General features: G+C 64.4%; 46 protein-coding genes and 2 pseudogenes (1 of these 48 running past the window's edge). 27 read left to right on the forward strand and 21 right to left on the reverse strand.

Features of this window, described 5'->3' with window-relative positions:
* Positions 1-856: SMP-30/gluconolactonase/LRE family protein (locus FJ946_RS26940; RefSeq protein WP_140732298.1), on the reverse strand; the 856-nt coding region annotated here is incomplete at its 3' end.
* Between the two features lie 310 nt (positions 857-1,166).
* Between FJ946_RS26940 and FJ946_RS26945 the strand changes: the two genes are divergently transcribed.
* Positions 1,167-1,334: a hypothetical protein gene (locus tag FJ946_RS26945; RefSeq protein ID WP_140492852.1), complete on the forward strand. Its 168-nt coding sequence runs from the start codon at positions 1,167-1,169 to the stop codon at positions 1,332-1,334.
* Between the two features lie 115 nt (positions 1,335-1,449).
* Here the strand turns inward: FJ946_RS26945 and FJ946_RS26950 are convergent, their stop codons facing one another.
* Positions 1,450-2,043, reverse strand: a complete 594-nt coding sequence (locus FJ946_RS26950) for a hypothetical protein (RefSeq protein ID WP_140554860.1) — start codon at positions 2,041-2,043, stop codon at positions 1,450-1,452.
* A gap of 44 nt (positions 2,044-2,087) precedes the next feature.
* The gene (locus tag FJ946_RS26955) at positions 2,088-2,705 is read right to left on the reverse strand and encodes a TetR/AcrR family transcriptional regulator (RefSeq protein ID WP_140566696.1); all 618 of its coding nucleotides are present in this window, start codon (positions 2,703-2,705) and stop codon (positions 2,088-2,090) included.
* Positions 2,706-2,779: 74 nt separating this feature from the next.
* Here FJ946_RS26955 and FJ946_RS26960 point away from each other — a divergent pair, with 74 nt between their 5' ends.
* The gene (locus FJ946_RS26960; RefSeq protein WP_181167600.1) at positions 2,780-4,063 is read left to right on the forward strand and encodes an MFS transporter; all 1,284 of its coding nucleotides are present in this window, start codon (positions 2,780-2,782) and stop codon (positions 4,061-4,063) included.
* A gap of 88 nt (positions 4,064-4,151) precedes the next feature.
* Here FJ946_RS26960 and FJ946_RS26965 read toward each other — a convergent pair whose 3' ends face one another.
* Positions 4,152-4,379 carry a hypothetical protein gene (locus tag FJ946_RS26965; RefSeq protein WP_246671789.1) on the reverse strand — a complete coding sequence of 76 codons (228 nt, stop codon included), beginning with the start codon at positions 4,377-4,379 and terminating at the stop codon, positions 4,152-4,154.
* Positions 4,380-4,632: 253 nt separating this feature from the next.
* Here FJ946_RS26965 and typA point away from each other — a divergent pair, with 253 nt between their 5' ends.
* Positions 4,633-6,462, forward strand: a complete 1,830-nt coding sequence (gene typA / locus FJ946_RS26970; RefSeq protein WP_140566702.1) for a translational GTPase TypA — start codon at positions 4,633-4,635, stop codon at positions 6,460-6,462.
* A gap of 61 nt (positions 6,463-6,523) precedes the next feature.
* Here typA and FJ946_RS26975 read toward each other — a convergent pair.
* Positions 6,524-7,149, reverse strand: a pseudogene (locus FJ946_RS26975) (DUF1062 domain-containing protein).
* Between the two features lie 398 nt (positions 7,150-7,547).
* Between FJ946_RS26975 and FJ946_RS26980 the strand changes: the two are divergent.
* Positions 7,548-8,162, forward strand: a complete 615-nt coding sequence (locus FJ946_RS26980; RefSeq protein WP_140493494.1) for a LysE family translocator — start codon at positions 7,548-7,550, stop codon at positions 8,160-8,162.
* 3 nt (positions 8,163-8,165) lie between these two features.
* On the opposite strand, the gene FJ946_RS26985 is transcribed toward FJ946_RS26980, so the two are convergent.
* Together FJ946_RS26985 and FJ946_RS26990 are read right to left on the reverse strand one after the other, a co-directional pair.
* Positions 8,166-8,489, reverse strand: a complete 324-nt coding sequence (locus tag FJ946_RS26985) for a YciI family protein (RefSeq protein ID WP_140566705.1) — start codon at positions 8,487-8,489, stop codon at positions 8,166-8,168.
* 126 nt (positions 8,490-8,615) lie between these two features.
* Entirely contained in the window at positions 8,616-9,179 is a 564-nt protein-coding gene (locus FJ946_RS26990) for a peroxidase-related enzyme (RefSeq protein WP_140518063.1), read from the reverse strand.
* 136 nt (positions 9,180-9,315) lie between these two features.
* Between FJ946_RS26990 and FJ946_RS26995 the strand changes: the two genes are divergently transcribed.
* A complete protein-coding gene (locus tag FJ946_RS26995; RefSeq protein ID WP_140566708.1) occupies positions 9,316-14,148 on the forward strand; it encodes an NAD-glutamate dehydrogenase in 4,833 nt (1,610 codons plus the stop codon).
* A 232-nt stretch (positions 14,149-14,380) separates the two neighbouring features.
* Complete coding sequence (locus FJ946_RS27000; protein WP_140566710.1) at positions 14,381-15,757, forward strand: MFS transporter; 1,377 nt, start codon at positions 14,381-14,383, stop codon at positions 15,755-15,757.
* 139 nt (positions 15,758-15,896) lie between these two features.
* Here FJ946_RS27000 and purH read toward each other — a convergent pair whose 3' ends face one another.
* The 4 genes from purH to htpX form a co-directional block, all read right to left on the reverse strand.
* A complete protein-coding gene (purH, locus tag FJ946_RS27005; protein WP_140566713.1) occupies positions 15,897-17,513 on the reverse strand; it encodes a bifunctional phosphoribosylaminoimidazolecarboxamide formyltransferase/IMP cyclohydrolase in 1,617 nt (538 codons plus the stop codon).
* Positions 17,514-17,603: 90 nt separating this feature from the next.
* Positions 17,604-19,328, reverse strand: a complete 1,725-nt coding sequence (locus tag FJ946_RS27010) for a heparinase II/III family protein (protein WP_140566716.1) — start codon at positions 19,326-19,328, stop codon at positions 17,604-17,606.
* 249 nt (positions 19,329-19,577) lie between these two features.
* The gene (locus FJ946_RS27015; protein WP_224518938.1) at positions 19,578-20,960 is read right to left on the reverse strand and encodes an RsmB/NOP family class I SAM-dependent RNA methyltransferase; all 1,383 of its coding nucleotides are present in this window, start codon (positions 20,958-20,960) and stop codon (positions 19,578-19,580) included.
* A complete protein-coding gene (htpX, locus tag FJ946_RS27020) occupies positions 20,957-21,970 on the reverse strand; it encodes a zinc metalloprotease HtpX (RefSeq protein ID WP_140566721.1) in 1,014 nt (337 codons plus the stop codon). The genes FJ946_RS27015 and htpX overlap by 4 nt, the downstream gene beginning before the upstream one ends.
* Positions 21,971-22,088: 118 nt before the next feature.
* Between htpX and FJ946_RS27025 the strand changes: the two genes are divergently transcribed.
* Positions 22,089-22,307, forward strand: a complete 219-nt coding sequence (locus FJ946_RS27025) for a DUF1674 domain-containing protein (RefSeq protein WP_140492901.1) — start codon at positions 22,089-22,091, stop codon at positions 22,305-22,307.
* Between the two features lie 60 nt (positions 22,308-22,367).
* Here the strand turns inward: FJ946_RS27025 and FJ946_RS27030 are convergent, their stop codons facing one another.
* Positions 22,368-23,042 carry an HAD-IA family hydrolase gene (locus FJ946_RS27030; RefSeq protein WP_140566723.1) on the reverse strand — a complete coding sequence of 225 codons (675 nt, stop codon included), beginning with the start codon at positions 23,040-23,042 and terminating at the stop codon, positions 22,368-22,370.
* Positions 23,043-23,223: 181 nt separating this feature from the next.
* Here FJ946_RS27030 and FJ946_RS27035 point away from each other — a divergent pair, with 181 nt between their 5' ends.
* From FJ946_RS27035 to FJ946_RS27045, 3 genes are all read left to right on the forward strand, one after another.
* Positions 23,224-24,093 carry a transglutaminase family protein gene (locus tag FJ946_RS27035; RefSeq protein WP_140566726.1) on the forward strand — a complete coding sequence of 290 codons (870 nt, stop codon included), beginning with the start codon at positions 23,224-23,226 and terminating at the stop codon, positions 24,091-24,093.
* 291 nt (positions 24,094-24,384) lie between these two features.
* Positions 24,385-25,863, forward strand: a complete 1,479-nt coding sequence (locus tag FJ946_RS27040) for a TadE/TadG family type IV pilus assembly protein (protein ID WP_140566729.1) — start codon at positions 24,385-24,387, stop codon at positions 25,861-25,863.
* Positions 25,864-26,229: 366 nt separating this feature from the next.
* Positions 26,230-27,492: a cyclopropane-fatty-acyl-phospholipid synthase family protein gene (locus FJ946_RS27045; RefSeq protein ID WP_140566732.1), complete on the forward strand. Its 1,263-nt coding sequence runs from the start codon at positions 26,230-26,232 to the stop codon at positions 27,490-27,492.
* Position 27,493: 1 nt separating this feature from the next.
* Here FJ946_RS27045 and FJ946_RS27050 read toward each other — a convergent pair whose 3' ends face one another.
* Both FJ946_RS27050 and acs read right to left on the reverse strand, forming a co-directional pair.
* Positions 27,494-28,234 (reverse strand): MOSC domain-containing protein, encoded by a 741-nt coding sequence (locus FJ946_RS27050; protein ID WP_140566735.1) that lies wholly within the window; start codon positions 28,232-28,234, stop codon positions 27,494-27,496.
* Between the two features lie 8 nt (positions 28,235-28,242).
* Entirely contained in the window at positions 28,243-30,198 is a 1,956-nt protein-coding gene (acs, locus tag FJ946_RS27055) for an acetate--CoA ligase (RefSeq protein WP_140566738.1), read from the reverse strand.
* Positions 30,199-30,502: 304 nt separating this feature from the next.
* Here acs and FJ946_RS27060 point away from each other — a divergent pair, with 304 nt between their 5' ends.
* The gene (locus FJ946_RS27060; protein ID WP_140492921.1) at positions 30,503-30,775 is read left to right on the forward strand and encodes an usg protein; all 273 of its coding nucleotides are present in this window, start codon (positions 30,503-30,505) and stop codon (positions 30,773-30,775) included.
* Positions 30,776-31,007: 232 nt separating this feature from the next.
* On the opposite strand, the gene FJ946_RS27065 is transcribed toward FJ946_RS27060, so the two are convergent.
* Complete coding sequence (locus FJ946_RS27065) at positions 31,008-32,042, reverse strand: aldo/keto reductase (protein WP_140492924.1); 1,035 nt, start codon at positions 32,040-32,042, stop codon at positions 31,008-31,010.
* Between the two features lie 58 nt (positions 32,043-32,100).
* On the reverse strand, positions 32,101-33,282 hold the full coding sequence (locus FJ946_RS27070; RefSeq protein ID WP_140524992.1) for an MFS transporter: 1,182 nt from the start codon (positions 33,280-33,282) through the stop codon (positions 32,101-32,103).
* Positions 33,283-33,406: 124 nt separating this feature from the next.
* On the opposite strand from FJ946_RS27070, the pseudogene FJ946_RS27075 reads away from it, so the two are divergent.
* Positions 33,407-34,313 (forward strand): annotated as a pseudogene (locus tag FJ946_RS27075) (LysR family transcriptional regulator).
* A 154-nt stretch (positions 34,314-34,467) separates the two neighbouring features.
* Here FJ946_RS27075 and FJ946_RS27080 read toward each other — a convergent pair.
* The 3 genes from FJ946_RS27080 to FJ946_RS27090 all read right to left on the reverse strand — a co-directional run bounded on the left by FJ946_RS27080 (position 34,468) and on the right by FJ946_RS27090 (position 36,652).
* Positions 34,468-35,517: an aldo/keto reductase gene (locus FJ946_RS27080; RefSeq protein ID WP_140566741.1), complete on the reverse strand. Its 1,050-nt coding sequence runs from the start codon at positions 35,515-35,517 to the stop codon at positions 34,468-34,470.
* A gap of 117 nt (positions 35,518-35,634) precedes the next feature.
* Complete coding sequence (locus FJ946_RS27085; RefSeq protein ID WP_140524994.1) at positions 35,635-35,889, reverse strand: type II toxin-antitoxin system Phd/YefM family antitoxin; 255 nt, start codon at positions 35,887-35,889, stop codon at positions 35,635-35,637.
* Between the two features lie 100 nt (positions 35,890-35,989).
* Positions 35,990-36,652: a YggS family pyridoxal phosphate-dependent enzyme gene (locus FJ946_RS27090; RefSeq protein ID WP_140566744.1), complete on the reverse strand. Its 663-nt coding sequence runs from the start codon at positions 36,650-36,652 to the stop codon at positions 35,990-35,992.
* 152 nt (positions 36,653-36,804) lie between these two features.
* Here FJ946_RS27090 and leuS point away from each other — a divergent pair, with 152 nt between their 5' ends.
* The 3 genes from leuS to FJ946_RS27105 all read left to right on the forward strand — a co-directional run bounded on the left by leuS (position 36,805) and on the right by FJ946_RS27105 (position 42,819).
* Positions 36,805-39,429 (forward strand): leucine--tRNA ligase, encoded by a 2,625-nt coding sequence (leuS, locus tag FJ946_RS27095; RefSeq protein ID WP_140566747.1) that lies wholly within the window; start codon positions 36,805-36,807, stop codon positions 39,427-39,429.
* A complete protein-coding gene (gene lptE, locus FJ946_RS27100; protein ID WP_140492946.1) occupies positions 39,416-39,994 on the forward strand; it encodes an LPS assembly lipoprotein LptE in 579 nt (192 codons plus the stop codon). The genes leuS and lptE overlap by 14 nt, the downstream gene beginning before the upstream one ends.
* 263 nt (positions 39,995-40,257) lie before the next feature.
* A complete protein-coding gene (locus FJ946_RS27105; protein WP_140566750.1) occupies positions 40,258-42,819 on the forward strand; it encodes a DNA translocase FtsK in 2,562 nt (853 codons plus the stop codon).
* A gap of 73 nt (positions 42,820-42,892) precedes the next feature.
* Here the strand turns inward: FJ946_RS27105 and fsa are convergent, their stop codons facing one another.
* Complete coding sequence (gene fsa, locus FJ946_RS27110; protein WP_140518241.1) at positions 42,893-43,549, reverse strand: fructose-6-phosphate aldolase; 657 nt, start codon at positions 43,547-43,549, stop codon at positions 42,893-42,895.
* Between the two features lie 90 nt (positions 43,550-43,639).
* On the opposite strand from fsa, the gene FJ946_RS27115 reads away from it, so the two are divergent.
* The 8 genes from FJ946_RS27115 to FJ946_RS27150 all read left to right on the forward strand — a co-directional run bounded on the left by FJ946_RS27115 (position 43,640) and on the right by FJ946_RS27150 (position 52,719).
* Entirely contained in the window at positions 43,640-45,823 is a 2,184-nt protein-coding gene (locus FJ946_RS27115; protein ID WP_140566753.1) for a primosomal protein N', read from the forward strand.
* A gap of 274 nt (positions 45,824-46,097) precedes the next feature.
* Positions 46,098-46,793 carry an aspartate/glutamate racemase family protein gene (locus tag FJ946_RS27120; RefSeq protein WP_140566756.1) on the forward strand — a complete coding sequence of 232 codons (696 nt, stop codon included), beginning with the start codon at positions 46,098-46,100 and terminating at the stop codon, positions 46,791-46,793.
* A gap of 95 nt (positions 46,794-46,888) precedes the next feature.
* Positions 46,889-47,284, forward strand: a complete 396-nt coding sequence (locus FJ946_RS27125; protein ID WP_140518245.1) for a DUF4345 family protein — start codon at positions 46,889-46,891, stop codon at positions 47,282-47,284.
* Between the two features lie 235 nt (positions 47,285-47,519).
* A complete protein-coding gene (locus tag FJ946_RS27130; protein WP_140492968.1) occupies positions 47,520-48,080 on the forward strand; it encodes a F0F1 ATP synthase subunit delta in 561 nt (186 codons plus the stop codon).
* Positions 48,080-49,609: a F0F1 ATP synthase subunit alpha gene (gene atpA / locus FJ946_RS27135; protein WP_140492971.1), complete on the forward strand. Its 1,530-nt coding sequence runs from the start codon at positions 48,080-48,082 to the stop codon at positions 49,607-49,609. The genes FJ946_RS27130 and atpA overlap by 1 nt, the downstream gene beginning before the upstream one ends.
* Before the next feature lie 46 nt (positions 49,610-49,655).
* On the forward strand, positions 49,656-50,540 hold the full coding sequence (locus FJ946_RS27140) for a F0F1 ATP synthase subunit gamma (protein ID WP_140492974.1): 885 nt from the start codon (positions 49,656-49,658) through the stop codon (positions 50,538-50,540).
* Positions 50,541-50,610: 70 nt separating this feature from the next.
* Complete coding sequence (gene atpD, locus FJ946_RS27145; RefSeq protein ID WP_181167601.1) at positions 50,611-52,197, forward strand: F0F1 ATP synthase subunit beta; 1,587 nt, start codon at positions 50,611-50,613, stop codon at positions 52,195-52,197.
* 114 nt (positions 52,198-52,311) lie between these two features.
* Complete coding sequence (locus FJ946_RS27150; RefSeq protein ID WP_140492977.1) at positions 52,312-52,719, forward strand: F0F1 ATP synthase subunit epsilon; 408 nt, start codon at positions 52,312-52,314, stop codon at positions 52,717-52,719.
* Between the two features lie 53 nt (positions 52,720-52,772).
* Here the strand turns inward: FJ946_RS27150 and FJ946_RS27155 are convergent, their stop codons facing one another.
* Complete coding sequence (locus FJ946_RS27155; RefSeq protein ID WP_140566759.1) at positions 52,773-54,263, reverse strand: mannitol dehydrogenase family protein; 1,491 nt, start codon at positions 54,261-54,263, stop codon at positions 52,773-52,775.
* Between the two features lie 307 nt (positions 54,264-54,570).
* On the opposite strand from FJ946_RS27155, the gene FJ946_RS27160 reads away from it, so the two are divergent.
* The 4 genes from FJ946_RS27160 to FJ946_RS27175 form a co-directional block, all read left to right on the forward strand.
* The gene (locus FJ946_RS27160) at positions 54,571-55,548 is read left to right on the forward strand and encodes a TRAP transporter substrate-binding protein (RefSeq protein ID WP_140560744.1); all 978 of its coding nucleotides are present in this window, start codon (positions 54,571-54,573) and stop codon (positions 55,546-55,548) included.
* A gap of 79 nt (positions 55,549-55,627) precedes the next feature.
* Positions 55,628-56,179 carry a TRAP transporter small permease gene (locus tag FJ946_RS27165; RefSeq protein ID WP_140493500.1) on the forward strand — a complete coding sequence of 184 codons (552 nt, stop codon included), beginning with the start codon at positions 55,628-55,630 and terminating at the stop codon, positions 56,177-56,179.
* Positions 56,180-57,460: a TRAP transporter large permease gene (locus FJ946_RS27170; RefSeq protein ID WP_140560745.1), complete on the forward strand. Its 1,281-nt coding sequence runs from the start codon at positions 56,180-56,182 to the stop codon at positions 57,458-57,460. It abuts the gene before it with no gap.
* 8 nt (positions 57,461-57,468) lie between these two features.
* Positions 57,469-57,671, forward strand: partial view of a FadR/GntR family transcriptional regulator gene (locus tag FJ946_RS27175; protein WP_140518248.1) — the 5' portion only. Its footprint extends 574 nt past the window's final position; the window shows 203 of its 777 coding nt (coding positions 1-203); it begins with the start codon at positions 57,469-57,471; its stop codon lies beyond the right edge, outside the window.

Genomic DNA, 57,671 nt, shown 5'->3' on the forward strand with positions numbered 1-57,671 from the left:
TGTAGAGACAGTTCAGCTTGGCGCCGCCGAACACGCAATTGGCCGTCACCTCGGGCACCTTGACCTTGCCGATCAGCGTTCCGTCCGGATCGTAGCAATGGATGCCATCGGCGGCGCTGGTCCAGATGCGCCCGGCATCGTCGAGCCTGAAGCCGTCGAACAGGCCTGCGGTGCAGTCGGCGAAGACTTTTTCACCCGAGACCTTCTTGCCGCCCTCGCCGACATTGAATACCCGCATATGCGCCGGGTTCTGCGCGCCATGCGTGCGGCCGGTGTCGACGACATAGAGCTTGCTCTCGTCGAGCGAGAAAGCCAGCCCGTTCGGCCTGACCATGTCGGTGATGACAGCCTCGACATCGCCGGTACCGGGATCGACCCGGTAGACATGGCAGGCGCCGATCTCGCTCTCGGCCCTGTCGCCCTCGTAATCGGTGTCGATGCCGTAGGTTGGATCGGTGAACCAGATCGAGCCGTCCGACTTGACCACCACGTCATTGGGCGAATTCAGCCGCTTGCCCTTCCATTTGGCGGCAATGGTGGTGACCGAACCGTCGAACTCGGTGCGGCTGACGCGGCGCCCCGAATGCTCGCAGGTCACCAGCCGGCCTTGCCGGTCGACGGTGTTGCCGTTGGAATTGCCGCATGGCTGCCGAAACACGCTGACGCTGCCGTCGGTCTCGTCGTAACGCATCATGCGGTTGTTCGGGATGTCGGACCAGACGACATAGCGGCCGGCGGCGAACCAGGCCGGCCCTTCCGCCCATCGGCAGCCGGTGAAGAGCTTGTCCACTTGCGCATTGCCGTTGAACAGCCGCGAAAAACGCGGATCGAGAATTTCATAGTCGGCGGCGGCCATTCTTTCCTCCCGGTAACGTTGGCAATCCGGCGGCGATCAAGCCAGCAGGAGATCGATATGGCAAGGTCGGCGGCGATGACATTTCCGCAATTTGTAAGACAAAACGACAGGAACAGGCATTCCCATCATGGGAAGGGCAATGCGCCGGCGCCGGGGGTGGCGTTCAGGCGCCATTAACCGGCTATGCACACAGCGCAATGGTGCATTGCAACATCTTCTTTTTGCGATGCGCCATTCCTATGTCATGCTCCGTATCGATCAAGGGAGGAAGAAACCGGCCGCCAAAATGCGGCCCAGAAGGAAACTCGCTATGATCCTCGACAGCCTCTTGACCCGCGCCCGCAGCAGCATCGCCAAGCGCAAGAACTACAACCGCCTCGTCGCTGAAATCGACAGCTTCTCCAGCCGCGATCTGGCCGACATGCGCGCCGACCGCTCGGAAATGCTTTATCAGGTCCACAAGCAGATCTACGGCTAAGCCCACAACAAGCAGATCCGCGCGCTCCGAGACATTGCTGTTCCTCAACGGTAATGACGAGGGCGCGTGAAAACAGAAGCATTTGACGCGTCGGCGAGCAGCGAACGCTTGTCCTTCAATTGTCGACGCGCCCGAAAGCCGGCACCTCGCCGATGACGGTGCGCCGGTCCTTGCCGCAGGCGAAGGACCGTGCTTTCTCGTCGGCAAGCTTGCGCGCCTGATCGTTGGCGGCAGGATTTCCTGTAGCCAGCACCAGTGCGACCGTGCAGCCGTCGCGCGCATCCATTTGCGCGACCTTGGAGACGAGCAGCACGTCGGTGGGTTTCTTCTCGTCTTCCGGATTGCTGATCGAGCGGCGGTGAATGACCGCGAACGGCACCGCCTTGTCGCCGTCGGTCTCGATGCGCCACTCGATCCTGGCGCCTGAGGAATTGAAGCCGGAGAAACTTTCCCACACCGATGTCATGTCGCCGCCGGGCGGGAAACCATAAAACAGCGATTCGCGCGCATCGTCATAGGCGATCAGCACCGGGTATCCACGATAGCCCGAACAGGCGAGGTCGGCCCAGTCGCCATCGCCGTCCCCGGCTTGCGCATAGGTGACGCAGTCGTTCTTCCAGTCGAGATCGGTGTAGGCGCTCGATATCTCGCCGGCATGCGCTGCCTGGCAGACGCTGGCGAGAACGAGCGGAAGAACCAGGCTGCGCATCGCGGACATCTCCGTTGGAGGTCGCAGCAGCCTATCGCCAAATGCTATTTCTTCAAGCTCGCCTCGATCAGCAGATCGGCGTTTACGGCTACCGACGCCGCCGGGCCGCCGGCGCCGAACAACTGGCCGCTGATATAGGCGCCTTCGATCAGAAGCAGCAGACCGTCGCCCAGCGTGTCGGCGTCGGCGGCATTCATTGCGGCGGCCATGGCGCGCAGGCGGCGGCGCAGTTCCTGCTTGTTGTCCTCGCTCACCACGCGCGCCGGATGGCCGCGCTCGGGATATTCTACGGCCGCATTGGTCATGCCGCAGCCGCGATAGTCAGGCTTCTGCGTGCGCTTGCCGACGCGGGTCAGGAAGGCTCGGATTTGCGCGCGCGGATCGCCGGGATGGGCGTTCACCGCCTCGTCGAAGCGTTCCCAGAATTCGAGGTCGTATCGGCGCAGATAAGAGGCGGCCAATTCGTCCTTGGAGGGAAAGCTGCGATAGAGGCTGGGCTTGGTGACCCCGGCGCGCCGGACGATCTCGTCGACGCCGATCGCCCTGATGCCTCGCCGGTAGAACAGGTCGCGCGCCACGCCGAGTATCTTTTCCGCCGCCTTTGGCGGACCCGACGCGTGAGCGCTGCTGATGGACGGTTCAATTTTATTGTCTGGTGGCATTCGCGGTCTCGGTTGACACTGTTACCGATCGGTACGTATACATGTTTCCATCCTGCAACGTACCGGTCAGTAACATGCTAGCTCAATCCCGTCCATTTGGCCAGCACTACGCTTTCGTCGTGGTCGCCGTCATCTTTCTCTGCCTGCTGATCGCGGCCGGCCTGCGCTCCGCGCCAGCCGTCATGATGCTGCCGCTGGAGGAAAGTTTCGGCTGGCGGCGCGACGTGGTGTCGCTGGCTGCCGCGGTCGGCATCTTCCTCTACGGCCTGACCGGACCGTTTGCCGCCGCGCTGATGGAGCGGATCGGGCTGCGGTGCACGCTGCTTGCCGCGCTTGTCGTGATGTCGGCCTCCACCGCGCTCAGCCTGCTGATGACCAAGCCATGGCATCTGCTGATCACCTGGGGCGTGTTTTCCGGCGTCGGCTCCGGCGCGGTCGCCACCGTGCTCGGCGCCACCATCGTCAACCGCTGGTTCAAGACCAACCGCGGTCTCGTCATGGGCTTGATGTCGGCCTCCAGCGCCACCGGTCTGCTGGTCTTCCTGCCGCTGCTGGCCTCGCTGGCGCAGTCAGGCGGCTGGAAGCCGGTCGTCACCGCCATCTCCGTCGCAACGGCCTGTCTGGTGCCGCTGGTGCTGCTGCTGGTGCCGGAACGCCCGGCATCGATCGGCATGGTGCGCTATGGCGCGGAAGCCGACGACGTGCCGCCGGTACCGCCGGCGGCACAAGGCAATTTCCTGACCCACACGCTGACCACGCTGCGTCGCGCCGCCGGCACGCGCGTCTTCTGGTACCTGTTCGCCACCTTCTTCGTCTGCGGTTTCACCACCAACGGGCTGGTCGGCACGCATCTCATCGCATTTTGCGGCGACATGGGCATCAACGAGGTGCAGGCGGCTGGCCTGTTGTCGATGATGGGCATTTTCGACCTGATCGGCACCACGCTGTCGGGCTGGCTCACCGACCGTTTCGATCCGCGAAAGCTGCTCGGCGTCTACTATGCTATCCGCGGCTTGTCGCTGATCTATCTGCCCTATTCCGGCTTTTCGGCGACCAGCCTGATCATCTTCGCCGTGCTTTACGGTCTCGACTGGATCGCCACCGTGCCGCCGACGCTGCGGCTTGCCAACGAAGCCTTCGGCGATCGCAGCGGCCCGATCGTGTTCGGCTGGATCGTCGCGGGCCATCAGGTGGGCGCGGCAACCGCCGCTTTCTTCGGCGGCACCATGCGCGAACTGCAGGGCAATTACGAACTGGCCTTCCTGATCGCCGGCATGACCGCGATTGCCGCCGCCTGTATCTCGCTCCTGATCAACACCAGCCGGCCGGCGTTCGACCCGGAGCCGCAAGCGGCATAGTGCGCCTTCGAACGAGTGTGCCGTCGGTCAGATTGGCGATCTTTTCGATAAAGGGGAGATCGGCAGTTCGCCGACGGCGCGCAGCCGATCAGTCGGGATAGCAGACCAACGGGACGTTGGGCCAAACCGCGCTATCGCAATTGGCGCTTTGCTGCCTTTGCTTGAACGCCGCGCTGACCGGCCCCGTCACCACCGGATCGACGCCATCGGGCGCATCCGCAAAGACCTGTTCGGCGCTCGGGACATCGTTCGGCAGAGCGGGCCGCGCTTCCTTGAGCGTCGCCGCGGATTGAGCGGCGCCGGCGGCCAGCAGCACGGCGAGGGCCGCAGTTGCGAGAATCGGCCGAAATTTGACGACTGCATTGGTCATGGTGTTCGAACTGCCCGGGCCCGCAAAAGGTTCCCGCCTTGGTTAACAAAACCATTTCACATGGCGATGCTTAAGATTTGATGATTATTTGGTGGCGCGCTTCCTCTTTCGCAAATGCGAAAAACCCTGTATGAGCCGCGCAACACGAAAGAGGCGGCGCCTTTTGGCCTGCTGCCTGCAACGCTCCCGAGACCAGATCATGAACCTCCGCAATATCGCGATCATCGCGCACGTCGACCATGGAAAGACCACCCTTGTCGACCAGCTTCTGAAACAATCCGGCGCCTTCCGCGACAATCAGCGCGTCGCCGAACGCGCCATGGATTCCAACGACCTCGAAAAGGAACGCGGCATCACCATCCTGGCCAAGGCGACCTCGGTCGACTGGAAGGGCACCCGCGTCAACATCGTCGACACCCCCGGCCACGCCGATTTCGGCGGTGAGGTCGAGCGCATCCTGTCGATGGTGGATTCGGCGATCGTGCTGGTCGACGCCGCCGAAGGCCCGATGCCGCAGACCAAGTTCGTCGTCGGCAAGGCGCTCAAGGTCGGCTTGAAGCCCATCGTTGTCATCAACAAGATCGACCGGCCGGACGCCCGCCATGTCGAGGTGGTCAACGAGGTGTTCGACCTGTTTGCCGCGATCGACGCCACCGACGAGCAGCTCGACTTCCCGATCCTTTATGGTTCGGGGCGCGACGGCTGGGTCTCGGAAAATCCGGAAGGTCCCAAGGACCAGGGCCTGTCGCCGCTGTTCGACCTCGTCCTCAAGCATGTGCCCGCGCCGACCGTCCATCCCGGCCCGTTCCGCATGATCGGCACTATCCTGGAAGCCAATCCGTTCCTCGGCCGTATCATCACCGGCCGCATCGAGAGCGGAACGCTGAAGGCCAACCAGGCGGTCAAGGTGCTGCATCATGACGGCACCCAGATCGAAACCGGCCGCATCTCCAAGATACTGGCCTTCCGCGGCCTCGAGCGCCAGCCGATCGAGGAAGCGCAGGCGGGCGACATCGTCGCCATTGCCGGCCTGTCCAAAGGCACCGTCGCCGACACGTTCTGCGACCTGAGCGTGAGCGAGCCGCTGCACGCGCAGCCGATCGATCCGCCGACCGTGACCATGTCTTTCCTCGTCAACGATTCGCCGCTGGCCGGCACGGAAGGCGACAAGGTGACCAGCCGCGTCATCCGCGACCGCCTGCTGCGCGAAGCCGAGGGCAATGTCGCGCTCAAGATCGAGGAATCGCCTGACAAGGATTCCTTCTTCGTGTCGGGCCGTGGCGAATTGCAGCTTGCCGTGCTGATCGAGACCATGCGCCGCGAGGGCTTTGAAATCGCCGTGTCGCGGCCGCGCGTGGTCATGCAGAAGGGCGAGAACGGCGAATTGCTGGAGCCGGTCGAGGAAGTCGTCATCGACGTCGACGAGGAGCATGCCGGCGTCGTCGTGCAGAAAATGTCCGAGCGCAAGGCCGAGATGGTCGAATTGCGCCCCTCCGGCGGCAACCGCCAGCGCCTCGTCTTCCACGCGCCGACGCGCGGCCTGATCGGCTACCAGTCGGAACTCTTGACCGACACGCGCGGCACCGCCGTGATGAACCGGCTGTTCCATGCCTATGAGCCCTATAAGGGCGAACTGCCCGGCCGCACCAACGGCGTGCTGATCTCCAACGAGCAGGGTGAGTCCGTCGCCTACGCCATGTGGAACCTGGAGGATCGTGGCCCGATGGTCATCGATCCGGGCGTCAAGGTCTATCAGGGCATGATCATCGGCATCCACTCCCGCGACAACGACCTGGAAGTGAACGTGCTGAAGGGCAAGAAGCTGACCAACATCCGCGCCGCCGGCAAGGACGAGGCGGTCAAGCTGACACCGCCGATCCGCATGACGTTGGAGCGCGCGCTGGCCTGGATCCAGGACGACGAGCTGGTCGAGGTGACACCGAAGACCATCCGCCTGCGCAAGCTTTATCTGGATCCCAACGAGCGCAAGCGCTTCGAGAAATCGTCCAAGGCCGTCGGCGCCGCGTAATTTCTGCTTTCTGATCGTATCCGGGAGGGGCGGAGCACCAGGTGCTTCGCCCCTCTGCCGTTCATCCCCTGGCGGCAGATATGATGGCCTGCCGGCCGGGTTCGCCGGCCAGATCGACGCGGACCGTCGTCCCGTCGCGTGCCGGCTTGCGCAAAGCCTTGGCCCCGTCGCAATAGACAACCAACAGGCCTTTCTCCTCCAGGGCTTGAAGTCGCGACCGTGAGATGCCGAGTTCGTTGGCGAGCAAACGATCGAGCCGCAGCGATATCGGCATTTCGAGCCCGAGCCGGAGCTCCAGCACGCTTGCAGCTTCGCTTGTCCCGCCAAGCGCCGTCTTGTGCACGTCGACGTCGGGAAACTCCTCGACACGCCCACCTGGCCGCGCAGTGCGGTCACATCGAATGCATGGCGCCGGGCAAGTGCTGCATCGTTGCTCTCCAGCGCCCGCAGCAGCGCCGGCTCGATGTCGCGGCGGTTGCGGCGCTCAAAAATGCCGAAATTCCAGGAATTGTCGCAGTTGATACAACGATAGATCAGCCAGACGTCAATGCGCTTGCCGTAGGCGTTGACGCGGAACTTTCCGTTGCTGCGATAGGCTTTGATGCCGCCGCAGCGATTGCAGGTGATCAGGGGACGTGGTGCGGTTTGAGGCGCGACCGTCCAGCGGATGCGCAGAATAGAAGACATGCCGATATGCCCTTCCCGTCGGGAAGTTCATCAGGTCGGCAATGTCGAGATGCCCAGGCGGGCGCGGCGTGGCGGTAGGCTGCGGTTCTTGGGATCAGGCGTCGCGGCGCATGCGACAGCGGTTCAGCAGTGCCAAACCGGTCTCGAACCGCCGCCCAGAGGAACACATGAAATGGAAAAGGCACCGTTGTGGCGGCGCCATGCATTGTGTCGGGGGAGTTGACGAGACCGGCGGTTACGTAGGCAAACTGAAGCTCGAAATTGTTTCGCGGCGATCTATCTAGCCGCGAGATGCCGGGCCGGCAAGCATGTTGATGCTACCGAAGCTCGATCGCTTGCGCTAATGTCTGGCATTGCTAATGTCTGGCATTGAAGGTTTTCAAGCCGAGATCCTCGCCATGCACCTCACCTCGCTCCTGATCTTCGCCGCCGCGCTCTTCGTGGCCGCCGGTTCGCCGGGTCCTTCGATCGCGGCACTCGTCGCCCGCGTCATCGCCAAGGGATTTCGCGACGTGTTCCCGTTCCTGCTCGCCATGTGGATCGGCGAGGGCATCTGGCTGTCGCTGGCGGTGTTCGGGCTGGCGGTGGTGGCGCAGACTTTCCATTTCGCTTTCGTCATCGTCAAATGGGTCGGCGTCGCCTATCTCGCTTACCTCGCCTGGCAGATGTGGACCGCGCCTGTCGAAGCGAAAGAAGGCGAGATGCCGCGCGAGGACTCGCCCGGCAAACTGTTCTTCGCCGGCATGGCCGTGACGCTCGGCAACCCCAAGATCATGATGTTCTACCTGGCCTTGCTGCCGACCATCATCGACCTTGCTTCGGTGACGGTGGTTGGCTGGATCGAGCTGACGGCGACCATGGCGGTGGTGCTTGTTATCATCGACCTTGCCTGGGTGCTTGCCGCCGCCCAGGCGCGCAAGCTCCTGAAGAGCAAGCGCGCCATGAGAATTGCCAACCGCGTCAGCGCCACCACCATGGCCGGTGCAGCCGCGGCGATCGCGGCGCGCTCGTGACCGTCACATCATTTCGACGATCGGCGCGATCTCGACGCTGAAGGCCGGGTTCATCAGGATCGGGCAATCCCTGGCCTTGGCGACGGCATCGTCGATGTCACTGGCTTCCACGATCGTGTAGCCGGCGGTCGGGTTGCTGCCGCCATTGTTCTCGACCTTGCCGTCGGGCAGCACCGTCTTCGACATGCCGACCGGATTGCCGCCGTCGACCACGGCCGAGCCGAGCTTGCCGTACCAGCCGTTCCAGGCATCCATCGCGGCTTTGCGTTCGGCCTCCTCGGTCGGCATCTTGCCGGAGCCGTGATAGACATAGAGAAATTTCGCCATGTTCTCCTCCCTTGTTGGCGGCATCGAACCGGCATGCGGTCATGCCGCCCGGCGATCATCGGACCAAACCGGCAAACAAGCAATGAGAATGAGAGGTGGCTAATATATGAGCAGGTAGCCTGCTCGTCACCTTGCCATGGCGTGGTACTCGGGGTTCGGGCGCATATCGATTGCCGCCGCCACCCGGTTCGACATGTTGAAGAAGGCGGCCGTGGAGGCGATGTCCCAGATGTCGCGGTCGGTGAAGCCGGCCATACGCAGGGCCGCGCGGTCGGCTTCGACGATCTTGGCCGGCTCCTCTGTCAGCTTGACCGCGAATTCCAGCATCGCGACCTGCTTCGATGAAAGATCGGCGGCGCGGAAATTCATTACCATCATCTCGCCGAGCGAAGGGTCGCCCGACAGCTGCCGCACGGCGGCGCCATGCGCCGTCAGGCAGTAGTAGCAATGGTTGATGGAGGAGACAGCGACCGCGATCATCTCGCGCTCCAGCTTCGACAGGCCTGAATCGCCCAGCATCAGATCGTTGTACATGTCGGTGAAGGCACGCAGCTTCTTGTCGTCGAAGGCATAGGCGCGCAACACGTTGGGGACCAGGCCGAGCTTCTCCTCGCATTTGGCGAAATAGGTCCTGGTCGCATCGCTCAGCTCAGCGGCGGCGAGATCGAGCGCGGTGATCTTGTCGGTCATGGGCATTCCTCCTCGTTTGTCGCCGGCTGCCGCCGAATTGCGATAATTCTTGGCACGCCGTCAAACCTTTGTCGCCAAATAGCGGTCATCTGCTACAGATGTCCGCAAAAGCATACGACGGGAGGAAAGAAGCGTCATGGCCAGCGTGAAATCGGCGAGCAGGTCGAAGAAGAAAGCCACGGCGATGCCGAAGACGCAGGAAAGGCCGGCCAGGCTTGCCGACTACCTGCTCGCCCGCGCGCCGGCGGAAGACATTGCCGCCTATGAGGTGGCCGACCTCGAACGCGCCGCGGATCTCGCCGGCCGCGCGGTCGCCGGTCACAAGAAGGGCGCGTGCGCCGTCGCCGTCGACACCGATTCCGGCGTCGTTCGCGAGGGCCGACCCGTCACGATCGTCACCGTCGTCAACGACAATATGCCTTTCCTGTTCGATTCCATACTCGGCGAGATCACCGAGAGTGCCGGCGAGCCGACCCTGGTCACCCATCCCGTCATCACCGTCCGCCATGGCAAGGACGGCGTCGAGGAAATTCTCGGCGACGGCAATTTCGCCAGGGACGACGGCAGCCACGACCGGCTGAGCGTCATCCATGTCCATATTCCCCGGCTGACCCCGGAGCAGGCGAACGGCTTGGCAGAGCGGCTGCGCAAGATCCTCGGCCAGGTCCATTCAGCCGTCAGCGACTGGAAGCCGATGCTGGCCCGCCTCGACCAGGCGATCTCGGAGTTCCGCTATTCGGCGGTGCCGCTGGACAAGAAGAGCGTGGCCGAGGCGATCGCCTTCCTGGAGTGGCTGCGCGACGACAATTTCACTTTCCTCGGCATGCGCGAATTCACATATGTCGGCGGCGAGGAAAGCGGCACGCTGGAGCGTGCCGACAAGCCTGGCCTGGGCATATTGTCCGACCTGGACGTGCTGGTGCTGCGGCGCGGCACCGAAGCGGTGACGACAACGCCGGAGATTCGAGCCTTCCTGCATGGGCCGGAGCCGCTGATCGTCACCAAGGCCAATGCCAAGTCTTCCGTGCACCGGCGCATCTATCTCGATTATATCGGCATCAAGACCTACACCGCCAAGGGCGCGCTGGCGGGCGAACTGCGCATTGTCGGCCTGTTCACGTCGACCGCCTACACGCGCTCGGTGATGAAGATCCCCTATCTCAGGTCGAAGGCCGAAACCGTCATCGCCAAATCCGGTTTCGACCGGCACGACCATTCCGGCAAGGCGCTGATCAACGTGCTGGAGAGCTATCCGCGCGACGAGCTGTTCCAGGTGCCGGTGCCCATCCTGAGGAAGCATGCCGCGGCCATTCTGGGCCTCGTCGAGAGGCCGCGCGTGCGGGCACTGGTGCGCGCCGACCAGTTCGACCGCTTCGTCTCCATTCTCGTCTTCGTGCCGCGCGACCGTTACGACAGCGTCGTGCGCGAGAAGGTCGGCACCTACCTCAAGACGGTGTTCGAAGGCCGGCTGTCGGCCTACTACCCGGCCTTCCCGGAAGGCGGGCTGGCGCGTGTGCATTTCATCATCGGCCGCTCCGGCGGCAAGACGCCGAAGGTCGAACAGGCGACGATCGAGGCGGCGATCCGCGACATCGTGCGCACCTGGGAGGATGCCCTTTCCGAGGCGGCGGAAACCAGCGGCAGCGACCCGGCGCTGAAGAGGATCGCGGCACGATTTCCGGAAAGCTACCGGGACTCCTTCAGCGCCGGTGTGGCGCTGGTCGATGCCGGGCGTATCGCCAAGATCAGCGCCAGCAATCCGATCGCCATCGATTACTATCGCCATGCCGAGCAGAAGCCGCATCAGGCGGCGCTGAAAATCTATCACCATGGCAGCCCGGTGGCGCTGTCGCGGCGCGTGCCGGTGCTGGAAAACATCGGTTTCCGCGTCATCAGCGAGCGCACCTTCGAGGTCGGTGACGACAAGGCCGGGAATAGCGGCCAGCCCGGCATGATCGATAGTGATCAGCCCGGCACCGTGTTCATCCACGACATGGAGCTGGAGAACAGCTACGGAAAGCCGATCGACCTCAGCAATGGCGGCGCGCTGTTCGAGGACGCATTCCTGTCGGTGTGGCGCGGCGACGTCGACAATGACGGCTACAACGGCCTTGCCCAGACCGCAGGCCTGTGGTCGGGCGAAATCACCATCCTGCGCGCCTATGGTCGCTATTTGCAGCAGGCCGGAATCCCGCAGAGCCAGGATTTCATCGCCGCGGCCCTCAACCGCTATCCCGAGATCGCACGCGGCCTGCACGCGCTGTTCATCGCCCGGCTCGGGCCGACGGCCGAGACGGAAGGCGTGGTGGCGGCAAAGCATCTCAAGGCCAAGATCAGGGACGCACTGGAAGACGTTCCCAACATCGATGACGACGCCATCATCCGCCGCTACCTCAATCTCATCGAAGCCTCGCTGCGCACCAATCATTTCGTTGCCGATACGAAAGCCAAGGGCCAGTCGCTGGCGATCAAACTCGATTCGCGTTCGGTCGACGGATTGCCCGAGCCGCGACCGTGGCGGGAAATCTTCGTCTACGGCTCTGAGGTCGAGGGCGTGCATCTGCGCTTCGGTCCGGTGGCGCGCGGCGGCCTGCGCTGGTCGGACCGCGCCCAGGATTACCGCACCGAGGTGCTCGGCCTGGTCAAGGCACAGCAGGTCAAGAACGCGGTCATCGTGCCGGTCGGCGCCAAGGGCGGGTTCTATCCGAAGAAGCTGCCGATGAGCGCCGGCCGCGACGCCATCTTCGAAGCCGGCACATCGGCCTACAAGAACTTCGTTTCCAGCCTTTTGTCGATCACCGACAATATCGGCCTCGACGGCGTCATCCCGCCGGCCGGCGTTGTCAGGCGCGACCAGGACGATCCCTATTTCGTCGTTGCCGCCGACAAGGGCACGGCAACTTTCTCGGACACCGCCAACGCCATCAGTGAAAGCCATGGCTTCTGGCTTGACGATGCCTTCGCCAGCGGCGGTTCGGCCGGGTACGACCATAAGAAGATGGGCATCACCGCCAAGGGCGCGTGGGAGGCGGTCAAGCGGCATTTCCGCGAGATGAACCGCGACATCCAGACCACGCCCTTCTCCGTCGTCGGGGTGGGCGACATGTCGGGCGACGTGTTCGGCAACGGCATGCTGTTGTCACCGAAGACAAGGCTGATCGCAGCCTTCGACCACCGCGACATCTTCATCGATCCCGATCCCGACATGGCGGCATCGATGGCCGAGCGCCAGCGCATGTTCGCTCTTCCCCGTTCGAGCTGGCAGGACTACGACAAGAGCAAGCTCTCCGAGGGCGGCGTCATCGTCTCGCGCGGCCAGAAATCGATCACCTTGCCGGCCGCCGCTGCTGCTGCGATCGGCCTCAACAAGACGACCGCCACGCCGGTCGAGATCATGAGCGCCATCCTCAAGGCGCCCGTCGACCTCTTGTGGTTCGGCGGCATCGGCACGTATTTGCGGGCCTCGACCGAGACCAACGCCGAGGTCGGTGATCGCGCCAACGACGCCGTCCGCATCACCGCGCTCGACGTGCGCGCCAAGGTGATCGGCGAGGGCGCCAATCTCGGGGTGACGCAGCGCGCGCGCATCGAATTCGGCATGAATGGCGGGCGTTGCAATTCCGACGCCATCGACAATTCGGGCGGGGTCAACTGTTCCGACGTCGAGGTCAATATCAAGATCGCGCTGGCGTCCGCCATGCGCAAAGGGTCGTTGACCCGGCCTGCGCGCGACAAGCTTCTCGCCGAGATGACCGGCGAGGTCGGCGAGCTGGTCCTGTCCAACAACTACCAGCAGACGCTGGCGCTCTCCATCGCCCGCAAGCGCGGCCTCGCCGACATCGCCCACCAGGCCCGCTTCATGTCGGCGCTGGAAGCGCGCGGCCTGCTCGACCGCACGGTCGAGACGTTGCCTTCGCCGACGGCCCTTGCCGAGCGCGAGGCGCGCGGCGAGCCGCTGACCAGGGCCGAGCTCGGCGTGCTGCTCGCCTATGCCAAGATCGTGCTGTTTTCCGACATCGTCGCAAGCGACGTGCCTGACGAGCCGCATTTCGACCGCGACCTGATGGGTTATTTCCCCGACCGGATGGCGAAGAAATATGCCGCCGAGATCCACGGCCATCGCCTGCGCCGCGAGATCATCGCCCGCGTCGTCGCCAATGAGCTGGTCAACCGCGGCGGTCCCTCCTTCGTCAACCGGTTGCGGGAAGCGACGGGGCGCACCGCCGCCGACGTGGTGCGCACCTTCGCCGTGGTGCGCGACGGCTTTGCCTTGCCGGCGCTTTACCGCGAGATCGACGCGCTCGACAATCAGATCGACGGCCAGATGCAGCTCGATCTCTACCAGGCGGTCAGCCGGCTGATCTACGTGACCAGCGGCTGGTACTTGAAGAACGACGCCGGCACGGCGCCGCTTGCCCAGCGCATCGCCGAATTGCAGGAGGCCCGCAAGGCGCTGGAGCCGAAACTCGTTTCGCTGCTCCCCGATTATTCGCGCGAACGGATCGACGAGAAGCGGCATGGACTGTTCAAGGCCGGGGCGCCGGACAGGCTGGCAGCGCAACTGGCGCTGGCCGATGTGGCGGAGCTGATCCCCGACATCGCGCTGACGGCGCGAACGGCAGGCGCCGACATCGTCGCCGCGGCGAAGGCCTTCTTCGCGGTCAGCGACGCCTTCCGTATTCCGCGCGTCGAGGAGGCGGCCCGCTCCATCACACCGGCGGACTATTACGACCAGCTCGCCCTGTCGCGCGCCACCGACACGATCGGGACCGCGCGGCGCGGCATCGCGGTGGCGGCACTCGTGAACCACGCCGGGGCAGCCGACCCGGTGGCGGCGTGGCTGGAGGCCGGCGGGGAGAGGATCGGCCGCACCCGCGAACGGCTGCAGGCGCTGACCGAGGGCGGCGACATCACCGTGTCGCGGCTGTCGGTGGCATCGGGCCTGATGAGCGATCTGACGGGGATGTGAGCCATCGCCTGACTTACCCTCGCCTAGGCGGGGAGGCGGCGCCGGCCCTCACCCGGACCTTCGGTCCGACCGTCGCACAAGGGGCATAGGGTTGGCGCCCTTGCTCCGTTAATCTGAATGAAGGCGGGTAGGCCAAAGAACGGCGGCGCGGCGCGTGTTCGTTTGCATGACCAGCGGAAAACATGCAGACATGGGTGAACCGCCCAACGAAACGAAGGCGACCGGAGGGGACATGGCCGAAGTAGCAGTGCAGCGGGCGTCCGGGCGCGGCATCTGGGGGTGGATGTTGTTCGACTGGGCGGCGCAGCCCTTCTTCACGGTCGTCACCACCTTCATCTTCGGCCCCTATTTCGTTTCGCGCATGGCCAGCGATCCGACCACCGGCCAGGCCGTCTGGGGCTACGGCATCGCCGCGGCCGGACTGGTCATCGCCGTGCTGTCGCCGATCCTCGGTTCGATCGCCGACCAGACCGGGCCGCGCAAGCCGTGGATCGCCTTCTTCGCCGCGATCAAGATCGCCAGCCTGGCGCTGCTGTGGCTCGCCGCGCCCGGCTCGAACCTGTTCCTGATCGTGGCATTGTTCTCGCTGGCCTCGGTGGCGGCTGAATTCTCCACCGTCTTCAACGATTCCATGATGCCGCGCCTGGTGCCGAAGAGCGAGATCGGCCGCATCTCCAACATGGCCTGGGGGCTTGGCTATCTCGGCGGTATGATCGCGTTGATCTTCGTCGTGCTGTTCCTGGCCGGATCGCAGGGGACCGGCAAGACCATCATCGGCCTCGACCCGCTGTTCGGGCTGGACCCGAAGCTCGGCGAGGATGCCCGCGCCACCGGGCCGCTGTCGGCCGGCTGGTATTTCCTGTTCATCCTGCCGATGTTCCTCTTCACTCCCGATGCCATCAAAGGCATCCCGATCAAGCCTGCGGTGCGCGAAGGCCTGTCGGAGCTGAAGTCGACCTTGGTCGAGGTGCGCAGGCGCGGCGGCATCTTCCGCTTCCTCGTCGCCCGCATGATCTATCAGGACGGCGTCAATGCGCTGCTGGCGCTCGGCGGCACCTTCGCGGCCGGCATGTTCCAGTGGTCGATCACCGAGATCGGCATGTTCGGCATCATCCTCAACGTCGTCGCCATCTTCGGCTGCTGGATCGCTGCGCGGCTCGACACCGCGCTCGGCTCCAAGGCGGTGGTGATGATCGCGCTGGTCATGCTTTCGGTCGCCACCATCGGCGTCGTCTCGACCGGCCCCGGCTTCACGCTGCTCGGGCTTATCCAGCTCTCGACCACCGATTCCGGGGGCCTGTTCGGCACCGCCGCGGAAAAGGCCTACATCCTCTATGGATTGCTGATCGGGTTCGCCTTCGGGCCGGTGCAGGCGTCATCGCGGTCCTATATGGCGCGCAGCGTTACGGCGTCGGAATCCGGCCGCTATTTCGGCATCTATGCGCTGGCCGGGCGCGCGACCAGTTTCCTGGCGCCGTTCCTGGTGGCGACCATCACGGCGGTGAGCGATTCGGCGCGGCTCGGCATGGCGGTTATCATCCTGTTCCTGGCCATAGGCATGGCGATCCTGATCAGGACGCCGTATCCGGCGGACCGGGCGGCGGAGTGATTTACCCTCCCCCTTGTGGGGAGGGTCGATCCGCGAAGCGGAGCGGGGTGGGGGACGGCGCTGCCCCCACCCCGTCTCACGAGCTTTGCTTCGCAAACATCGCTCGCCGACCCTCCCCACAAGGGGGAGGGTGAGGCGCTCAATGTCTGAAGTGTCTCACGCCCGTGAACACCATGGCGATGCCATGCTCGTCGGCGGCGGCAACCACATCGTCGTCGCGCATCGAGCCGCCGGGCTGGATCACCGCCGTGGCGCCAGCCTCGATGGCCGACAGCAGGCCGTCGGCGAAGGGGAAGAAGGCGTCGGAGGCGACGACAGAGCCCTTGGTCAGCGGCTCGGCCCAGCCCGCCGCTTCCGCAGCGTCGAGTGCCTTGCGGGCAGCGATGCGCGAGGAATCGACGCGGCTCATCTGCCCGGCGCCGATGCCTACCGTGGCGCTGTCCCTTGCGTAGACGATGGCGTTCGATTTGACGTGCTTGGCGACGCGGAAGGCGAATTTCAGGTCGGCCAGTTCGGCCGGCGTCGGCGCCCGTTTCGTCACCACCTTCAGTTCGAGGTCGTCGACGACGGCGTTGTCCCTGCCCTGCACCAGCAGGCCGCCGGCGACGGATTTGACGGTTGTGCCGATCGCGCGCGGATCCGGCAGGCCGCCCGCGACCAGCAGGCGCAGGTTCTTCTTCGCGGCCACGATCGCTGCCGCCTCGTCGGTGGCGCCGGGCGCGATAATGACCTCGGTGAAGGTCTTCACGATCTCTTCGGCCGCCTCGGCGTCAAGGATGCGATTGACAGCGACAATGCCGCCATAGGCCGAGACCGGGTCGCAGGCCAGCGCCCTGGCGTAGGCCGCCTTCAGCGTCGAACCCTCGGCGACGCCGCACGGGTTGGCATGCTTGATGATGGCGACGGCGGCCGAGCGCGCCGGGTCGAACTCGCCGGCCAGCTCGAAGGCGGCGTCGGTATCGTTGATGTTGTTGTAGGAAAGCTGCTTGCCCTGGAGCTGGCGCGCGGTGGCCACGCCCGGCCGCTTGTCGCCATTGACATAGAAGCCGGCGCCCTGGTGCGGGTTCTCGCCATAGCGCATCACGGTCTCCAGCCTGCCGCCGAAGGCGCGCCAGGTCGGGTGCTCGATCTCCAGCGCCTCGGCGAACCAGCCCGAGATTACCGCGTCGTAGCTGGCGGTGCGGGCAAAAGCCTTGGCCGCGAGCTTCTTGCGGAAATCCAGCGAAAGCGAGCCGATATTCATCTCCAGCGCATTGAGCACGGAGGCATAGTCGCCGGGATCGGTGACGATGGCGACATAGGCGTGGTTCTTGGCCGAGGCGCGGATCATCGCCGGGCCGCCAATGTCGATGTTCTCGACGATCGCCGCGTAGTCGGCGCCGGAGCGGCGGACTTCCTCGAACGGATAGAGATTGCAGACGACCAGGTCGATCGGCTCGATGCCATATTTGTGCATCGCCGCGGCGTGATCGGGATCATCGCGAACGCCGAGCAGGGCGCCATGCACCGACGGGTGCAGGGTCTTGACGCGGCCATCCATGATCTCGGGAAAGCCGGTGAGCTCGGAGACGTCGCGGACCGCCAGGCCCGCATCGGCGATCGCTTTTGCCGTGCCGCCGGTCGACACCAGCTCGACGCCGGAAGCGGCGAGCGCCCTGGCGAGATCGATGAGGCCGGTCTTGTCGAAGACGGAGAGCAGCGCGCGACGCACGGGAACGAGGTCGGGAGCGGGAATGTTCTTGGCGGCGACGGCCATGGGCGTGCTTTCACGGCTGGAGGGGCAGGCCCGCGCCGTATCATATGAGATCAGGAAATCAAGGCGCAAGCTCGGTCAGCGCAGGCGCGGTCAGTTGTTTTCGGAATAGCCGGCGATAGAGGTGCGGGTGAGCTGCCAGTGGACTTCGGCGATGTCGGACGGCTTGAAGGCAAGCACGATCTGCCGGCTTCGGCGCGGGCCGCCGAGACCGGCGAAGTAGATCGATTCCTCGACCTCCGGCACCATCTCGGTGCAGGTGAACACCCAGCTGTCGGCCTGCTCGGCGGTCAGCACCAGGCGGTCATGCTCGTCCTGCAAAAGGTTGATGTCGGGATGGACGTGGAAGCGCACGGTGATGAAATCGCGGCCATTGTTGCGGATCGCCGCACCTCCAGGACGCTGGAAGCGGTCCCTGCCGGTCAGCACATTGCCGTTCGAGGACAGTTTCAGCTCGCGCTCGTGCAGGAAACCGAAGCGCTGGATATAGCCGTCATGGCGGGCGATGAAGCCTTGAACGCCCTTCTGGTCGATACGCTTGCACTGCACATGCTGCGGGCCGCCGATCAAAGGCGACCCCAGAAGATCGTTGATGCGCAGCGAATGGCTGAACCGCGCCGACGAGGTGTCGTTGATGGTGGCGGTCGAATGCGCGGCGGTGGCGCGGGCCAGGGGCCGGAATTCGGCAGCGCCATAGGTGTCGATGCCGGCATTGACGATGTAATGCTGGCGGCCCGACGACAGCTCGAACGCAAGGCAGCTGGCATGGGCGGCATTGGAGACGTGGACGGGCGGCGGCGGGCCGGTGTCGGCGATGACGGTGACGCCACCCATGGACAGCCGCTCATAGCCCGAATGCGGTGCATGCAGCAGCGGCGAGCCGGCGGTGTCGTCGTGGCGCAGGATGCTGGCGATGCGGTCATGGATGGTGGCGCCCATGCCGTTGAAGCGGGCGAGGCTGCCGTCCTGGTGGCGGAAGAAGCGCAGCGCCGGCAGCATCCTGTCGATGGCGCCGATCAGTGCCTGTGGCGGCGCTTCCGCCTGGTTGGCGTAGGTCTGCCGCAGCGGCAAAAGATCGGCGAGGATTTCCAGCACCGCCATCGGGTTGCGCGAGATGTGGCCGCCATCGGGAAGGATCTGGCGGTCGAGTTCCTCGGCGAGGTTGCGGGTGGCGCCGCGCAGCGCCGATGCGGGCGCCGGCAGCGACAGGGCGGCGAAGGCGAGGGCGATGCGGGCGCGCAGCCTGTCCTTGCCGTCAGGCATTTCGCGCGCCATCGACCTGAGGTAGCGGATCTGGACGGCCAGCGATTTCAGGAAGGCGCGGTAGAACGGGAATTCAGCGCCTTGCAGCACGATCGAGGAATGCTGCAGCCAGGCGATGATGCGCTTGGCAGCCGTGCCGGGCTCCCAGGCAATGCCGGAAATGTTGTTTCCATGCGTGGCGATCCAGTCGGACACCAGCGCACGCGCATTGGCGGCGGCAAGCTCGGTGCCGGCGGCGCGCATGTGACGCAGCCAGCGAAAGCCATGCAGCGTCTTCTGCCAGCCGTAATCGGGAACGCTGATCTGGAAGGGCGACTTGCCGCCGGTCTCGACCATATGTCCCGACAAGGGATAGCGGCCATAGTAGATCTCAAGCGCGATCTGCGGGTCGGCCAGCCGCAGGTCCGGCGGCGCGATCAGCACCCGTTCGGGCGTGCGGCCGGAATAGCGCCAGCGATAAACCGGTCCGGCACGCAGGCGCCGGCGCGTTTTGCGCCAAAACTCCTTCGCGACAAGCGCCCACAGACGCGTCGTGTTGCCGGCAGCAAGTGCCAAAACCCCTCCTGATCGTCCTCTATCCCAAGGGCAAGCTTATCTGATTCAACGATTCATGCGAAGGCGAATTCCCGCGAGCGGTGACGCTCCGCCTGGCTTGGCCGCGGAGGCTCCCCAAAAAAGTCAGCAACTTCCTATGCTTAAACCCCGGAGCGGTTCAGCGCCCGATGGGCATCCATACTCCGCTCCAGATCCTTGTTCCACGCAATTCCGGACGGAGAATCATCACGCAGCTTTCGTGGACTTGCCTTAGCTGGCGCGACGCATGCGCGCGGCGAAAAAGCCGTCGAGACCGGAACGTTGCGGCGAGCCGAGATCGAGGTCGACAGGTGTGGTGCGCAGCGTGCCTTCCTGCGTCAGGAAGGGATCGATGCCGATGATCTCGCCGGCGCGAAACGGGTCGGCAACGACGCCAGGCGTCGCGGCGAGGAAGCCACGATAAAGCTCCTCGCCTTCGAGTGGGTCGAGCGAACAGTTCGAAAAGACGATCCTTCCGCCCGGCTTAACCAGGGTGACGGCGCGCGCGAGCAGCCGGCGCTGGAGATCGGCGAGCTTCTCGACATCAGCCACAGTCTTGGTCCATGGCACGTCGGGATGCCGCCGCACCGTGCCGGTCGAGGAGCAGGGCGCGTCGAGGAGGACGGCGTCGAACAGCTCGTCCGGCTCGTACTGGAGGAGATCGGCCTGTACGATATCCGCCGACAGGCGGAGGCGTTCGAGATTCTGCGCCAACCGCGCCAGCCGGTTCTTCGAGGTGTCGATCGCGGTGACGCGTGCGCCGGCCACGATCAATTGGGCGGTCTTGCCGCCGGGCGCGGCGCAGAGATCGGCGACGCGAAGCCCGCCGACATCACCGAGCAACCGGGCAGGCAGGCCGGCTGCGGCATCCTGGACCCACCATGCGCCTTCGGCGAAGCCAGGCAGTTCGGCGACCGGGCCGGCAAGCTTCTCCACCCGAATCGTGCCGGTCGGCAGGGCAATGCCGCCGAGCCTTTCGGCCCAGTGCTCCGGATCGGCCTTGACCGAGAAATCGACCGGGGCCTCCTGGCGGTGGGCGGCGAGTATCCGTCTGGCCTCGTCCACGCCATAGGCGGCCTTCAAACGGTCGGAAAACCATTTCGGCGCTTCGTCGGTGGTAGCAAGGGCCTCTGGAAGTTCAGCCTCCTTGATCCGCGCGAGCGTGCGCAGCACACCGTTGACCAGGCCGGCAAAGCGCAATGTGCGGGGATCGGACTTGGCATGGGTGACGGCGAGGTCGACCGCGGCGCTGTCTGGAATGTCGAGGAACAGGATCTGCGCGGCCGCCACATGCAAAATATGCGACAGCGCGGTGGCATTGGCCGGCAGCGGTTTTTCCAGACGCCGCGCCAGCAGCCCGGCAATGGTCATGCGATAGCGCAGCGCGGTGACCAGAATGGCGCGCACAAGACCGCGATCGCGCAGATCTAGCGCCTTGTATTGCGGATGGCCGTTTTCATGGTCGGTCAGGCCGTCGAGCGGCGTCCTCGCATCGATGACAGCTGCCAGCAGGCGCGCCGCCGCCTTGCGGGCGGCAAGGCCGGCAACGAACTCGCCGTCCTTTTTGTCTTCCTGGCCACCTGTGCGTCGAGGTGCTCTGCCCGCCACGCTCACGACCACGGGCCCTTGGGCCCGGTCGGATTGCGACCCCATGGATTGGATTTGGGCTCTGCCGGCGGTTCCGGCGCGGCCGGCTTGCCCCACGGTCCTGCCGATTGCGGCTCGTCGGCCTGCGGCGGCACTGGCGCCTGGCGCTGCGGGGACCGCGATACACCACCGTCCATGCGCTGCGCCATCGCTTGCAGCGCGGCGATGCGGTTCTCGGTGCTCGGGTGGGTGGAGAACAGGCTGTCCATGCGCTCGCCGTGCAGCGGGTTGATGATGAAGAGATGAGCCATCGCCGGGTTACGCTCGGCATCGGGATTGGGTATGCGTTCGGCGCCGCGGGCGATCTTGTCAAGCGCCGAGGCTAACCATAGCGGGTGTCCACAGATTTCGGCGCCGCGCCGGTCGGCCTCGTATTCGCGCGTGCGGCTGACCGCCATCTGCACGATCATCGCGGCAAAGGGCGCCACGATCATCGCCGCCAGCACGCTGACAAAACCGAACGGGCTGTTGTTGTCGCGGTTGCCTCCGAGGAAGAAGGCGAAATTGCCAAGCATCGAGATGGCGCCGGCGAAGGTCGCGACGATCGTCATCGTCAAGGTGTCGCGGTGCTGGACGTGGGCGAGCTCGTGCGCCATCACCGCGGCCACTTCCTCATGCGTCAGCCGTTGCAAAAGGCCGGTGGAAGCGGCGACAGCCGCGTTCTGCGGGTTGCGGCCGGTGGCGAAGGCGTTGGGCTGCGGATTGTCGATCAGGTAGGTCCTGGGCATCGGCAGGCCTGCCTGCTCGGCCAGTGCCTGCACGATGGCGTAATATTCGGGCGCGTTCTTCTCGTCGACCTCGACGGCGCGGTTCATCGACAGCACCATCTTGTCGGCGTTCCAATAGCTGAACAGATTGGTGGCGGCGGCGATCAGGAAGGCGATCATCATGCCGCCCGTGCCGCCGATCAGGAAGCCGACGCCCATGAACAGCGCGGTCATCGCGGCAAGAAGCATGGCGGTGCGAAGTGTGTTCATCGTCTGCTCCCGTCCTGGTCGTGATGTAAGGGGGTCGATCCTCGTGGGCTCATCGCTATATGATGGGAAACGCCGGTACCCGTTTCAATCGGCCTGTTTCAATCCGCCGGAATATCGCATGAACGACGAGACCAGTAAAACACCTGCCAGGGATGACGAAGCGCGGCTGAAGACGCTGACGCCCGCCGCTCGCCGCGCGCTTGAAGAGGCCGCGGCGCGGCGCGAGGACTACCGCCGCAAGGAAGCCGCGGTGCCGAAGGAAGTCGGCGGCCGCGGCGGCAAGGAGCCCGGCCGCTACGGCGACTGGGAGATCAAGGGCCTGACCAGCGATTTCTAATATGCCGGCCCAGCAAACAGCTAATTTGCTGGCAATCGGGTGTTTGATTGTCGCCAGAGCCTAGAAGGCCGCTGCCGCCGCTCGCTGCGGCTGGAGCGCGATCCAGCCCCGCTCGTCGACGGTGACGCCGATGGCGTCGTAGCCAGCGATCGCGGCATGCCGCGTCGCCAGGGGATGTCGGTGCGTGGCGTTTATGACCATGACCGCTGCGCCCGCCGCCTCGGCCGCCGTGATGCCCGCCGGGGCATCCTCGAACACGAGGCAATCGCGCGCATCGACGCCGAGCCGCGTCGCGCCGAGCTGAAAGCAGTCGGGCGCCGGCTTGCCGCGTGAAACATCTTCCGCCGCGATCAGCACGGCCGGGACGGGGATGCCGGCAGCCTTCATGCGCAAGAGCGCCAGTTCGCGCGGTGCCGAGGTTACGATCGCCCAGCGCCCCGGCGGGAGCGCGTTGAGAAACGCGGCGGCGCTGGCGATCTGAACAATGCCCTCCAGATCGGCGGCTTCGGCCTTGAGCAAGAGGTCGGCCTCATGCGCCGGATCGACGCCCGGGAGCGCCAGACCGGCGATCGTCTCGATCGCCCGCACGCCATGGATCGTCGGCAGGAAGGCGGCGACGTCGAGCCCTTGCCGCCGCGCCCAGTCGCTCCACACCCGTTCGGCCGAGGCAATGGAATTGATGAGCGTGCCGTCCATATCGAAGAGGAAGGCGGCGAATTTTCTGCCTGCGTACATGATTTTCCTTGATTTCGGGGAGGTCTTTCGAGGGAGCGCCGATGGTAACGTCCCTGCGCCGGCATTGGAAGCCGCGCGGCCTCCTTTTCGGCCAGTCCCCTTTTCCGCAAGTCAGGGAACCGTGATCCGCCTCCGGCGTTTCAACTTCGCTGCTTTTCCACGACCATCGAAGGGGGACGCGATGCTGATTCGGCTCGGCTACGAAATGGCCATTGAATGCGCTGGAGCCACGCCGGTGATTTCAATGCTCGAGATCCACAGGGACAGGCAGGCCGACATCAAGCGGCAGACGCGCATGCTGACGTCGCCCGCGGTTCCGACCAGGCTCTACAGCGATTTGCATGGCAATTCGTGCCGCCGCTTTACCGCACCCGCCGGCACTTTTCGCATCCTCTACGATGCCGTGGTCGAGGACAGCGGCGAGACGGACGAGGTCAACACGCTGGCACGCGAGGTGCCGGTGGCCGAGCTGCCCAACGAGGTGCTGTTTTATCTGCTGGGCAGCCGCTATTGCGAGACCGATCACCTGAGCCAGTTCGCCTGGGAGCTTTTCGGCCGTTTGCCGTCCGGCTGGGCGAGGGTGCAGGCGATCGTCGATTACGTCCACAACCGGCTGTCCTTCGGCTATGGCTATGCCCGCTCGACCCGCACCGCGGCGCAGGCGCATGAGGAGCAGGTCGGCGTCTGCCGAGACTTCGCCCATCTGGCGATCACGCTCTGCCGCTGCATGAACATTCCGGCACGCTATGTGAATGGCTATCTCGGCGACATCGGCGTGCCGGCCGATCCGGCGCCGATGGATTTCTCGGCCTGGATGGAAGTGTTTCTCGACGGCAAGTGGTACACGTTCGACCCCCGCCACAATGTTCCGAGGATCGGCCGCATCGTCATCGCGCGCGGACGCGATGCCACCGACGTGCCGTTGCTGCACAGTTTCGGCCCGCACCGGCTCAGCCTGTTCAAGGTATGGACCTACGAACAGGAGAACAATCTGTTCAACCCGCCCTACCACGCCATCGACAGGACGGTCACCGCGCAGATGCTGGCCTGAGCCGGGTTTCCATGCATCCCCATACTGCCTCGCTCTGGCACAGGTGCCGCTGTGCCGCGGCGGGACACGGCCGCGCGCCCTGTGCCGCGACATGCAGGATCTTGGTAAGCGCTTCGTAAATGCCGCGCGAACGCAGCATTGGCGTTTACCGGCCATTCACCTTTCCATCCTTGAAAGCGAAGTAAAAACAAGTGTCTAGTCCCTGGTGCGCGGCCGCTGGCCGCGCCCGGCCGGAATCCTGCATCGATCCGTTTGCCCGGCGACGAGGCCGGGGCGAGCGGAGAGAGAACGATGCGGATTTTCGGGGGTCTTGTGGACGCGGCCGGCGACTTTGCCAGGCATCGCGGCGGGAATTTCGCCATCCTGTTCGGATTCGCCGCCTCGGTCTTGGTGCTGGGCGTCGGCTTCGCCGTCAACATCACCCAGCTCTACAACGCCAAATCGAGCCTGCAGAGCGTGGTCGACGCCGCGGTGACGTCGACGGCGCGGGACCTGACGACCGGCGTCATCAAGGAGGCCGATGCCAACAAATCGGTGCAGGCCTTCCTCGACGCCAACAGCACGGCCGGCATCCTGCAGGCCAACCAGATCGTGCTCGACAGGCTGACGGTCGACAGGACCGCCAGGACGGTGCAGGCGGAGGCCCATGCCGACGTCGCCTTCTATTTCCCGCTGTTCGGCACGCGCGACATGCAGCGCGTTCCCGCCTCGACGACAGCGCTCTATTCGGACAAGCAGATCGAGGTGGCCATGATGCTCGACATAACAGGCTCGATGGCGAAGCGGGGCAAGGTCGACAAGATCGGCGATCTGAAAGCAGCAGCGAAAAACGCCGTTCGGACGATGCTCCGGAACCAGGATCCGAAGAACCCCCGCATCCGCGTCGCGATTGTGCCTTACGCATCCGGCGTGAACGCCGGCAAGCTGGCCGAAAACGTCTATGCCGAGAAGCCAGGGAGCTCTGAGCTGCCACCCGTCGCCGGCAGTTCGCTTCTCGTCGCCAAGACGGGCAAAAATTTGCTGCCGTCCTTCAGCGACTACATCTCCATTGTCGGCGCGGCGATGCCACGCCCCGATAATTGCGCCACGGAGCGCAAGGACAAAAATGGCGATGCGGATTTAAGCGCCGACGGCCCAGATGCTGTTCGCATGGATAAGAACGGCAAGAAGTACTATGCCCTGGTCAACCGGGATGATCATCTCGATGGCGGCGGAATGAACAAGTGTCCCGATGCGGAAGTGATCCCGCTGACCGCCGATTCCGGCGCATTGCTTGGTTCGATCGACGACTTCCAGGCTGACGGTTATACCGCCGGCGCGATCGCCATTCAGTGGACCTACTATATGCTGTCGCCGCAATGGCGCGCAGCGATCAAGAATGCCGGCCTCGGCAACGGCGCCTCGGACGTCAACGCGAAGAAGATCGCCAAGGTCGCGATCCTGATGACCGATGGCCAGTTCAATACCGCCTTCGCCGGTACCGGGGGCCGCTACAACAGCCAGGGCAATCTTGCGCGCGGCAACGCCGAAACGCTGTGCGGCAACATGAAAAATGACGGCATCGAGATTTTCACCATCGGCTTCGACCTGAACAACAAGGACATGTCGGCAACCGAGCGGGATCAGGCAAAGGCGGTGCTGAAGGACTGTTCGTCGAAAGATGCCTCCACCGCTCAAAAACATTATTTCGAAGTGTCGACCGGGGTGGAATTGGACGCCGCCTTTCAGGAAATCATCCGCAACACCGAAAAGGTCGCGCTGACGCAGTAAGCCGCACAAGGAAAAGGCCGCCGCTTCTTTCGAAGCCGGCGGCCTTCCGTGTTTCCGTCCATGGCGCGGCTCCTGGCGGCAACCCGAGGGGTCGCCCGCCGCGCATCTCGCGCCTTAACGGGAAGACTGCTTCCCGAAAGTGCAATCCGCTGAGGCCACGTTCTGGAAAACGAAATCACTCGACATCGGATCACCTCCTTTCAGTTTGTTGAACACGCACTGATGATGGGGTGCGTTGCAGCAAAAGACAAGACGCCGGATGGAAAAAGACGTTTTCCCGGTTTGGCCGCGTCCTTTCGTGCAATCGGGTTGCGGCCAGGGGTTCAAGCGGACAAGATCGGCCTACCGAATGTAGTGGGGGACGGCATGGACGCTACCGAAAGAGCAGCACGCATCGTTCGCACGGTCGTCCAGGCGCTGAAGCCGGGCTTTGCCGTCAGGCTTTGGACCGGCGAGCGCATCGGTCCGGCCGGCGGCCCGGTGCTTGCCATCAACGACCAGGACATCGTCTGGCAACTGGCCCGCCGGCCAAATTTCTCGACGCTGGTCGAGATGTGGATTTCCAAGGCGGTCGATGTGGAGGAGGGGTCGCTGTTTGACCTCTACGCGCTGCCTTCACGAGGCAAGCTGCGGTTCAAGGCGCTGCCGAAGCTCGCGATCATGCGCGACCTGCCGGCCGTGCTGTTCTCGCGAAGGCAGATGACGCAACGCGCCGATCTCGCCGGGCAAAATCCCTTTGTCAGCGGCTCCAACAAGCAGGCGATCCAGCATCATTACGACATATCGAACGCCTTCTACCGGCTCTTCCTCGACGAGCGCATGGTCTACAGCTGCGGGTATTTCAAGGATTTCGCCAATGACATCGACCAGGCCCAGGCCGACAAGCTCGAGCATATCTGCCGCAAGCTCCGGCTGAAGCCTGGCGACCGCCTGCTCGATATCGGCTGCGGCTGGGGCGCGATGCTGATCCATGCGGTGAAGCATCATGGCGTCGTCGGCCATGGCGTCTCGTTGTCGGAGGCCCAGACCGGACTCGCCCGCGAACGCATTCGGGCCGAGGGGCTGGAGGACCGGATCACAATCGAGATAAAATCCTATGCCGAGCTCACCGGAAGTTTCGACAAGATATCCTCGATCGGCATGTTCGAGCATCTGGGGCTGGCCAACCACGCCGCCTACTTCTCGACCGTCCATCGCCTGCTCAAGCCGGGCGGCATCTATCTGCATCATGCCATCACCAGGCGCAGTAAGGGCAGCATGAAGAAGACCTTGCGCAAGGGCTCGGAATACAAGGCGCTGATCAAATACATCTTCCCGGGTGGCGAGATCGACACGATCGGCATGACGTGCGGCAATCTGGAAGCACACGGCTTCCTCGTCCACGACGTCGAGAATCTACGCGAGCACTACGCCCGCACCTGCCGGCTGTGGGCAGAGCGCCTGCATGCGCGCTTCGACGAGGCCATCGCCGAAGTGGGAGAAGCCAAGGCGCGGCTGTGGCTGCTTTACCTGGCCAGCTGTTCGATCGCTTTCGATCGCGCCTCGGCGCAGATTTTCCAGACGGTCGCCACCAAGCGGACGCGGGGCCCGAGCGGCCTGCCGCCGACGCGGGCGGACCTCTACCGGTAATTCAGGCGAATCGCATCCCGTCGCCGACCTTGACGCTGGCGGCGCGGTCGACGGTGCAGTAGACGCCGAGATTGTGCGCGTTATGACGCACCAGATTGCGCAGGATCGCCGGATCGTCGTCGAAACCGTCCTGGGCGATGATGGTGAAGCCGCAGCGGCGGCACGGCTCGGAGATGGTCAACAGCAGGTCGCCGACGGCGAGCTTCCTGCCGATCCATTCGGTTTCGGGGAAAGAGCCTTCGACCGCCGCCATGTCGATGACGATGTTGGGACGGAAGCGGCGTGGGTCGGGAGTGCCTTGCGGATGCAGCGCCTTCAGGCGCGCCAGGGAGGCGGTGGTCAACAGATGGATCGGCGCCTTGCGGTAGCGCGCCTCGGTCAACGGGCCGGTATAGGCCGGCGGGGCGTTCTCCAGGCCGACCGGACGGATCGAGGCCGGAAAGCCTAGATAGTCGGAAACGGCACGATCGCTTTCGGCGCCGGGCGCTGCCAGCCAATCCGCGCCGGGAATCGCGATCTCGAGCCCGCGGTCGCCCGTCAGCCGGGTGCGGATGCGCGGCACCTTGTGCCACTTCGGCTCGCGATCGGGCCGGGCGATCTCATTGTCGGAGGCATCGACCAGGCCGAACATGCGGTCGCCCTCGATGCTCTCGGTGCCGACCGCGATCGTCTCCAGGCGTTCGCCGGCGAGCGAACTCGCCGGATAGCGCCAGAGTTCGGCAACGCTGCCTATCGCTGCCATGGCCGGTGTCAGCCTTTCTTGTTCTGGCGGTTGGCGACGAGGTCGTCGACGACGGCCGGATCGGCGAGCGTCGAGGTATCGCCAAGGGCGCCGAAATCGTCCTCGGCAATCTTGCGCAGGATGCGCCGCATGATCTTGCCCGAGCGGGTCTTGGGCAGGCCGGGTGCGAACTGGATCTTGTCGGGCGTGGCAATGGCGCCGATCTCCTTGCGGACATGGGCGAGGAGCTCCTTGCGCAAGTCCTCGCTCGGCGTCTCGCCGGCCATCAGCGTGACGTAGCAGTAGATGCCCTGGCCCTTGATGTCGTGGGGATAACCGACGACGGCGGCTTCCGAAACCTTGTCATGGCTGACCAATGCGGATTCGACCTCGGCCGTGCCCATGCGGTGGCCGGAGACGTTGATGACGTCGTCGACGCGGCCGGTGATCCAGTAATAGCCGTCGGCATCGCGGCGGCAGCCGTCGCCGGTGAAGTACTTGCCCTTGTAGGTCGAAAAATAGGTCTGCACGAAGCGGTCGTGATCGCCATAGACGGTGCGCATCTGGCCGGGCCATGACTCGGTGATGCACAGATTGCCGTCGGCGGCTCCTTCAAGCACCTTGCCCTCGCCGTCGACCAGTTGCGGCTTGACACCGAAGAAGGGCCGCGTGGCCGAGCCAGCCTTGAGGTCGGTGGCGCCCGGCAGCGGCGTGATCATGATGCCGCCGGTCTCGGTCTGCCACCAGGTGTCGACGATCGGCACCTTGGCGTTGCCGACGACGTTGAAATACCACTCCCATGCCTCCGGATTGATCGGTTCGCCGACCGAGCCCAGCACGCGCAGCGATTTGCGCGACGCCTTTTTCACGTGGTTGTCGCCGGCGCCCATCAGGGCGCGCAGCGCCGTCGGCGCGGTGTAGAAGATGTTGACCTGGTGCTTGTCGATGACTTCCCAGAAGCGCGACTGCGAGGGGTAGTTGGGTACGCCCTCGAACATCAGCGTGGTGGCGCCGTTGGCGAGCGGCCCGTAGACGATGTAGCTGTGGCCGGTGACCCAGCCGACATCGGCGGTGCACCAGTAGATGTCGCCATCATGATAGTCGAAGACATATTGGTGCGTCATCGAGACGTATACGAGATAACCCGCCGTGGTGTGCAGCACGCCTTTCGGCTTGCCGGTCGAACCCGATGTATAGAGGATGAACAGCGGATCCTCCGCCTTCATCTTCTCCGGCTTGCACTCAGCCTTAACGGTCGCGGCCTCTTCGTGGTACCAGACGTCGCGGCCCGGCGCCCAGCCGATCTTGCCGCCGGTGCGGCGGACCACCACTACCTTTTCGACCCTGGTACCGGCTTTTGCCGCGATCTCGATTGCCTTGTCGGTGTTCTCCTTCAACGGGATCGGCTTGCCGCCGCGCAGGCCCTCGTCAGCGGTGATGACGATGGTTGACTTGCAATCGTCGATGCGGCCGGCGAGCGCGTCGGGCGAAAAGCCGCCGAAGACGACCGAGTGGATGGCGCCGATACGCGTGCAGGCGAGCATCGCATAGGCCGCTTCCGGGATCATGGGCATATAGAGGGTGACGCGGTCGCCCTTCTTGACGCCGTGCTTCTTCAGCACGTTGGCGAAGCGGCAGACATGCGCATAGAGCTCATTGTAGGTGATCTTGCGGTCGTCGTAGGGGTTGTCGCCTTCCCAGATGATGGCGGTCTGGTCGCCGCGCTTCTTCAGGTGGCGGTCGATGCAGTTGTAGGAAACATTGGTCTGGCCGTCCTCGAACCATTTGATGGAGACCTTGCCGTCGAAGGAGGCGTTCCTGACCTTGGAGAAGGGTTTGAACCAGTCGATGCACTTGCCGTGCTTGCTCCAGAACCTGTCCGGATTCTTCACGCTGTCGGCGTACCATTTGAGATAGGTGTCGTTGTCGATCAGCGCATTCTTCTTCCAGGCCGGCTGAACGCGGTGGACATGAACCTCGGACATTTCCTGCTTTTCCTCCCGAAACTAACGCCGGCTTGAACCGCCAGCGGGATCGCGGCGACGCGGCCGCGAATTCGCGCGCATTATTAACAGTTCCGCGATGACGGCAACATTAGACGTTGGGTTTGCGCGGCGGGATGCCGCACATGGGTCCGCGGCTGCTGTCAGCACTTGCACCGGACCGCTGCTAACTTCATGTTTTCGCGTGCTAAAGCCGGTTTCGATCAAGAAAAAATCAATAGACGGTTAAGCAACCGCGCGCACAATCCATTGTTGGGAGGAAGGAGAATCAACCCGGGGAGCAAAAATGCGCGACCAGCTTGAAATGGACCTGATGCTGCGGGGCTATGGCCTGACTACGGCCAATATCCTTTATCATTTCCCAGACCATCCGCATCTGTTGCAGAGCTTCATATGGCAGGACTACGACATCGCGCCGAAGTTTCCGGTGCTGATCCGCTTCATCGAGTTCTGGAAGACCAAGCTCGAGGGGCCGCTGCATTCGGTCAGCTACACGCACCAGAAGCTCATCGCGCCCAACGAGTGGCGCAAGGTCGACGGCGAATTCGTGCTGCATTAGGGGCCGCTGCTTCGAGGCCGTAAGGTCGGCACTCTACGGCGCCCCCCTCTGTCCTGCCGGACATCTCCCCCACGAGGGGGGAGATCGGCAGCTTTGCTAACAGCGCCATCCCTTCACGTTGGAAATTGGCGAAAGCCGAGGTGACATCCAATCTCCCCCCGTGGGGGAGATGTCCGGCAGGACAGAGGCGGGCGCTGCCCCGCTAACCTTCGGCTCTAGCGGTCGGACACGCTCAAACCGCCGGCGGGCTCAGCCGGGCGAAGGCCTCCTGGCGGCGGTAGGGAAAATAAGGGTAGGGCGCGGTGACCTCGCTTGCCGCATCGAGCTTCCCGATCTGCTCCGGCGTCAACGTCCAGCCGACGGCGCCGAGGTTCTGGCGCAACTGCTCCTCGTTGCGGGCGCCGATGATGACGGACGACACGGTCGGGCGCTGCAACAGCCAATTGATGGCGATCTGCGGCACGGTCCTGCCTGTCTCCTGCGCCACCGCATCGAGGGCCTCCATGACCCGGTAGAGATGCTCGTCCTCGACCGGCGGTCCGAAGCTCGCGGTGTCGTGCAGCCGGCTTTTGTCGGGCAATGGCTGGCCGCGACGGATCTTGCCGGTCAGGCGGCCCCAGCCGAGCGGGCTCCAGACCAGCGCGCCGACGCCCTGGTCGAGGCCGAGCGGCATCAGCTCCCATTCATAGTCGCGGCCGACCAGCGAATAGTAGACCTGATGCGCGACATAGCGCGGATAGCCGTGCCTGTCGGCCAGCCCGAGCGATTTCATCACCTGCCAGCCGGAGAAATTGGAGACCCCGACATAGCGCAATTTGCCGGCGCGCACGAGGCCGTCCAGCGTCGATAGCACTTCCTCGATCGGCGTGCCGGCATCGAAGGCGTGCAGTTGCAACAGGTCGATGTAATCGGTGCCGAGCCGCTTCAGCGCGGCGTCGACGGCCTTGATCAGCCGCGAACGCGAGGAACCATAGTCGGCCGGCCCGTCGCCCATCGGCAGCGAGGTCTTGGTCGAGATCAGCACGGCATCGCGCCGGCCCTTGATCGCCTCGCCGAGCACCTCTTCCGAGGCGCCGTTCGAATAGACATCGGCGGTGTCGAACAGATTGACGCCGGCCTCGAGGCAAATGTCGACCAGCCGCCGCGCTTCCCTGGCGTCGCTGTTGCCCCATGCGCCGAACAGCGGGCCGGAACCGCCGAAGGTTCCCGCTCCGAACGAGAGCACCGGCACCTTCAGGCCCGATGCGCCAAGATTTCGATAGTCCATTTTCTTACTCCTTGTGATTTTGAAAGAAGTCGAATCGATCCGGCTTTGCCGGCGAGCTTCACGACCGAACGCAGACGGGCGCGCCGAGCGCGGTGCCGCGGTCGAGACGCAGGGCCAGTCCCGCCACGGCGAGTGCCGCGACCGGCAGCAGCGCGGCGACCCAGGTGAGCGAACCCAGGCCAAGACCTTGGGCAATGACCGCGCCGCCGAGCCAAGCGCCGGCCGCGTTGCCGAGGTTGAAGGCGGCGATGTTGAAGGACGAGGCGAGGCTCTGGCCAGCACCTTGGGCCTTTTCCAGCACCCACATCTGCAAAGGCGCCACGGTGGCGAAGGCGGCGGCGCCCAGCAGGCCGACATAGATCACGGCCAACACCTGGCTGTGGATAGCAAAGCTCATGGTCGCCAGAACCAGGGCGAGCACCACAAGACTGCCGAGCACCGCCGGCACCAGCCAGCGGTCGGCGATCTTGCCGCCGGCGATATTGCCGGCGATGAGGCCGCCGCCGAAGACGAGCAGGATCGGCGAAACGGCCGCTTCCTTGAAGCCGCTGATCTCGGTCAGCAACGGGGCGATGTAGGTGAAGACGGCGAAGACGCCGGCATAGCCGAGAACGGTGGTGGCGAAGCCGAGCAGGACGGGCGTGCGGCGCAGCACGGCGAGATCGGCGCGCAGGTCGCTCTTCACGGGAGTTGCTTGGCTGCGCGGCACCAGTGCCAGGATGACGGCAAAGGCCGCGAGACCGACCGCGGTCACCGCCCAGAAGGTGGCGCGCCAGCCGAAAGCCTGGCCGAGCCAGGTGCCGAAGGGAACGCCGAGAATGTTGGCGATGGTCAGGCCGGTGAACATGAGCGCGATCGCCGACGCCTTCTTGTTGGGAGCGACGAGTCCGGTGGCGACCACCGAGCCAACGCCGAAGAAGGTGCCATGGGCAAAGGCGGTGATGACGCGCGCGCCCATCAATGTCCAATAATCAGGCGCCAGCGCACAGGCCAGGTTGCCAATGGTGAAGATCGCCATCAGCGCCAGAAGCACCGTCTTGCGCGGCCAGTTGCCGGTGGCGATCGTCAGCAGAGGTGCTCCGATGACGACGCCCAGCGCATAGCCGGAAATCAGTTGGCCGGCGGCCGAGATCGAGACGCCGAGATCTTTGCTGACGTCGATGAGCAGGCCCATGATGACGAATTCGGTGACGCCGATGCCGAAGGCGCCGGCGGCGAGAGCATAGAGAGCGAGAGGCATGATGTTTCCACTTCGGCGGTGACGGGCGCCCTGTCCAGGCCGCGCCCCGACCGGGAAGATCGTGTGGCCATGCGATGTGAACCAGACTTGCTCCAGGCATACTTTCTGTGAAATAGATTCACAGATGGCGCGATCCGACATCAATCGTTCCGGCGAGATCGAAGTGTTTGTGCGCGTCGTCGAGGCGGGCAGCTTTTCGGCGGCGGCACGTGCCTTGCGGCATGACCCCGTCCGCGGTGAGCAAATTGATCGCGCGGCTGGAGGCCAGGCTCGGCGCGCGGCTGGTCACCCGCTCGACGCGCAAGCTGCAACTGACGCCGGAAGGCACTGCTTTCTACGACAGCGGCATGCGCATCCTCGCCGACATGGACGCGGCCGAGCGCGAGGCGGCCGCCGGGGCGGCGCCGCGCGGCCGGTTGAGGGTCAACAGCTACGTGCCGTTCGGCCACCACCGGCTGATGTCGCTGCTGCCTCGGTTTCTGGAGCGTTATCCCGAGATTTCCGTCGACGCCGTGCTGACAGACAGCGTGATCGACCTTCTGGAGGAGCGCGCCGATGTGGCGATACGCGCCGGGCCCTTGCGCGAGTCACGGCTGGTAGCGCGCAAACTGGGGCAGAGCCGGATGGTGCTGGTCGCGGCACCCTCCTATGTCGAAGCGCATGGGACGCCGCGCACGCTGGCCGATCTCGGGCGTCACAATATGCTGGCCTTCGGCTTTGCGCGGCATATAGACGGCTGGCCTTTTGTCGATGCGGCAGGTGCGCCGGTCATCGTCCCGGTTGTCGGAAACGCAACGCTGACCGACGGCGAGGCGATGCGGCGGATCGCACTGGCGGGAGGCGGAATCGCTCGGCTGGCGCGCTGGCATGTCCAGCCGGACATGGACGCGGGGGCATTCGTCCCGTTGCTGGAGGAATTCAACCCAGGCGACGAGGAGGCCACCCATGCCGTCTATGTCGGCCAGGGCAAGCATCTGCCTGCGCGGGTGCGGGCTTTTCTCGATTTTCTCTCGGAGGCCGTTCGCCTCTAGAGCAGTTCACCGTTTCATGGAAACGGCGAACCGCTCTAACTCTTTGTTTTGACGCAATTCTGGACAGAAAACCGCACACACTTTTCTTGGAATTGCTCTAACTGAGAAGCCGCGTACCTAAGGCACGCGGCTTCGAAGCAGGCTAGAAAAGCGATCAGGCCTTCGGCACGAACGGCGCCGGACGCCGGCCGGCGGCCTGCCGCTCCAGCATCCAGCCGGGATATTCGGCCGGCAGCGCGCTCACCTCGTCCAGTCTGGCGAGATCATCGGTATCAAGTTTGAGGTTCGTGGCGGCAAGGTTCTGTTCGAGCTGATCCATGCGGCTGGCGCCGATGATCACGCTCATCACGAAGGGCTTGGCCAGGACATAACCTAGTGCCACGGTAGCGACGCTGACGTCATGCTTTTTGGCGATCTCGCGCATGACCGCGACCGCCGCCCAGGCGCGGTCCTCGTTGACCGGTGGGAAGTTGAAGGAGGCGCGGCGGCCCTCGCCATTGCCGGGCGCACCAGGGCCGTATTTGCCGGACAGCAGTCCGCCGGCCATTGGCGACCAGACCATCAGGCCGAGCTTCTCCTCGTTGATCAGCGGCACGATCTCGCGCTCGAGATCACGACCGGCGATCGAGTAATAGGACTGGATGGTCTCGAAGCGGGCAAAGCCCTTGCGGTCGGCTATGCCAAGCGCCTTGGCGATGCGCCAGGCCTGCCAGTTGGATACGCCGACATAGCGGACCTTGCCGCTGGCAACGAGATCGTCCAGTGCCCGCAGCGTTTCGTCGATCGGCGTCACCGCGTCGGTTCCGTGCAGCTGATAGAGATCGATGTGATCGAGCTGCAGCCGCTCGAGGCTGGCATCGACCGAATCCATGATGTGGCCGCGCGAGGAGCCGCGCTGGTTCGGGCCCTCGCCCATGGCGCCGTGAACCTTGGTGGCGATGACCACGCTCGACCTGTCAACGCCGAGATCCCTGAGCGACTGGCCAAGCAGGCGCTCGGATTCGCCGAAGGAATAGACATCGGCCGTGTCGAAGAAATTGACCCCGGCGGCGAGCGAGCGGCCGACGATCTCGTTGACGCCTTTCTGGTCGAGGCTGGCGATCAGGCCCCATTGGGCATTCTGGCCGGCGGCGCCGAAGGTCATGGTGCCGAGGCAGAGTTCGGAGACGAACAGGCCGGTATTTCCAAGCTGGTTGTAACGCATGGCGAAGGCTCCAAAGATTTGTGATGACACAGATCAAATAGGAACGGTACGTTTCGTTTCCAGCGCTGGCGTAATCAGCCGGTAGAACTGGACCATCTTGCCGGTGACAGAAACTTGTCAGAGATGGACCGCTCGGATCATTGTGTTCGGGCGGCGATTGACCTCCTCGACAAACTCGTCATCCCAGACGGGGCCGGAGAGAAGATATTGCGCAAGGGAGGGCTTTGCGCCAACCCACCGTTCGTAGTCCTCAACCGCTAGCACCACGGCAGATGGCTGCCCTCGCACCGTAATGGTTTGCGGCCCTTTTTCGCGCGACTGTCTTACCAGCTTCGAGAGGTTGTTTCTTGCGTCCCGCAGCTGCCAGCTCAAGAAGACTACTCCTCGCCTAACTCGCAAAATGTGTTCAGTCCGTCTGTGTATCATAGGCTTAGAACTCACAGACGACAGGGCCAACCCAGGGCGGACGGTTTTATCGACTGCCGAAGATCGCCGAACCGACCCTGACACTGGTGGCGCCGAAGGCGATGGCCGTCTCGTAATCGCCGGACATGCCCATCGACAGTTTGGCGACGCCTGCCTCCCGCGCCAATTTTTCCAGCAGGGCGAAATGCGGGCCGGGGTTCTCGTCCGCCGGCGGAATGCACATCAGGCCTTCGATGGCGAGGCCGTGGACATCGCGGCAGCGGGCGACGAAGGTCACGGCCTCGCGCGGCTCGATGCCGGCCTTCTGCGGCTCGGAGCCGGTGTTGACCTGGACGTAGAGTTTCGGTGCCCGGCCTTGCCGGGCGATCTCCCTGGCGAGTTCGGCGGAAATCTTCTCACGATCGACCGTCTCGATGACGTCGAACAGCGCCACGGCTTCCCTGGCCTTGTTCGATTGCAGCGGGCCGATCAGATGCAGTTCGACATCGGGGAAAGCCTCTTTCAGCGCTGGCCACTTGCCCTGCGCTTCCTGCACCCGGTTCTCGCCGAAGACGCGCTGGCCTGCCTCGATGACGGGCCTGATGTCGGCGGCGTCAAAGGTCTTGGAAACCGCGACCAGCGTCACCGCGCCAGCGTCGCGCCGGGCTTCGCGCTCGGCGGCGGCGATCTTCGCCTTGACCGCTAAAAACTGCTGAACGGCGTCGCCCATGTCCAAATCCCGCTGTTTTGACCGCGTTTTTTCCAGACGCGATACCCATATGGTTGACGGGTTTGCCAAACCATGGTGAACACCCGGACCACATCCAATGGACTGCCGAGCTGTCGCCCGCAGTCCGCATGCTTTTAAGTGAAAAACGTCCCATGGCAACCGAACGATACAATCCGCGCGCGTCAGAGCCCAAATGGCAGAAGGCCTGGGCCGACAGGAAGCTGTTCGAGGCGCACAACGATGATCCGCGCCCGAAATACTACGTGCTGGAGATGTTCCCCTATCCATCGGGACGCATCCATATCGGGCATACGCGCAACTACACGATGGGCGATGTGGTGGCGCGCTACAAGCGGGCCAAGGGTTTCAACGTGCTGCATCCGATGGGCTGGGACGCCTTCGGCATGCCGGCCGAGAACGCGGCGATGCAGAACAAGGTCCATCCCAAGGAATGGACCTACCAGAACATCGCCACCATGCGCGAGCAGCTCAAGGTCATGGGCCTGTCGCTGGACTGGGCGCGCGAATTCGCGACCTGCGATGTCGACTACTACCACCGCCAGCAGATGCTGTTCCTCGACTTTGTCGAGAAAGGCCTGGTGACGCGCAAATCCTCGAAGGTCAATTGGGATCCGGAGGACATGACGGTGCTCGCCAACGAGCAGGTCATCGACGGGCGCGGCTGGCGCTCGGGCGCGCTGGTCGAACAACGCGAGCTGACGCAATGGTTCTTCAGGATAACCGATTTTGCGCAGGATCTCCTGGATTCGCTCGATCGCCTCGACGAATGGCCCGAGAAGGTCAAGCTGATGCAGCACAATTGGATCGGCCGTTCGGAAGGTCTGCTGATCCGCTGGCCGCTGGCGGCTCCCGTCGCCGGCGAGCAGGAGCTGGAAGTCTATACGACCAGGCCCGACACCATCTTCGGCGCCTCCTTCATGGCGGTCGCCGCCGACCATCCGCTGGCCAGGAAGGCCGCCGAGACCAATCCGGCGCTGGCGAGCTTCATCGACGAAGTCCGCCATATGGGCACTTCGGTGGCGGCGCTGGAGACGGCCGAGAAGAAGGGCTTCGACACCGGCATCCGTGTCGTGCATCCGTTCGACGAGAACTGGACGCTGCCGGTCTACGTCGCCAATTTCGTGCTGATGGACTACGGCACCGGCGCCATCTTCGGCTGCCCGTCCGGCGACCAGCGCGACCTCGACTTCGCCAACAAATACGGCCTGCCGGTGATCCCGGTGGTGATGCCGGAAGGGGCTGATCCCAAGACCTTCCAGGTCATCGAGGAAGCCTATGTCGACGACGGCGTGATGATCAATTCGCGCTTCCTCGATGGCATGAAGCCGGAGCGGGCGTTCGACGAGGTGGCGAAGCTGCTGGAGCAGAAGACGATCGGCAACCGGCCGATGGCCGAGCGCAAGGTCAACTTCCGCCTGCGCGACTGGGGCATTTCGCGCCAGCGCTACTGGGGCTGCCCGATCCCGATGATCCATTGCGAGGATTGCGGCGTGGTGCCGGTGCCGAAGGCAGACCTGCCGGTGAAGCTGCCCGACGATGTCGAGTTCGACCGCCCAGGCAACCCGCTGGACCGCCACCCGACCTGGCGGCATGTCAAATGCCCGCAATGCGGCAAGGATGCGCGGCGCGAAACCGACACGATGGACACGTTCGTCGATTCGTCCTGGTATTTCGCCCGCTTCACCGCGCCCTGGGCGAACGAGCCGACCGACCCGAAGGCGGCGAACGAGTGGCTGGCCGTCGACCAGTATATTGGCGGCATCGAGCACGCGATCCTGCATCTGCTCTATTCGCGCTTCTTCACCCGGGCCATGCGCGAGACCGGCCATCTCGACCTAGCCGAGCCGTTCAAGGGCCTGTTCACGCAAGGCATGGTGGTGCACGAGACCTATCGCGTGGGATCGGCATCGAACGGCCGCTGGCTGGCGCCCACCGAGGTGCGGCTGGAGGACGTCGGCGGCAAGCGCCGCGCCGTCGAGATCGCCACGGGCGAGACGGCGGAGATCGGCTCCCTGGAAAAGATGTCGAAGTCGAAGAAGAACACGGTCAGCCCGGAAGACATCACCGACGGCTACGGCGCCGACACCGCGCGCTGGTTCATGCTGTCGGATTCGCCGCCCGAACGCGACGTCGAATGGACCGACGATGGCGCCGCCGGCGCGCATCGCTTCATGCAGCGCATCTGGCGCCTGGTCTCGACCGCGGCCGAATCGCTGGCCGGCATCGCACCCATAGCGGGCGGTGGCGGTGAAGCCGGGGCGGTTTCCAAGGCCACGCACAAGATCCTGAAAGCGGTCGGCGAAGACATCGAGAAACTCGCATTCAACCGCGCCATCGCCCGCATCTATGAGCTCGCCAACGTGCTGACCACGCCGCTCAATGACGTGGCCGAAGGCAAGGCCGATGCCGCGCTCAAAGGCGCCTGCCGGGAGGCCGTGGAGGTGCTCGTGCACCTGATCGCGCCGATCATGCCGCATCTGGCCGAGGAATGCTGGGAGGCGCTCGGCGGTGCCGATCTCGTCGCCGAACGGCCGTGGCCGATCTTCGATCCGGCGCTGGTCGTCGACAATGAGGTCACCTATCCGGTTCAGGTCAACGGCAAGAAGCGCGGGGATTTGACAATTGCCCGCGACGCGGACCAAGGTGCGGTCGAAAAAGCCGTGCTCGCTCTCGACTTCGTGCAGAAGGCGCTCGAAGGCAAGGCTCCGCGCAAGGTGATCATCGTGCCGCAGAGGATCGTCAATGTCGTTGCCTGATCGGGAGAAGACAGAGCTGAGCCGTTTGCTGCGCCGTGCCGCGCTTGCCGGCCTTGTCGGCTCGCTTGCGCTGGTTTCGGCGTGCCAGGTGCGGCCGCTCTACTCGAGCGCGCCGCTGTCGACCGGCTCAAGCGCCAATGCCGAACTGGCATCGATCGCTATCAAACCCGTCAGGACGCGTTACGGCCAGCAGGTGCGCAACAACCTGATCTTCGGATTTGGGCGCGGCGCCGGCGAACCGGCCTCGCCGGCCTACTCGCTCGATCTCGGCGTGACCGAAGCCGTTGAATCCTCGGCGCTCGTGCAGGTCGGAACCGACCAGGACGAGCCGACCGCGGGTTCGGTGACGCTGACCGCCGGCTACACGCTGACCGATGCCAAAACCGGCGCGGTGATCGCGACCGGCAGGCGGGCGATCACTTCGTCCTTCGACAGGCCGCGCCAGGAATTCGCCGCGTACCGGGCACAGATTGATGCCGAGAACCGCGCCGCGCGCGAGCTTGCCAACGCGCTGCAACTGTCCATCGCCCAGGATCTGGCACGGCACGGCAAGACGACTGGTTAGCGCCGCTCTCCGTTTCACGGTGGCATAACAATCTGGTGCCTGAAGGCCGCCTTTGCCACGGCTCCGGAGCCGGTTCTCCGTTCGCCTTTAGCCGAAGCGCGCGGGTGTGTTGACGATCGTGGGATGACGATCGGCCGCACGGATCCGATCGTCCGACACCGCTGTGAAAGTCACGCTTCGCCGCTCTTGGGGGGCCGACGGGAAGCAACTGTTAACCACTCGCTCTCTATTGCTCAGCAGACATTTCAGCGTGAGTCTTGAGCATGGAATCCAAGCGTTTTCCTCGGGTCAGTTCATTGAAGGCAGCGTCGCCCGATGACCCCGGGGTGAAGCGTTTCACGGGTGTGGACAACAAGGCGGACAGCCAGCGGGCAAGAGCAGCAGGAGCCGGCCCTTCCCCATCCCCTGTCGATCTCGGCGGCAACGAAAGCCCTGCCTGGCAAGACTATTTCTTCCTGGCGCCCAATGTGCGGTTTACGCGCACGCCGGACTATGAAGCCAGCACGCGCCGTCCGCGGGACCAGGCGATTGCCGTCGAGCAAAGCGAATCACCAGCACCGCAGGCACCTGGCCAATCCACCGCGGCTGGGACGTCTTCATCGGCGCCAATACCAAGCCGAAACCTTTCTTCGGGCGCCGCCAGGCCGCCCGTCGGCAACAGAGCCGTGGTGCAACCGGCCCCGGCGCCGGTTCCGTCAGGGCATGCCGGCGAAAAGGCGCGGGCCGCCGCTACGCCTGCGGGCCACAGGATGACTGCGGCGGCGCGGGCATCCGCACCGGCAGCGTCCGCCCAAGCAGCGACAGCCCCGGTCAAGACGCCGAGCCGCGAAAATGTGCGCTGGCCCTATCTGTCGGATCACGTCTTTTTCGAGGTCATGGCGCCCTATTTGGTCGAGGGCCCGTCACCCGCGCCGCGGGCCGTTCCGGTTGCACGCACGACCGCGCCTGTGGTCACCGAGCGGATCGACAACCGCCACGCGCCAACGGCCGATCCGACCGCGTTGTTCCGTGTCATCGAATGCCTTCCGGGGTCGCCAGCTCCGTCCGCCGCGCCGGATGTCCGTCCGGCCAACTCCAACCAGGCCGCGGTTCAGCCGGCGGCGAACCGCGTGCCGCAGCAAGCCCGGGCTCCGGCCGCAATTCCCGCCGTCGCAAGCAATGCCGTTCCGGCACTGGTCACGCAAAGTTTGGAGCAAGCCGTACCGGCTCCGGCCGCGCGCGCATCGTCGCGAGCACCACTGGTCGGCAGGATCGTGCCGACCGCGACGGGCGAGACGTACGAACTCCCCTCGGAAGAACTGTTGCAGCAGCCGCCGGAGGGACAAGGCTTCTACATGTCGCAGGAGCGGCTCGAGCAGAATGCCGATCTTCTGGAAAGCGTGCTCGAGGATTTCGGCGTGCGCGGCGAGATCATCCATGTTCGGCCCGGCCCGGTGGTCACGCTCTATGAATTCGAACCGGCGCCGGGTGTGAAATCCTCTCGCGTCATCGGTCTCGCCGATGACATCGCCCGCTCCATGTCGGCGATCTCGGCGCGCGTCGCCGTCGTGCCGGGCCGCAACGTCATCGGCATCGAGCTTCCGAACGAGGCGCGCGAGACCGTCTATTTCCGCGAGCTGATCGAATCGGAGGGCTTCCGCAAGACCGGCTGCAAGCTGGCGCTCTGCCTCGGCAAGACGATCGGCGGTGAGCCTGTCATCGCCGAGCTGGCGAAGATGCCCCACTTGCTCGTTGCCGGCACCACCGGTTCCGGCAAGTCGGTTGCCATCAACACGATGATCCTGTCGCTGCTCTACCGGCTGAAGCCGGAGGAATGCCGGCTGATCATGGTCGATCCCAAGATGCTCGAACTCTCTGTCTATGACGGCATCCCGCATCTTCTGACGCCCGTCGTCACGGATCCAAAAAAGGCCGTCACCGCGCTCAAATGGGCGGTGCGGGAGATGGAGGACCGGTATCGCAAGATGGCGAGGCTCGGCGTGCGCAATATCGACGGCTACAATCAGCGCGCCGCCCAAGCCCGCGAAAACGGCGAGACGGTCGTCATGACCGTGCAGGCGGGCTTCGAAAAAGGCACCGGCGAGCCGCTCTTCGAGCAGCAGGAAATCGACCTCGCGCCAATGCCTTACATCGTCGTCATCGTCGACGAGATGGCCGACCTGATGATGGTCGCCGGCAAGGAGATCGAAGGCGCCATCCAGCGCCTGGCGCAGATGGCGCGCGCGGCCGGCATCCACCTGATCATGGCGACGCAGCGCCCCTCGGTCGATGTCATCACGGGCACGATCAAGGCCAACTTCCCGACCCGGATTTCTTTCCAGGTCACCTCCAAGATCGACAGCCGCACCATCCTTGGCGAGCAGGGCGCCGAGCAGCTGCTCGGCCAGGGCGACATGCTACACATGATGGGCGGCGGGCGCATCGCCCGCGTGCACGGCCCCTTCGTCTCCGACGTGGAGGTCGAGCATGTCGTGGCGCATCTGAAGGCGCAGGGTCGCCCCGAATACCTGGAAACCGTGACGGCCGACGAGGATGAAGAAGAAGACGAAGGCGATGAGGGCGCGGTCTTCGACAAGGGCGCCGTTGCGGCGGAGGACGGCGATACCAGCTATGACGAGGCGGTCAAGGTGGTGTTGCGCGACAAGAAGTGTTCGACGTCCTACATTCAGCGTCGCCTCGGCATCGGCTACAACCGCGCCGCGTCCCTGGTCGAGCGCATGGAGAAGGAGGGTCTGGTCGGTGCACCAAACCATGTCGGCAAGCGCGAGATCATCATGGGCCGGCGCCCGCCGGTAACCGCAGCTGAGGATGACGGCACGGACTGACCGGCCTCTTGATCCGCAGCGCACGAAAAAAGGCCGGTTGCCCGGCCTTTTTTCGTGTCGGATATAAGCTCGCTCAGCCGATTTTCTGGCCGGTCTTGGCCCAGTCGGCGAGGAAGGCGGCAAGACCCTTGTCGGTCAGCGGGTGGTTGACCAGCGCCTTCAGTGTCGCGGGCGGCGCGGTAACGATATCGGCGCCGATGAGCGCCGCCTGCTTGACGTGGTTCACGGTGCGCACGGAAGCCGTCAGGATCTCGGTCTGGAAATCGTAATTGTCGTAGATCTGACGGATCTCCTGGATCACTTCCATGCCGTCCGAGCCGGTATCGTCGATGCGGCCGACGAAGGGCGAGATGAAGGAGGCGCCTGCCTTGGCGGCGAGCAGCGCCTGGTTGGCCGAGAAGCAGAGCGTGACATTGACCATGCGGTTCATCTGGGTGCGGATCGTCTTGCAGGCCTTCAATCCATCCAGCGTCAACGGCACCTTGATGGCGACATTCGGCGCGATCTTGGCCAGCACCTCGGCCTCCGCCATCATCTGCTTGTATTCGGTGGCTACGACCTCGGCCGAAACCGGACCTTCGACGATGTCGCAGATTTGCTTGGTGACCTCGGAGATCTTGCCGCCCGATTTGAGAATCAGCGACGGGTTGGTGGTGACGCCGTCGAGCAGCCCCAGATCAATCAGTTCGCGGATTTCCTTGATGTCGGCGGTGTCGGCAAAAAATTTCATGGCGGTCTCCTGACGATTTCCTCGTGCTTGGGAAGGCACGTTCAGCGTTGCCCTTTGATCTAGAGCAAAGTCGGGGCAAGGTCACGCCTCATGATCGAAGATTCGCCCTTTGTCGCAGCCGCACCGGTGCTGGTGCCGATGCCGGCCGAACGCCCCTACACCTATGCCGTGCCCGCCGGCATGCGGGTGGTGCCGGGCTCGATCGTGCGCGTGCCGCTCGGCCCCCGCCAGGTCGCCGGCATCGTGTGGGACGGCGCGGTCGAGACGGTCGACGCGAAAAAGCTGCGCCCGATCGAACAGGTCTTCGACTGTCCGCCGATCGATCGGGCGATGCGCCGTTTCGTCGACTGGGTGGCGCAGTATACGCTGTCGGCGCCGGGCATGGTGGCGCGCATGCTGCTGAGGGCGCCGGAGGCCTTCGATCCGGAACCGTGGATCGAGGGATTGCAGCGAACCGCGGCCGTTCCGGACCGGATGACGGATGCGCGGGCCCGCGTGCTGGAGACGGCCGAAGGCGGACTGGCCTGGACGCGATCCGGCCTTGCCCATGCGGCCGGCGTGTCGTCGACGGTAATCGAGGGGCTGAAGGCGCAAGGCGTGTTCGAAACGGTGATGATCCCGCCGCGGCCCGTGGTGGCGGAGCCTGATCCAGCCTACGCCGCGCCGGAATTGATGCCCGACCAGAACGAAGCCGCAAGGCTGCTGCGCGCCAATGTCGCGGGCGGCGGCTTCAACGTCGCACTGCTCGACGGCGTCACCGGTTCGGGCAAGACGGAGGTTTATTTCGAGGCGGTGGCGGCGGCACTCGACCGGGGCAAGCAGGTGCTGATCCTGCTGCCCGAAATCGCATTGACCCACGCTTTCCTCGAACGGTTCCAGCAGCGTTTTGGCGCCAAGCCCGCCGAATGGCACTCCGACCTGCCGCCGAGGATGCGCGAACGCGTCTGGCGGCAGGTGGCGGAAGGCGGCGTGCGGGTCGTGGCCGGCGCACGCTCGGCGCTGTTCCTGCCGTTCAAGGAGCTTGGCCTGATCGTCGTCGACGAGGAGCACGACCCCGCCTACAAGCAGGAAGACCGCGTCTTCTACAATGCCCGCGACATGGCTGTCGTGCGCGGCCATATAGGTGGCTTCCCCGTGGTGCTGGCATCGGCGACGCCATCGGTCGAGAGCCGCGTCAATGCCAGCCAGGGCCGCTACGCCAGGGCGGTGCTGTCCGCCCGCTTCGCCGAGGCGGCACTTCCCGACCTGAAAGCGATCGACATGCGGCGCGCGCCGCCGGCGCGCGGCGGCTTCCTGTCGCCGGTGCTGCTCGACCATATGCGACGGACGCTGGAGAGGAAGGAACAATCGCTTTTGTTCCTCAACCGGCGCGGCTATGCGCCGCTGACGCTGTGCCGCGTCTGCGGTCACCGCTTCGGTTGCCCGGTCTGCTCGGCCTGGCTGGTCGAGCACCGCTTTCGCGGCCAGCTCGTCTGCCACCATTGCGGGCACAATGAGTGCCGTCCGGAAGCCTGTCCGGAATGCGGCACGCTCGATCATCTGGTCGCCTGCGGGCCGGGCGTCGAGCGCATCGCCGAGGAAGTCGTCACACATTTCCCGGATGCGCGCACCATCATTTTGTCGTCGGATCTGATGGGCGGCGTGCGGCGGCTGCGGCTGGAGCTGGAAGCCATCGCCAATGGCGAGGCCGATATCGTCATCGGCACGCAACTCGTCGCCAAGGGCCACAATTTCCCGAACATGACCTTGGTTGGTGTCGTCGATGCCGATCTCGGCCTTGCCAATGGCGATCCGCGCGCCGCCGAACGCACCTTCCAGCTGCTCAGCCAGGTGACCGGCCGCGCCGGGCGCACCGGCAAGAAGAGTCTCGGCCTGCTGCAGACCTTCCAGCCCGACCATCCGGTGATGCGGGCGATCGTCTCCGGCGATGCCGATGCGTTCTACGAGCGCGAGATTTCCGAGCGCGAGCGGGCGGCTCTGCCACCCTTCGGCCGGCTCGCCGGCGTCATCGTCAGCGCGGTGACGCGGGCGGAAGCCGAGGGCCATGCCCGCGCCCTGCGCCGTGCCGCGCCCGAGGCATCCGACCTGTTCGTGCTCGGGCCGGCCGAAGCGCCGCTGTCGTTGCTCGGCGGCCGTCACCGTTTCCGCCTGCTGATCCAGGGCGAGCGCCGCGCCGACATGCAAAGGTTTATCCGGACCATGCTCGCCAACGGGCCGAAGCAGCGCGGCTCGGTCCGGGTGCAGGTCGACATCGATCCGCAGAGCTTTTTGTAAGGTCGCTCAGCGTTCGCGCGGATTGCTGGTCGTGTCCTTCAGTTCGGGACGTTGCCTAAACTCTTCAGGATAGAGTCGACGGGCGTCCTCGATCGATATCACTATGGCCACGGGGCGTCCCGCTTGGTGATTGTTGTCGGGCTGCCTTTGCTGGCTTCAGCGACCACGGCGCACAGTTCGCTGCGTGCTTTGCTGCTGGATTTTGTTTTCATCGAGTAGCCCTCAACATCGCCTTGGACTGTATCATAAGTCGCTGCAAGGAAAGGAAACCGTTTTGAAAACCCTTGGCCTTCTGGGCGGCATGAGCTGGGAATCGACGGCGATCTATTATCGCCTGCTCAACGATCTCGTGAGGCAGCGTCTCGGCGGGCTGCATTCGGCGAAATTGCTGCTGTGGTCCTTCGACTTCGCCGAGATCGCCGAGCTGCAGCATCACGGGGACTGGGACGGCGCCGGCGCGCTTCTGGTCGATGCCGCGCGCAAGCTCGAGTCAGCTGGCGCGGAAGGCCTGCTTTTGTGTACCAACACCATGCACAAGCTCGCCGACCAGGTGCAGGCCTCGGTGTCGATCCCGCTGACCCACATCGCCGACGCCACCGCAGCCGCGGTCAAGGCGGCCGGCATGCGGCGCCCGGCGCTGCTCGCAACGCGGTTCACCATGGAGCAGGATTTCTACAAGCGCCGGCTTGCCGACAAATATGGATTGCAGCCGATCGTGCCGGACCAGGCAGGACGCGACATGGTCCATCGCATCATCTATGACGAGCTCTGCCAGGGCATCGTCACCGAGCCATCGAAAACCGCCTATATCGCCGAGATCAACCGCCTGCGGCGCGATGAAAATGTCGACTGCGTGATCATGGGCTGCACCGAAATCACGATGTTGATCGGCCAGCAGGATTTCGACATTCCGGTCTTCGACACGACGCGCATCCATGCTGAAGCGGCGGTCGCCTTCGCGCTCTCCTGATGCGTTTGGCCTAAAGTGCTGGCCGCCATCTGGCGCGCGGCTTTTCCTCCGCTAGAATGCCCGCGATTTCAGAGCGGCATTTACGAGGGGACACTATGGATTTTGCGTTTCCATGGCCGGTGAGCCAGGGCGAATGGCTGGCCTGGTCGAGCGCCGTCGTCACGGTGCTGCTCGGCCTGGTGCTTTTCCTGGCGCCGGGGCTTGCCTTCCGCATTCTGCGCTTGCAGGTCAAGCCGGAGAAGGCGGCGGCGATCGCCGAAGGGCGCGGCCGCATGTCGGGCTTCTATCTCGGCGTCGGCCTGTGCTGCATCCTGCTGGCGCAGCCGCTGATCTACATGGCGCTCGGCTTCTCCTGGCTGTTCACCGCCTTCGGCCGGTTGCTGTCGATGATGTCGGATGGCGCCAACACGCCCTTCAACTGGGTTTCCATCGTCGTGGAACTGGCGCTGGCGGCGTTGCCGCTTGCCTTTGCCTTCGGCTTCCTGCCCTGAATCCGCAGGCAATCCAGGGACTTCGTCCCCGGATGCGACAATAGTGCCTGAAAACCATGCGGAACGACGCATTGCGGTCTTAAAAGGCCTGTGCTAGACGGCAATCGACTTTCGGCCGGGGATAGCGGAAGCCGCGCCTCCGTGCTTGAAAAAATGCAGTAAGGTCAAAGATTTAGCCAGAGTTTTCGCTCGCGCCAACAATCTGCGGCCTGTCAGACAAGAGAAAAGACGGTCCGTGGCCCAATCGTCATCGCCAATCTCAGGTGTCGCAGAACGCTATGCGGGTTCGCTGTTCGAACTGGCATCGCAGGCGAATTCCGTCGCCAAGGTCGAAGCCGACCTCAACAGTTTCGAGGCGATGCTCGCGGGCAGCGCCGACTTGACCCGGCTGATCAACAGCCCGGTGTTCTCCAGCGAGGACCAGGCCAAGGCCATCGCGGCGATCGCCGACAAGGCCGGGATCACCGGCCTGACCGGCAATTTCCTGCGCGTCGTCGCCAAGAACCGCCGGCTGTTCGCCGTGCCCGGCATGATCAGGGCATTCCGCCAGATCGCCGCCGAACATCGTGGCGAGACGACCGCCGAGGTAACGTCGGCTCACCAATTGAGCGCTGCCCAGCAGACTGAACTCAAGGCGGCGCTGAAGAGCGTTGCCGGCAAGGACGTTTCCATCTCCGTCACCGTCGATCCGTCGCTGCTCGGCGGGCTGGTGGTCAGGATGGGCTCGCGCCAGATCGATACGTCGCTCAAAACCAAACTCAATTCGCTCAAGCTTGCACTGAAAGAGGTCGGCTGATGGACATCCGCGCCGCGGAAATTTCCGCAATTCTGAAAGACCAGATCAAGAATTTCGGCAAGGAGGCCGAGGTCTCCGAAGTTGGACAGGTGCTGTCCGTCGGTGACGGTATCGCCCGCGTCTACGGCCTCGACAATGTCCAGGCCGGCGAGATGGTCGAATTCCCCGGCGGCATCCGCGGCATGGCGCTCAATCTCGAAGCCGACAATGTCGGCGTCGTCATTTTCGGCGCCGACCGCGACATCAAGGAAGGCGACACCGTCAAGCGCACCGGCGCGATCGTCGACGTTCCGGTCGGTCCCGGCCTGCTCGGCCGCGTCGTCGACGCGCTCGGCAACCCGATCGACGGCAAGGGCCCGATCAAGGCGACCGAACGCAAGCGCGTCGACGTCAAGGCGCCCGGCATCATTCCGCGCAAGTCGGTGCATGAGCCGATGTCGACGGGCCTCAAGGCCATCGACGCGCTGATCCCGGTCGGCCGCGGCCAGCGCGAGCTGGTCATCGGCGATCGCCAGACCGGCAAGACCGCCATCATCCTCGACACGATGCTCAACCAGAAGTCGGTGCACGACAACGGCCCCGAGAAGGAAAAGCTCTACTGCGTCTACGTCGCCGTCGGCCAGAAGCGCTCGACCGTGGCGCAGTTCGTCAAGGTGCTGGAAGAGCGCGGCGCGCTCGAATATTCGATCATCGTCGCCGCCACCGCTTCCGATCCGGCGCCGATGCAGTTCCTGGCGCCGTTCGCCGGCTGCACCATGGGCGAGTATTTCCGCGACAACGGCATGCATGCGCTGATCAGCTACGACGATCTGTCGAAGCAGGCCGTCGCCTATCGCCAGATGTCGCTGCTCTTGCGCCGCCCGCCGGGCCGCGAAGCCTATCCGGGCGACGTCTTCTACCTGCACTCGCGCCTGCTCGAGCGCGCCGCCAAGCTCAATGACGACATGGGCAACGGTTCGCTGACGGCGCTGCCGGTCATCGAAACCCAGGCCAACGACGTGTCGGCCTATATCCCGACCAACGTGATCTCGATCACCGACGGCCAGATCTTCCTCGAAACCAACCTGTTCTTCCAGGGCATCCGTCCAGCCGTCAATGTCGGCCTGTCGGTGTCGCGCGTCGGCTCCTCGGCGCAGATCAAGGCGATGAAGCAGGTCGCCGGCTCGATCAAGGGCGAGCTCGCGCAGTACCGCGAAATGGCGGCCTTCGCGCAGTTCGGCTCGGATCTCGATGCCGCCACGCAGCGCCTGCTCAACCGCGGTTCGCGCCTGACCGAGCTCCTGAAGCAGCCGCAGTTCTCGCCGCTGAAGACGGAAGAGCAGGTCGCGGTGATCTTCGCCGGCGTCAACGGCTATCTCGACAAGCTGCCGGTCAACCAGGTCGGCAAGTTCGAGCATGGTCTGCTCAGCCACATGCGTTCGGCCGGCAAGGACGTCCTCGACGCCATCCGCAAGGAAAAGGCGCTGTCGGACGATCTGCGCGGCAAGCTGAAGGCCGAGATCGACGCTTTCGCCAAGACCTTCGCCTGAGCGAAGCGCCAGTCCGGATGAGACAAGACGGGATCAGGTTTGAAGCATGCCTTCATTAAAAGACCTTCGTAACCGTATCGCCTCGGTCAAGGCGACGCAGAAGATCACCAAGGCGATGCAGATGGTCGCCGCGGCGAAGCTGCGCCGTGCACAGGAGGCCGCGGAAGCGGCGCGCCCCTATTCGGAGCGCATGGGTTCCGTGCTGGCCAACATCACCCAGGCGATCGGCGGCGGTGGCGATGCCCCGGCGCTGATGACCGGCACCGGAAAGGACGACGTGCACCTGCTCGTTGTCTGCACGGCCGAGCGCGGCCTGTGCGGCGGCTTCAATTCTCAGATCGCCCGTCTTGCCCGCGACCACATCCGCAGGCTCCTGGCCGACGGCAAGCAGGTCAAGATCATCTGCGTCGGCAAGAAGGGTTTCGATATCCTGCGCCGCGACTATGCGTCGATGATCCTCGACCGGATCGACCTGCGCGAGGTCAAGACGCTCGGCTTCGTCAATGCCGACACGATCGCCCGCAAGGTCATCCACCTGTTCAACGAGGGCGGCTTCGACATCTGCACGCTGTTCTATTCGCAGTTCAAGTCGGTGATCAGCCAGGTTCCGACCGCGCAGCAGATCATTCCGGCCGCTGCTTCGTCCGCTCCGGCCGAGGCTGCTGACGGCGCCAGCGCCGTCTACGAATACGAACCCGAGCCGGGTGAAATCCTGTCCGAGCTCATTCCGCGCAACATCGCGGTGCAGATTTTCCGCGCGCTGCTCGAAAACGCGGCTGGCGAAATGGGCGCCAAGATGAGTGCGATGGACAACGCCACGCGCAACGCCGGCGAGATGATCAACAAGCTGTCGATCACCTACAACCGCCAGCGCCAGGCGCAGATCACCAAGGAACTGATCGAAATCATTTCGGGCGCCGAGGCGCTCTAGGCGCGGTTTCCCGGGGTCGACGACCTCGATCCGACCGCGCGAGAAACAAAGGACGAAAAGGGTAAAGACGATGGCGAAAGCAGCGACCCCCAAGACGGCGGCTCCCAAGGCGGCAGCCCCGGCCAAGGCGGCACCGGCAAAGGCTCTGGCCGCAGCAGCGAAGGCGGCTCCGGCCAAGAAAGCGGCAGCGCCGACCAGGGCCGCCGCGGTAAAAACCCCGGCCGTGGCCAGCAAAGCCACCGGCATCGTCGGCAAGGTCCGGCAGGTCATCGGCGCCGTGGTCGACGTGCAGTTCGGCGATCACCTGCCGCCGATCCTGAATGCGCTCGAGACCACCAATGTCGGCAACCGCCTGGTTCTCGAAGTTGCCCAGCATCTGGGTGAAAACACCGTGCGCTGCATCGCCATGGATTCCACCGAAGGCCTGGTGCGCGGCCAGGAAGTGCGCGACACCGGCGGCCCGATCGCCGTGCCGGTCGGTCCGGGCATGCTCGGCCGCATCATCAACGTCATCGGCGAGCCGGTCGACGAAGCAGGCCCGGTCGACGCGGTCGAGTTGCGCTCGATCCACCAGCCGGCCCCGGCCTATATCGAACAGTCGACGGAAGCACAGATCCTGATCACCGGCATCAAGGTGCTCGACCTGCTCGCGCCCTACGCCAAGGGCGGCAAGATCGGCCTGTTCGGCGGCGCCGGCGTCGGCAAGACGGTGCTGATCCAGGAACTGATCAACAACATCGCCAAGGCGCATGGCGGCTATTCGGTGTTCGCCGGCGTCGGCGAGCGCACCCGCGAGGGCAATGACCTCTATCACGAGTTCATCGAATCCGGCGTCAACAAGAAGGGCGGCGGCGAAGGCTCCAAGGCGGCGTTGGTCTATGGCCAGATGAACGAGCCGCCGGGCGCGCGTGCCCGCGTCGGCCTGACCGGCCTGACGGTCGCCGAATATTTCCGCGACCAGGGCCAGGACGTGCTGTTCTTCGTCGACAACATCTTCCGCTTCACGCAGGCTGGTTCGGAAGTGTCGGCGCTGCTCGGCCGTATCCCGTCGGCCGTGGGCTACCAGCCCACGCTCGCCACGGACATGGGTGCCCTGCAGGAACGCATCACCACCACCACCAAGGGCTCGATCACCTCGGTGCAGGCTATCTACGTGCCGGCCGACGACTTGACCGACCCGGCGCCGGCGACCTCGTTCGCCCACCTCGACGCGACGACGACGCTCAACCGCTCGATCGCCGAAAAGGGCATCTATCCGGCCGTCGATCCGCTGGACTCGACCTCGCGCATGCTCGACCCGCTGGTGGTCGGTGAAGAGCATTATGGGGTCGCGCGCCAGGTGCAGTCGATCCTCCAGCGCTACAAGTCGCTGCAGGACATCATCGCCATCCTGGGCATGGACGAGTTGTCGGAAGAGGACAAGCAGACGGTGGCTCGCGCCCGCAAGATCGAGCGCTTCCTGTCGCAACCCTTCTTCGTCGCCGAAGTGTTCACCGGCGCGCCGGGCAAGCTGGTCGACCTCGCCGACACCATCAAGGGCTTCAAGGGCCTCTGCAACGGTGACTACGACCACCTGCCGGAAGCCGCCTTCTACATGGTCGGCGGCATCGAGGAAGCGGTCGAGAAGGCACAGCGCCTCGCGGCTGAAGCGGCTTAATCAAGGGAAATAGGGAGTAGTCAGTAGTCAGTAGTGAATGGCAGGCAGGTGACCGGGGGCAATTGCCCTTTCTCCCTACTTCCCTACTCACTATTCCCTACTCGCTAAATCGACATGGCAGAAGCTTTCAAGTTCGAACTGGTCTCGCCGGAGCGCCTGCTGGTTTCCGCAGAGGTCGAGGCAGTCGTCATTCCGGGTGCGGAAGGCGAGATGACCGTGATGGCGCATCACGCACCGGTCATGACAACCATCAAGCCGGGCGTCGTCACGGTGAAGGCTGCATCGGGCGGTGAAGAGCGTTACGTCGTCTTCGGCGGTTTCGCCGACATCGTTCCGGCCGGCTGCACGCTGCTGGCGGAATCGGCTGTCGCGGTGAAGGATGTCGACCGCGCCGATCTCGCGCGCCGCATCCAGGAAGCCAGGGAAGACGCCGCCGACGCCAAGGACGACCGGTCGCGCACGAAGGCCGAACAATTCCTCAGCCAGCTCACCACGCTGGAAGGCGCCATCCTGCCGGCTTGAGGCTGGCACCAGTAGTCGACTGAAAAGCGGGGCCTTGCCTCGCTTTTTTGTTTTTAAATGCCCAATGCCGCGAAGGCCTGAGCCGGTCCGCCACAGCGCAACTGCTCGAGATGGACGGCCGCAAGGTCCATCAATCCTGGCCGCTCAGGCGCCCCGGTCGCGAAGCCGGCGAGATCGAACACTGCCGCGACGGTTTCGGCAGCGGGCAGATTCCGGTCAATGATCGCCGTCATCGGCATGTCAAGCGGATCGGTAAAATGGCCGTCGGGCAAGGATTTGCCGCGCGCTTCGCAGGCGGCGATCCAGGCGGCAACCGCCAGCATGAGATGTCCGGGCGCGGCGCCTGAATGGAGGCGCTCGATCGCGGAGGCCATGATGCGCTGCGGCAGTTTCTGGCTGCCGTCATTGGCGATCTGCGCGGTGCGGTGGGCAAGTGCTGTGTTGGAGAAACGCTGGGCAAGCTCTGCCGTATAGCTCGCGGTATCCAGCCCGGCATCGGTGGGCAGCGTCGGGATTGCCTCGGCCCACAGCGCATCGACAAAGCGCCTGATCGCCGGATCGGCGAAGGCGCGGTCGACGGTGGCGTGTCCGCTGAGCAGGCCGAGATAGGCAATGGCCGAATGCGCTCCATTGAGCAGTCTCAGCTTCATGTCCTCGAAGGGCCTGACATCCCCGACCATGGTGACGCCGAACTTTTCCCAGGCCGGGCGGCCTGCCGGAAAATTGTCCTCGACCACCCACTGGCGGAACGGCTCGGTCATGACCGGCCAGGCGTCGTCGACGCCGAGCTCGAGAGCGATCCGCGCCCGGTCGGCATCGGTCGTGGCCGGCACGATGCGATCGACCATGCTCGAGGGAAACGCGACCTCGTCGGCGATATGGCCGGCAAGCCTGGTAGCGCCCTTCTCACCGAGGCTGGCATCGCGCAGCGTGGCGAATTCCACCAGCAGCCTGTGCAAGGTCGCCCCGTTGGCAGGCAGGTTGTCGCAGCAGAGCACGGTGAAGGGCTGAAAGCCGGTCGCGCGACGGCGTGCAAGCGCCTCGGCCAGAAAACCGTGCGCGGTCTTCGGCAGATGCGGGTTCGCCAGATCGTGGGCGATATCAGGGTGGGCTGCGTCGAGCCCGCCGCCGGCGGCCCGCAGATAGGCTTTCTCGGTGATGGTCAGCGTCACGATGCGGGTGCGCGGATCGGTCAGCGCGGCCAGCACGGCGGCGGGATCTTCCGGCGCCACCAGCATCGCGCCGATGGAGCCGATGACATGAAGACTTTCCTCGCCCCCGCTGCGGATCGCCAGCGTGTAGAGCCCGTCCTGCGGCGCCAGCGCATCGCGCGTCTCGGCACTGCGCAGCGACACGCCGACGATGCCCCAATCCGTTTCTCCGGCAGCCAGGCAATCGTCGACATAGGCTGCCTGGTGGGCGCGATGAAAGGCGCCGACCCCCAGATGCACGATGCCTTGCGTGACCGATGCGCGATCAAAACGCGGCACGGCGATCCTCGCCGGCAACGTCGTGATCGTATCCTTCGAAAGACGCCTGTTCATTGCTGTGCGAAGTCCCCGATTGGCCTTTGGGAGCCGCCCCGTAAGGTCGGCGAAGGAGAAACGGCAGCGGCGTAACATCCACTGCCGTCCCACACAATGGCCGGTTGCCGATCCAAAGTCATCATACAACAATCCATTTTTTGTATGTTGACATTATTTCCTTGCGACCCTACCGATAGCGCCTCTTGGGAGGATCACCGTGGCACTGACCGATGCGGATTTGCTGTTTCGCGCCGACGTGCGTCCACGCTCGCTCGCCCGCACCGGCTCTGAGTCGGCGCCTTGATTTTTGAAAAGGGAGGAAGTCATGTTGCATTTTTCGAAATTGACGGCGGCTACATTCGCGTTCGGCTCGCTGCTGATCGGCATCGCCAACGCGCAAACCGTGCTGCGGTCGGCCGACACGCACCCCGACGGCTATCCGACGGTCGAGGCGGTAAAATACATGGGCGAGCTGATCAAGCAGCGCACCGATGGCCGCTATTCGGTCGAGGTCTATCATTCGGCGCAGCTCGGCGAGGAGAAGGACACGATCGAGCAGACCCAGACCGGCGTCATCGACCTCAACCGTGTCTCGATGGGGCCGTTCAACGGCATCGTGCCGGAAACCGCGGTGCCGTCGCTGCCCTACATATTCCGCTCGGTCGAACATATGCGTCATGTCATGGACGGGCCGATCGGCGACGACATACTGAAAGCCTTCGAGGCACATGACCTGGTCGGTCTGGCATTCTACGATTCCGGCGCGCGCTCCTTCTACAACACCAAGAAGGACATCGCCTCGATCGCCGACCTGAAGGGCATGAAATTCCGCGTCATCCAGTCGGACGTGTTCGTCGACATGGTCAACGCACTGGGCGCCAACGCCACGCCAATGGCTTATGGCGAAGTCTATTCGGCACTTGAGACCGGCGTCATCGACGGCGCGGAAAACAACTGGCCGAGCTTCGAATCCGCCAAGCACTATGAGGTCGCCAAGCACTACACGCTCGACCAGCACCAGATCGTTCCGGAAGTGCTGGTGATGGCGAAGGCGAGCTGGGACAAGCTCTCGCCGGAAGACCAGACGATCGTGCGCCAGGCGGCCAAGGACAGCGTCGTCAAGATGCGCGAACTGTGGGACGCGCAGGAGAAGAAATCCCGCGACATCGTCGAAAAGGCAGGCGTCAAGGTCAGCGAGATCGACAAGCAGCCGCTGATCGACGCGATGAAGCCGGTCTACGACAAATACCTGTCGACGCCGGCGCTGAAGGACCTCGCCGCCCGCGTCCAGGCAACCAAGTGAAGTCGGCCGCGGGGCGGGCAATGCACGCCGTCCCGCGCCTTCGTGACCGGCCGGCGATCGGGAGGATCAGATGGCGACAATGACAAGCAGCGCGGCGCCGCCACGGTTCAGCGTCGTGCTTTCGAGGATCTGCGACGGGGCACTCTACCTGGCCGGCATCGGCTTGGTCGCCATGACCGCGCTCGTCGCCTATCAGGTCTTCTTCCGCTTCGTGCTCAATTCGTCGCCGAGCTGGACCGAAACCAGCGCCATCATGCTGATGAACTGGTTCATCTTCCTCGGCGCCGCCGTCGGCGTGCGGGAGAACTACCATATGGGGTTCGACGTGCTGCTTTATGTCCTGCCGAAAGGCAGCAAGGGAGCGTTGCGCACGCTGTCCGACCTGATCGTGCTCGGCTTCGGATTCGGCATGGTCTGGTACGGCTGCAAGCTTGTCGGCCTGACCTGGCACACCATCATCCCGGCGCTCGAGCTGCCGGGCGGCTTCGACTATCTGCCGCTGGTCGCCGGCGGCGTGCTGATCTGCCTGTTCTCGGCCGAGCGCATCGCGCTGCGCTGGTCGGGCGTCGATATCGACAAGGACATCAATCTCGAGGACGTGCCGGAGATGCCGGCGGTGCAGGAGGCCTAGATGGAGCTCTGGATCCTGTTCGGCGTCTTCACGCTGCTGATGTTCGGCGGCACGCCGATCGCGTTCTGCCTCGGTGCGGCCTCCTTCGCCACCGTGCTCTATCTCGGCCTGCCGCCCCTGGTCGTGTTCCAGCAAATGAAGTCGGGCATGAGCGCGTTCTCCCTGATGGCGATCCCGTTCTTCATCTATGCCGGCGATCTGATGGTGCGCGGCGGCATCGCGCAGCGCATCGTTTCCTTTGCCGGCTCCCTGGTCGGCCATGTCCGAGGCGGTCTCGGCCAGGTCAACATCATCGCCGGCACGCTGTTCGGCGGCATTTCCGGCTCGGCCGTGGCCGAGGCCGCGGCCGTCGGCGGGCTGATGATCCCGCAGATGAAGGCACGCGGCTATGGCGCCGACTATGCCGTCAACGTCACCTCGATGGCGGCGCTGATCGCGCTGCTTTTGCCGCCATCGCAGAACATGATCATCTATTCGATCGCCGGGGGCGGCAAGATTTCGATCGCCGACCTGTTCACCGCCGGCATACTACCGGGCCTTTTGTTCGCCGCCTCGCTGATGGTCACCGCCTATTTCGTCGCCCGCAGCCGCGGCTATCCGGTCGAGGCCTTCCCCGGTTTTTCGCGCGTCGGGCAGCTGGCGCTCATCGCTATTCCCGGACTGCTCCTGATCGGCATCATCTTCGGCGGCGTCCGCTCCGGAATCTTCACAGCGACGGAGAGTTCGTGCATCGCCATTCTCTACGCCTTGCTTGTTACCGTCCTCGTTTATCGTTCGATGGGCTGGAGCGATTTCGTCCACGCCACCAAGGGCGCCGTGCGCACCACTTCCATGGTGCTGTTGATCATCGGTACGGCGGCTTCTTTCAGCTGGCTGATGGCCTATCTCAAAGTACCGGTGCTGCTGATCGCCGGCATGAATGCGATCTCCACCGACCCGCTGGTCGTGCTGCTGCTGCTCAATGTCCTGATGCTGGTGCTCGGCACCTTCATGGACATGGGGCCGATGATCATCATCTGCACGCCGATCTTCCTGCCGCTTGTCACGCATTATGGCGTGGATCCTGTGCATTTCGGCGTCATCACCATTCTCAATCTCGGCATCGGGCTGAACACGCCGCCGGTCGGCACGGTGCAGTTCGTCGCCTGCGCCGTCGGCAAGATCACGGTCTGGGAAGCGATGCGCTCGATCTGGCCGTTCTATGGCGCCGGTATCGTGGTTCTCGGGCTGGTGACGTATATTCCGGCCATCTCGCTCTGGTTGCCGAGCGTGTTCAAATAGAGGACGACATGGCATTGGATAGCGCAACCGACCTCAGGGTCGAGAGAAAACCCAAACTGTCGGAGACCGTCGTCGCGGCAATTCGCAGGCAGCTTCAGGCAGGCGAGATCCTGCCCGGCCACAAACTGCCGACCGAGGGCCAGTTGACCGAAACCTTCGGCGTCAGCCGCACCGTCATCCGCGAAGCCCTGGCCAAGCTCGCCGCCGATGG

This window comes from Mesorhizobium sp. B2-4-7, assembly GCF_006442685.1.
Lineage (GTDB): Bacteria > Pseudomonadota > Alphaproteobacteria > Rhizobiales > Rhizobiaceae > Mesorhizobium.

What these genes read in the sequence shown, in the direction of transcription:
- FJ946_RS26945 (WP_140492852.1), top strand. Translation starts at nt 1,167, where the DNA reads ATGATCCTCGACAGCCTCTTGACCCGCGCCCGCAGCAGCATCGCCAAG.
- FJ946_RS26950 (WP_140554860.1), bottom strand. Translation starts at nt 2,043, where the DNA reads ATGCGCAGCCTGGTTCTTCCGCTCGTTCTCGCCAGCGTCTGCCAGGCA.
- FJ946_RS26955 (WP_140566696.1), bottom strand. Translation starts at nt 2,705, where the DNA reads ATGCCACCAGACAATAAAATTGAACCGTCCATCAGCAGCGCTCACGCG.
- FJ946_RS26960 (WP_181167600.1), top strand. Translation starts at nt 2,780, where the DNA reads ATGCTAGCTCAATCCCGTCCATTTGGCCAGCACTACGCTTTCGTCGTG.
- typA (WP_140566702.1), top strand. Translation starts at nt 4,633, where the DNA reads ATGAACCTCCGCAATATCGCGATCATCGCGCACGTCGACCATGGAAAG.
- FJ946_RS26980 (WP_140493494.1), top strand. Translation starts at nt 7,548, where the DNA reads ATGCACCTCACCTCGCTCCTGATCTTCGCCGCCGCGCTCTTCGTGGCC.
- FJ946_RS26985 (WP_140566705.1), bottom strand. Translation starts at nt 8,489, where the DNA reads ATGGCGAAATTTCTCTATGTCTATCACGGCTCCGGCAAGATGCCGACC.
- FJ946_RS26990 (WP_140518063.1), bottom strand. Translation starts at nt 9,179, where the DNA reads ATGACCGACAAGATCACCGCGCTCGATCTCGCCGCCGCTGAGCTGAGC.
- FJ946_RS26995 (WP_140566708.1), top strand. Translation starts at nt 9,316, where the DNA reads ATGGCCAGCGTGAAATCGGCGAGCAGGTCGAAGAAGAAAGCCACGGCG.
- FJ946_RS27000 (WP_140566710.1), top strand. Translation starts at nt 14,381, where the DNA reads ATGGCCGAAGTAGCAGTGCAGCGGGCGTCCGGGCGCGGCATCTGGGGG.
- purH (WP_140566713.1), bottom strand. Translation starts at nt 17,513, where the DNA reads ATGGCCGTCGCCGCCAAGAACATTCCCGCTCCCGACCTCGTTCCCGTG.
- htpX (WP_140566721.1), bottom strand. Translation starts at nt 21,970, where the DNA reads ATGAACACACTTCGCACCGCCATGCTTCTTGCCGCGATGACCGCGCTG.
- FJ946_RS27025 (WP_140492901.1), top strand. Translation starts at nt 22,089, where the DNA reads ATGAACGACGAGACCAGTAAAACACCTGCCAGGGATGACGAAGCGCGG.
- FJ946_RS27030 (WP_140566723.1), bottom strand. Translation starts at nt 23,042, where the DNA reads ATGTACGCAGGCAGAAAATTCGCCGCCTTCCTCTTCGATATGGACGGC.
- FJ946_RS27035 (WP_140566726.1), top strand. Translation starts at nt 23,224, where the DNA reads ATGCTGATTCGGCTCGGCTACGAAATGGCCATTGAATGCGCTGGAGCC.
- FJ946_RS27040 (WP_140566729.1), top strand. Translation starts at nt 24,385, where the DNA reads ATGCGGATTTTCGGGGGTCTTGTGGACGCGGCCGGCGACTTTGCCAGG.
- FJ946_RS27045 (WP_140566732.1), top strand. Translation starts at nt 26,230, where the DNA reads ATGGACGCTACCGAAAGAGCAGCACGCATCGTTCGCACGGTCGTCCAG.
- FJ946_RS27050 (WP_140566735.1), bottom strand. Translation starts at nt 28,234, where the DNA reads ATGGCAGCGATAGGCAGCGTTGCCGAACTCTGGCGCTATCCGGCGAGT.
- acs (WP_140566738.1), bottom strand. Translation starts at nt 30,198, where the DNA reads ATGTCCGAGGTTCATGTCCACCGCGTTCAGCCGGCCTGGAAGAAGAAT.
- FJ946_RS27060 (WP_140492921.1), top strand. Translation starts at nt 30,503, where the DNA reads ATGCGCGACCAGCTTGAAATGGACCTGATGCTGCGGGGCTATGGCCTG.
- FJ946_RS27065 (WP_140492924.1), bottom strand. Translation starts at nt 32,042, where the DNA reads ATGGACTATCGAAATCTTGGCGCATCGGGCCTGAAGGTGCCGGTGCTC.
- FJ946_RS27070 (WP_140524992.1), bottom strand. Translation starts at nt 33,282, where the DNA reads ATGCCTCTCGCTCTCTATGCTCTCGCCGCCGGCGCCTTCGGCATCGGC.
- FJ946_RS27080 (WP_140566741.1), bottom strand. Translation starts at nt 35,517, where the DNA reads ATGCGTTACAACCAGCTTGGAAATACCGGCCTGTTCGTCTCCGAACTC.
- FJ946_RS27090 (WP_140566744.1), bottom strand. Translation starts at nt 36,652, where the DNA reads ATGGGCGACGCCGTTCAGCAGTTTTTAGCGGTCAAGGCGAAGATCGCC.
- leuS (WP_140566747.1), top strand. Translation starts at nt 36,805, where the DNA reads ATGGCAACCGAACGATACAATCCGCGCGCGTCAGAGCCCAAATGGCAG.
- lptE (WP_140492946.1), top strand. Translation starts at nt 39,416, where the DNA reads ATGTCGTTGCCTGATCGGGAGAAGACAGAGCTGAGCCGTTTGCTGCGC.
- FJ946_RS27105 (WP_140566750.1), top strand. Translation starts at nt 40,258, where the DNA reads ATGGAATCCAAGCGTTTTCCTCGGGTCAGTTCATTGAAGGCAGCGTCG.
- fsa (WP_140518241.1), bottom strand. Translation starts at nt 43,549, where the DNA reads ATGAAATTTTTTGCCGACACCGCCGACATCAAGGAAATCCGCGAACTG.
- FJ946_RS27115 (WP_140566753.1), top strand. Translation starts at nt 43,640, where the DNA reads ATGATCGAAGATTCGCCCTTTGTCGCAGCCGCACCGGTGCTGGTGCCG.
- FJ946_RS27125 (WP_140518245.1), top strand. Translation starts at nt 46,889, where the DNA reads ATGGATTTTGCGTTTCCATGGCCGGTGAGCCAGGGCGAATGGCTGGCC.
- atpA (WP_140492971.1), top strand. Translation starts at nt 48,080, where the DNA reads ATGGACATCCGCGCCGCGGAAATTTCCGCAATTCTGAAAGACCAGATC.
- FJ946_RS27140 (WP_140492974.1), top strand. Translation starts at nt 49,656, where the DNA reads ATGCCTTCATTAAAAGACCTTCGTAACCGTATCGCCTCGGTCAAGGCG.
- atpD (WP_181167601.1), top strand. Translation starts at nt 50,611, where the DNA reads ATGGCGAAAGCAGCGACCCCCAAGACGGCGGCTCCCAAGGCGGCAGCC.
- FJ946_RS27150 (WP_140492977.1), top strand. Translation starts at nt 52,312, where the DNA reads ATGGCAGAAGCTTTCAAGTTCGAACTGGTCTCGCCGGAGCGCCTGCTG.
- FJ946_RS27155 (WP_140566759.1), bottom strand. Translation starts at nt 54,263, where the DNA reads ATGAACAGGCGTCTTTCGAAGGATACGATCACGACGTTGCCGGCGAGG.
- FJ946_RS27160 (WP_140560744.1), top strand. Translation starts at nt 54,571, where the DNA reads ATGTTGCATTTTTCGAAATTGACGGCGGCTACATTCGCGTTCGGCTCG.
- FJ946_RS27165 (WP_140493500.1), top strand. Translation starts at nt 55,628, where the DNA reads ATGACAAGCAGCGCGGCGCCGCCACGGTTCAGCGTCGTGCTTTCGAGG.
- FJ946_RS27170 (WP_140560745.1), top strand. Translation starts at nt 56,180, where the DNA reads ATGGAGCTCTGGATCCTGTTCGGCGTCTTCACGCTGCTGATGTTCGGC.